The 57671-nt window shown below is 51.6% G+C and carries 53 protein-coding genes and 1 rRNA gene (1 of these 54 running past the window's edge); 29 read left to right on the top strand and 25 right to left on the bottom strand.

The genetic code is table 11. The annotated features are described in order from the left end of the window. From nanK to nanR, 5 genes are all read right to left on the bottom strand, one after another. Positions 1 to 202 carry the 5' end (the start) of an N-acetylmannosamine kinase gene (gene nanK, locus OGX91_RS05020; protein ID WP_286625731.1) on the bottom strand. It extends 668 nt beyond the left edge of the window, so the window shows 202 of its 870 coding nt (coding positions 1-202); the start codon lies at positions 200 to 202; its stop codon lies beyond the left edge, outside the window. Continuing rightward, positions 199 to 888, bottom strand: coding sequence for an N-acetylmannosamine-6-phosphate 2-epimerase (locus OGX91_RS05015; RefSeq protein WP_005121342.1), 690 nt, complete (start codon positions 886 to 888; stop codon positions 199 to 201). Before OGX91_RS05015 ends, nanK begins: the two co-directional genes overlap by 4 nt. 47 nt (positions 889 to 935) lie before the next feature. Then, complete coding sequence (locus OGX91_RS05010) at positions 936 to 2426, bottom strand: MFS transporter (RefSeq protein WP_199947182.1); 1491 nt, start codon at positions 2424 to 2426, stop codon at positions 936 to 938. 112 nt (positions 2427 to 2538) lie between these two features. Then, entirely contained in the window at positions 2539 to 3432 is an 894-nt protein-coding gene (gene nanA / locus OGX91_RS05005; protein ID WP_199947183.1) for an N-acetylneuraminate lyase, read from the bottom strand. A gap of 134 nt (positions 3433 to 3566) precedes the next feature. Continuing rightward, positions 3567 to 4358: a transcriptional regulator NanR gene (gene nanR, locus OGX91_RS05000; protein ID WP_040234156.1), complete on the bottom strand. Its 792-nt coding sequence runs from the start codon at positions 4356 to 4358 to the stop codon at positions 3567 to 3569. Between the two features lie 360 nt (positions 4359 to 4718). Here nanR and dcuC point away from each other — a divergent pair, with 360 nt between their 5' ends. Then, positions 4719 to 6086: an anaerobic C4-dicarboxylate transporter DcuC gene (gene dcuC / locus OGX91_RS04995; protein ID WP_005121346.1), complete on the top strand. Its 1368-nt coding sequence runs from the start codon at positions 4719 to 4721 to the stop codon at positions 6084 to 6086. 44 nt (positions 6087 to 6130) lie between these two features. Here the strand turns inward: dcuC and sspB are convergent, their stop codons facing one another. The 5 genes from sspB to zapE form a co-directional block, all read right to left on the bottom strand. After that, positions 6131 to 6628: a ClpXP protease specificity-enhancing factor gene (gene sspB / locus OGX91_RS04990; RefSeq protein WP_005121347.1), complete on the bottom strand. Its 498-nt coding sequence runs from the start codon at positions 6626 to 6628 to the stop codon at positions 6131 to 6133. Positions 6629 to 6633: 5 nt separating this feature from the next. Further along, positions 6634 to 7272: a stringent starvation protein SspA gene (gene sspA, locus OGX91_RS04985; protein WP_003025132.1), complete on the bottom strand. Its 639-nt coding sequence runs from the start codon at positions 7270 to 7272 to the stop codon at positions 6634 to 6636. A gap of 316 nt (positions 7273 to 7588) precedes the next feature. Beyond that, the gene (rpsI, locus tag OGX91_RS04980) at positions 7589 to 7981 is read right to left on the bottom strand and encodes a 30S ribosomal protein S9 (RefSeq protein ID WP_003025138.1); all 393 of its coding nucleotides are present in this window, start codon (positions 7979 to 7981) and stop codon (positions 7589 to 7591) included. A gap of 15 nt (positions 7982 to 7996) precedes the next feature. Then, a complete protein-coding gene (rplM, locus tag OGX91_RS04975) occupies positions 7997 to 8425 on the bottom strand; it encodes a 50S ribosomal protein L13 (RefSeq protein ID WP_003025141.1) in 429 nt (142 codons plus the stop codon). 218 nt (positions 8426 to 8643) lie between these two features. Beyond that, complete coding sequence (gene zapE / locus OGX91_RS04970) at positions 8644 to 9771, bottom strand: cell division protein ZapE (RefSeq protein WP_040234158.1); 1128 nt, start codon at positions 9769 to 9771, stop codon at positions 8644 to 8646. Between the two features lie 192 nt (positions 9772 to 9963). Between zapE and zapG the strand changes: the two genes are divergently transcribed. From zapG to degS, 3 genes are all read left to right on the top strand, one after another. After that, on the top strand, positions 9964 to 10362 hold the full coding sequence (zapG, locus tag OGX91_RS04965; RefSeq protein WP_005121352.1) for a Z-ring associated protein ZapG: 399 nt from the start codon (positions 9964 to 9966) through the stop codon (positions 10360 to 10362). Positions 10363 to 10530: 168 nt separating this feature from the next. Next, complete coding sequence (gene degQ, locus OGX91_RS04960) at positions 10531 to 11898, top strand: serine endoprotease DegQ (RefSeq protein WP_040234159.1); 1368 nt, start codon at positions 10531 to 10533, stop codon at positions 11896 to 11898. An 89-nt stretch (positions 11899 to 11987) separates the two neighbouring features. Next, positions 11988 to 13055, top strand: coding sequence for an outer membrane-stress sensor serine endopeptidase DegS (degS, locus tag OGX91_RS04955; protein WP_005121354.1), 1068 nt, complete (start codon positions 11988 to 11990; stop codon positions 13053 to 13055). A gap of 142 nt (positions 13056 to 13197) precedes the next feature. On the opposite strand, the gene mdh is transcribed toward degS, so the two are convergent. Next, positions 13198 to 14133: a malate dehydrogenase gene (gene mdh, locus OGX91_RS04950; RefSeq protein ID WP_040234161.1), complete on the bottom strand. Its 936-nt coding sequence runs from the start codon at positions 14131 to 14133 to the stop codon at positions 13198 to 13200. Between the two features lie 436 nt (positions 14134 to 14569). Between mdh and argR the strand changes: the two genes are divergently transcribed. Together argR and yhcN are read left to right on the top strand one after the other, a co-directional pair. After that, the gene (gene argR, locus OGX91_RS04945) at positions 14570 to 15040 is read left to right on the top strand and encodes a transcriptional regulator ArgR (RefSeq protein ID WP_003025162.1); all 471 of its coding nucleotides are present in this window, start codon (positions 14570 to 14572) and stop codon (positions 15038 to 15040) included. 378 nt (positions 15041 to 15418) lie between these two features. Beyond that, a complete protein-coding gene (gene yhcN, locus OGX91_RS04940) occupies positions 15419 to 15685 on the top strand; it encodes a peroxide/acid stress response protein YhcN (RefSeq protein ID WP_005121357.1) in 267 nt (88 codons plus the stop codon). A gap of 49 nt (positions 15686 to 15734) precedes the next feature. On the opposite strand, the gene OGX91_RS04935 is transcribed toward yhcN, so the two are convergent. Continuing rightward, on the bottom strand, positions 15735 to 16019 hold the full coding sequence (locus OGX91_RS04935) for a barstar family protein (protein WP_005121358.1): 285 nt from the start codon (positions 16017 to 16019) through the stop codon (positions 15735 to 15737). 419 nt (positions 16020 to 16438) lie between these two features. Between OGX91_RS04935 and xapA the strand changes: the two genes are divergently transcribed. Genes xapA through OGX91_RS04920 form a run of 3 tightly spaced genes read left to right on the top strand, consistent with a single transcriptional unit; the run spans position 16439 to position 19489 of the window. Further along, positions 16439 to 17272: a xanthosine phosphorylase gene (gene xapA / locus OGX91_RS04930; protein ID WP_286625610.1), complete on the top strand. Its 834-nt coding sequence runs from the start codon at positions 16439 to 16441 to the stop codon at positions 17270 to 17272. A gap of 50 nt (positions 17273 to 17322) precedes the next feature. Beyond that, entirely contained in the window at positions 17323 to 18528 is a 1206-nt protein-coding gene (gene tsgA / locus OGX91_RS04925; RefSeq protein WP_286625609.1) for an MFS transporter TsgA, read from the top strand. 58 nt (positions 18529 to 18586) lie between these two features. Then, the gene (locus OGX91_RS04920; protein WP_149691790.1) at positions 18587 to 19489 is read left to right on the top strand and encodes a LysR family transcriptional regulator; all 903 of its coding nucleotides are present in this window, start codon (positions 18587 to 18589) and stop codon (positions 19487 to 19489) included. Positions 19490 to 19529: 40 nt separating this feature from the next. Here OGX91_RS04920 and aaeB read toward each other — a convergent pair whose 3' ends face one another. The 3 genes from aaeB to aaeX are packed head-to-tail and all read right to left on the bottom strand — an operon-like array spanning position 19530 to position 22649. Then, complete coding sequence (gene aaeB / locus OGX91_RS04915; protein ID WP_005121363.1) at positions 19530 to 21500, bottom strand: p-hydroxybenzoic acid efflux pump subunit AaeB; 1971 nt, start codon at positions 21498 to 21500, stop codon at positions 19530 to 19532. A gap of 5 nt (positions 21501 to 21505) precedes the next feature. Further along, the gene (gene aaeA / locus OGX91_RS04910; protein ID WP_286625608.1) at positions 21506 to 22438 is read right to left on the bottom strand and encodes a p-hydroxybenzoic acid efflux pump subunit AaeA; all 933 of its coding nucleotides are present in this window, start codon (positions 22436 to 22438) and stop codon (positions 21506 to 21508) included. A 7-nt stretch (positions 22439 to 22445) separates the two neighbouring features. Next, positions 22446 to 22649: a p-hydroxybenzoic acid efflux pump operon protein AaeX gene (gene aaeX / locus OGX91_RS04905; RefSeq protein ID WP_003025177.1), complete on the bottom strand. Its 204-nt coding sequence runs from the start codon at positions 22647 to 22649 to the stop codon at positions 22446 to 22448. A 184-nt stretch (positions 22650 to 22833) separates the two neighbouring features. Between aaeX and aaeR the strand changes: the two genes are divergently transcribed. Next, entirely contained in the window at positions 22834 to 23763 is a 930-nt protein-coding gene (gene aaeR, locus OGX91_RS04900) for an HTH-type transcriptional activator AaeR (protein WP_005121365.1), read from the top strand. Between the two features lie 86 nt (positions 23764 to 23849). Here the strand turns inward: aaeR and tldD are convergent, their stop codons facing one another. From tldD to csrD, 8 genes are all read right to left on the bottom strand, one after another. Then, entirely contained in the window at positions 23850 to 25295 is a 1446-nt protein-coding gene (gene tldD, locus OGX91_RS04895; RefSeq protein ID WP_286625606.1) for a metalloprotease TldD, read from the bottom strand. 163 nt (positions 25296 to 25458) lie between these two features. Beyond that, on the bottom strand, positions 25459 to 29259 hold the full coding sequence (yhdP, locus tag OGX91_RS04890) for an AsmA2 domain-containing protein YhdP (RefSeq protein WP_286625604.1): 3801 nt from the start codon (positions 29257 to 29259) through the stop codon (positions 25459 to 25461). Between the two features lie 111 nt (positions 29260 to 29370). Next, complete coding sequence (rng, locus tag OGX91_RS04885; RefSeq protein WP_005121368.1) at positions 29371 to 30840, bottom strand: ribonuclease G; 1470 nt, start codon at positions 30838 to 30840, stop codon at positions 29371 to 29373. Then, complete coding sequence (locus OGX91_RS04880; RefSeq protein ID WP_286625602.1) at positions 30830 to 31423, bottom strand: Maf family protein; 594 nt, start codon at positions 31421 to 31423, stop codon at positions 30830 to 30832. The genes rng and OGX91_RS04880 overlap by 11 nt, the downstream gene beginning before the upstream one ends. An 8-nt stretch (positions 31424 to 31431) precedes the next feature. Further along, positions 31432 to 31920, bottom strand: a complete 489-nt coding sequence (gene mreD, locus OGX91_RS04875; protein ID WP_040234168.1) for a rod shape-determining protein MreD — start codon at positions 31918 to 31920, stop codon at positions 31432 to 31434. Beyond that, the gene (mreC, locus tag OGX91_RS04870) at positions 31921 to 32943 is read right to left on the bottom strand and encodes a rod shape-determining protein MreC (RefSeq protein ID WP_040234170.1); all 1023 of its coding nucleotides are present in this window, start codon (positions 32941 to 32943) and stop codon (positions 31921 to 31923) included. A gap of 63 nt (positions 32944 to 33006) precedes the next feature. Then, positions 33007 to 34050, bottom strand: a complete 1044-nt coding sequence (mreB, locus tag OGX91_RS04865; RefSeq protein WP_000913396.1) for a rod shape-determining protein MreB — start codon at positions 34048 to 34050, stop codon at positions 33007 to 33009. A 306-nt stretch (positions 34051 to 34356) separates the two neighbouring features. Then, positions 34357 to 36297, bottom strand: a complete 1941-nt coding sequence (gene csrD / locus OGX91_RS04860) for an RNase E specificity factor CsrD (RefSeq protein ID WP_005121373.1) — start codon at positions 36295 to 36297, stop codon at positions 34357 to 34359. 225 nt (positions 36298 to 36522) lie between these two features. On the opposite strand from csrD, the gene acuI reads away from it, so the two are divergent. The 12 genes from acuI (at position 36523) to OGX91_RS04800 (ending at position 46996) form a co-directional block, all read left to right on the top strand. Then, positions 36523 to 37497: an acrylyl-CoA reductase (NADPH) gene (acuI, locus tag OGX91_RS04855; RefSeq protein ID WP_005121374.1), complete on the top strand. Its 975-nt coding sequence runs from the start codon at positions 36523 to 36525 to the stop codon at positions 37495 to 37497. A 119-nt stretch (positions 37498 to 37616) separates the two neighbouring features. Continuing rightward, a complete protein-coding gene (gene msrP, locus OGX91_RS04850) occupies positions 37617 to 38621 on the top strand; it encodes a protein-methionine-sulfoxide reductase catalytic subunit MsrP (RefSeq protein WP_005121375.1) in 1005 nt (334 codons plus the stop codon). Further along, positions 38622 to 39221, top strand: a complete 600-nt coding sequence (gene msrQ / locus OGX91_RS04845) for a protein-methionine-sulfoxide reductase heme-binding subunit MsrQ (RefSeq protein ID WP_040234173.1) — start codon at positions 38622 to 38624, stop codon at positions 39219 to 39221. It abuts the gene before it with no gap. A gap of 392 nt (positions 39222 to 39613) precedes the next feature. After that, on the top strand, positions 39614 to 40084 hold the full coding sequence (gene accB / locus OGX91_RS04840) for an acetyl-CoA carboxylase biotin carboxyl carrier protein (protein ID WP_005121378.1): 471 nt from the start codon (positions 39614 to 39616) through the stop codon (positions 40082 to 40084). Positions 40085 to 40094: 10 nt separating this feature from the next. Next, a complete protein-coding gene (accC, locus tag OGX91_RS04835; RefSeq protein ID WP_003828838.1) occupies positions 40095 to 41444 on the top strand; it encodes an acetyl-CoA carboxylase biotin carboxylase subunit in 1350 nt (449 codons plus the stop codon). A gap of 107 nt (positions 41445 to 41551) precedes the next feature. Then, the gene (locus OGX91_RS04830) at positions 41552 to 41794 is read left to right on the top strand and encodes a YhdT family protein (RefSeq protein WP_005121379.1); all 243 of its coding nucleotides are present in this window, start codon (positions 41552 to 41554) and stop codon (positions 41792 to 41794) included. Further along, positions 41784 to 43235 carry a sodium/pantothenate symporter gene (panF, locus tag OGX91_RS04825; RefSeq protein WP_005121380.1) on the top strand — a complete coding sequence of 484 codons (1452 nt, stop codon included), beginning with the start codon at positions 41784 to 41786 and terminating at the stop codon, positions 43233 to 43235. The genes OGX91_RS04830 and panF overlap by 11 nt, the downstream gene beginning before the upstream one ends. Positions 43236 to 43246: 11 nt before the next feature. Then, entirely contained in the window at positions 43247 to 44128 is an 882-nt protein-coding gene (gene prmA / locus OGX91_RS04820; RefSeq protein WP_005121381.1) for a 50S ribosomal protein L11 methyltransferase, read from the top strand. Positions 44129 to 44488: 360 nt separating this feature from the next. Continuing rightward, positions 44489 to 45454 carry a tRNA dihydrouridine synthase DusB gene (gene dusB, locus OGX91_RS04815; protein WP_003025224.1) on the top strand — a complete coding sequence of 322 codons (966 nt, stop codon included), beginning with the start codon at positions 44489 to 44491 and terminating at the stop codon, positions 45452 to 45454. Positions 45455 to 45479: 25 nt separating this feature from the next. After that, on the top strand, positions 45480 to 45776 hold the full coding sequence (fis, locus tag OGX91_RS04810; RefSeq protein ID WP_000462905.1) for a DNA-binding transcriptional regulator Fis: 297 nt from the start codon (positions 45480 to 45482) through the stop codon (positions 45774 to 45776). Positions 45777 to 45864: 88 nt separating this feature from the next. Next, the gene (yhdJ, locus tag OGX91_RS04805) at positions 45865 to 46749 is read left to right on the top strand and encodes an adenine-specific DNA-methyltransferase (protein ID WP_286625600.1); all 885 of its coding nucleotides are present in this window, start codon (positions 45865 to 45867) and stop codon (positions 46747 to 46749) included. Between the two features lie 82 nt (positions 46750 to 46831). Beyond that, complete coding sequence (locus tag OGX91_RS04800) at positions 46832 to 46996, top strand: DUF2556 family protein (RefSeq protein WP_003025279.1); 165 nt, start codon at positions 46832 to 46834, stop codon at positions 46994 to 46996. A 45-nt stretch (positions 46997 to 47041) separates the two neighbouring features. On the opposite strand, the gene envR is transcribed toward OGX91_RS04800, so the two are convergent. Next, positions 47042 to 47698: an acrEF/envCD operon transcriptional regulator gene (envR, locus tag OGX91_RS04795; protein ID WP_040234175.1), complete on the bottom strand. Its 657-nt coding sequence runs from the start codon at positions 47696 to 47698 to the stop codon at positions 47042 to 47044. Positions 47699 to 48106: 408 nt separating this feature from the next. Between envR and OGX91_RS04790 the strand changes: the two genes are divergently transcribed. From OGX91_RS04790 to OGX91_RS04760, 7 genes are all read left to right on the top strand, one after another. Continuing rightward, a complete protein-coding gene (locus OGX91_RS04790) occupies positions 48107 to 49267 on the top strand; it encodes an efflux RND transporter periplasmic adaptor subunit (protein ID WP_286625597.1) in 1161 nt (386 codons plus the stop codon). 11 nt (positions 49268 to 49278) lie between these two features. Further along, positions 49279 to 52392, top strand: coding sequence for an efflux RND transporter permease subunit (locus tag OGX91_RS04785; protein ID WP_286625596.1), 3114 nt, complete (start codon positions 49279 to 49281; stop codon positions 52390 to 52392). Positions 52393 to 52663: 271 nt separating this feature from the next. Then, positions 52664 to 52885 (top strand): lipoprotein, encoded by a 222-nt coding sequence (locus OGX91_RS04780; RefSeq protein ID WP_003025292.1) that lies wholly within the window; start codon positions 52664 to 52666, stop codon positions 52883 to 52885. Positions 52886 to 53345: 460 nt separating this feature from the next. Beyond that, positions 53346 to 54371, top strand: a complete 1026-nt coding sequence (locus OGX91_RS04775; protein WP_005121390.1) for an amino acid ABC transporter substrate-binding protein — start codon at positions 53346 to 53348, stop codon at positions 54369 to 54371. Positions 54372 to 54440: 69 nt separating this feature from the next. Beyond that, on the top strand, positions 54441 to 55622 hold the full coding sequence (locus OGX91_RS04770) for an amino acid ABC transporter permease (RefSeq protein WP_005121391.1): 1182 nt from the start codon (positions 54441 to 54443) through the stop codon (positions 55620 to 55622). 9 nt (positions 55623 to 55631) lie between these two features. Further along, positions 55632 to 56735, top strand: coding sequence for an amino acid ABC transporter permease (locus tag OGX91_RS04765; RefSeq protein WP_155021905.1), 1104 nt, complete (start codon positions 55632 to 55634; stop codon positions 56733 to 56735). 7 nt (positions 56736 to 56742) lie between these two features. Beyond that, positions 56743 to 57501 carry an amino acid ABC transporter ATP-binding protein gene (locus OGX91_RS04760; protein ID WP_005121393.1) on the top strand — a complete coding sequence of 253 codons (759 nt, stop codon included), beginning with the start codon at positions 56743 to 56745 and terminating at the stop codon, positions 57499 to 57501. A gap of 88 nt (positions 57502 to 57589) precedes the next feature. Here OGX91_RS04760 and rrf read toward each other — a convergent pair. Further along, a 5S ribosomal RNA gene (gene rrf, locus OGX91_RS24170) occupies positions 57590 to 57671 on the bottom strand; the annotation flags it as partial.

Here is a 57671-nt window from a genome sequence, read left to right as displayed (position 1 = left end):
GGATGATGCCGGTCGAGGCAATCGCCACGCGCTGAGCCTGCGCCAGCAACGGCTCAATCAGCGCTTCCAGGGCAGCTCGCAGCGCTTGTGGTGTTTTGCTGGCGGGTGTCGGAAGTTCGTGACGGTCACGCATTTGCAGGCGACCATCCACCAGTGCAGCGGCCAGTTTAGTGCCGCCGATATCAATCGCCAGGGTGGTCATAGCGCGGCCTTCTTCATCGCCGTGGTGTACCACTGGCAAATGTGTTCCAGTCGGGTAATAGCAGAACCCACTGTCACCGCCCAGGCCCCGTGACGCATGGCTTCAGCTGCTTGTGCTGGCGTGTTATAGCGTCCTTCGGCTATCACCCGACACCCGGCATCACGTAACGCTTTCACCAGCGCCAGATCCGGCTCATCTGGTGTTTCTGGTGTCGTATAACCCGACAGCGTCGTACCAATAATTTCCGCGCCGAGTTGCCGGCAGGCCAGGCCGTCTTCCAGCGATGAACAGTCGGCCATGGCCAGACAGTGATGTTGATGAATTCGTGCCAACAGTGCGGCGACGGGAACAGGGCGCACGCGGTCTGTACCATCAATCGCTATAATGTCAGCGCCCGCCTGCGCCAACGCATCGACATCATCTAAAAATGCAGTGATGCGTACCGGGGAGTCAGCAAGATCGCGTTTCAGAATACCTATAATTGGCAGCGAAACGACCGCCCGGGTCGCCCGCAGGTTCTCCACGCCTTCAATACGCAGCGCCACCGCACCCGCCTGCTCGGCTGCCAGCGCCATGGCGGCGACAATTTCAGGTTTATCCAGCGGGCTGTCAGGAACGGGCTGGCAGGAGACAATCAGTCCGCCATCAGCGGCAATTTTTTTATCCAGTAGCTCAAGTAACGACATACATCTTCCCTTTCGAATCTTGCCCGGCTCAACGCCGGGCAAGCGGATTAACTTTTTGATTTCACCATGGTGCTTTTATCGCCGCCAAACGGCACTGCCCCACTAAACGGTTTACCATCAATGGCATCATGTGTACGTAGTGCTTCAGGCCGCAGCCAGCGCTGTACACGAGACGGCATATCAAGACCAATCAGCAGGATCACGACAAAGGTCAGGCCGAAAGAGAGCGATCCCAGCGCAGTACCCAGATCCAGACGTTGTGCAATCAGCGCTCCGATGATCGGCGCCAGTGCCCCACCAAGTGCCCCGACGTTGTAGGTAAACCCCAGGCCTGCGGCACGTTGGTCGGTATCGAAATAACCACCAATGAGTTTTGGTAAGATCCCGGAGATCCCCTGCCCAAGCATTTGCTGGAAAAACAGCAGTAAACCCAGGACCCAGACGTTGGCTCCGCCAATCGCAAACACAGGGATAATCAGCAACTGCGAGGCCAGCAGACTGCACACATAAGCCTTACGGGTACCCAGCCAGTCGCCAAGGAAACCACCGACGCAGCAGCCAACCGCCGCACCAAAGCCGCTAAAGAACAGGACCCTGGCAACCGTTGAAGGGTCATACATCAGTTCAGTTTTCAAATACGTTGGCAGCAGCGCCTGAATCGGCCACGAGTAGAGAAACGCGAACAGCACGACAACCATCAACATCACCCCCGTCGGCCAACGTTTACCGCTGCTTTGCACCATAAAGCTAATGAAGATGAAGGCACACATCAGCCCGAGGATCGCCACGATTGCCGCATTTTGCAGGTCGCCCGCAAAACAGAACCACAGCGCAGTCGCCGCTACGATGGTCATCAAGATATTGATTACCCGATGTTCGCCCCGATAGAGAATGTCCACCATCGTGCGTACCGGCGCTTTACCTTCGTGTTTTTCTTTCCAGTCCTCTGCCTCCGGAATATTTTTACGCAGCCAGAGGGCAAAGATAATCGGCAGAATGCCGATGAAGAACAGCGCACGCCATCCCCAGACCGGAACCACCAGGCTATAAACCTGGGCGGCAATCACTGCGCCAACGGAGAAACCGGAAATCAGGAAGCCACTGGCTTTGTTTCGCAGGTGCTTAGGCCAGCTTTCAATAACGTAGGTGGCGCTGGAGCCGTACTCGCCGGCCATTCCCATACCGATAACCAGGCGGGCGATAAACATGGTGGTGTAGCCCGGTGCGAAGCCGCAGGCCAGCGTCCCCACAGAGAATAGAATGATGCTGGTGACCATTGCCAGGCGACGTCCATAGCGGTCACCCATCGCACCCAGCATTAACCCGCCAAACCAGCGAGAGATGAAGGCGGCTGAAATCAGGCTGGCCGCCTGCACCGTCGTCAAACCGAATTCACCTTGTACTTCTGTCAGCACAAGGGCGATTAACACAAAATCAAAACCATCAAGCAGATACCCCAACCAGGCGGCAGAAAATGCCCGCCATTGTGCCCGGTTGAGATGGCGATACCACGGGATGCTCTGGGGTGAAGTACGCATTTTACTCTCCCGACGATCTTTTGTTGTTGTGCCGGATGGCGGCTTCGCCTTTTTCCGGCCTACGGTCGAAAAATCCAGGCCGGGCAAGCAAAGCGCCCCCGGCTACCCGCGGTTACGCTTTTTCCGCCAGCAGTTGGTTTGCCAGCGCTTTCAGTTCTGGCAAATATTGTTCATCTACGGGAGCGAACGGTTTACGGCACAACGGTACAGAAACCACATCCATATAGTGCAGTACCGTTTTCAGACCGCGGAATACGCCAACCTTGATGAGCAGATCGATAACCTTATTGCACTCGGTTTGCAGCTTTTGTGCAGCCCGGATATCGCCTTCTTTGAGCGCTTTCACAATTCCCTGATAACGCCATCCCATGATGTTGTAAGTACTGCCAATCCCACCATCCGCACCGGCCAGCAACCCAGAAGCGAAAATCTCGTCATAACCGTTGTAAAGCACCAGATCGGGGTGAGCGCGGCGGATCTGTTCCATCTGATAGAGATCGCCTGAGGTTTGCTTCAGCGCGCCAACACCCGGCAACGTCACCAGCGTGTTGATCTGATCCAGCGTCAGTTTTACGCCGCTCAGTGCCGGGATGTTATAGACCACCATCGGTAAACCCTCAGCGGAATCAATAATTGCGCGGTAGTGATCGCAATGTTCTTCAAAGCTGAACGGATAGTAAAACGGGGTAACCGCGGAAACTGCGTCAAAACCATAACGGTGTGCGGCGCTCGCCAGCTGCTGGCTTTCTTCAGTACTCACCGTGCCAACGTGGGCAATTAAGGTCATTTTACCTTTCGCTTCTTCAGCAACAATTTCCAGCACCTGCTCTCTTTCAGCACGATTCTGCACAAAAGCTTCCCCCGTTGAGCCACCAACATAGAGCCCATCAACGCCCTGCCCGATGTTGAAGCGCACCAGACGACGCAGGCTCTCGATATCCAGTCGCTGTTGGTTATCGAATGGGGTTAACAATGCCGGCATTACGCCTTTTAAATCTCTTGCCATAACGACCTCTGTCAATGATTAGTGTTGACTGACTGCATACCTTTATACCTGTTATACCAGATCAAATAAGCAGCAATACAATACGGAACGCTTATAGTGCGATCTGCTTCACTAAACGATCGTCGGGATCGCGATCACTTACGCAATTTTTTGTTTTTACTGAGGGCGTGCCAGGTGGCGGAAACGCTGTTGAGATGTTCTTGTAATGCGCGGTCGGCTTCATCAGGATCATGCTGACGAATAGCCTCAACAATATCAATGTGTTGTTGATAACTCACGTTATTGTGCTCGTACAGCTCTTGATCGGGGACGGTTGGACGTGCGGCAATCAGCCAGTCCAGCAGCGCGACGTGGATCGCCATAAAGATAGGATTACCGGGGATCTCTGCCAGCACACGGTGGAAGTCAACGTCTGAACGGATGAAGAGCGCATTGTCTTCCAGCGACTGACTGTTGATCTCCAGTGCTTTCGCCAGTCTGTCGATTTGCTCGTCAGTGGCATGCTCTGCGGCATAACGCACCAGGCTGGATTCAAAGAACAAGCGCAGCTGCTCAAAATGGGAAATACCACCAGGATGTGAGAGAAAATCTTTCGCCATGCCGGACAGTTCACTGATAATCGTATCGGCCGAAGGACGTGAAACGCGGGCGCGTTCACCGTTGTTAATTTGCACCAGACCTTTGCGTTTTAACGCGGCCAGGGCTTCTCGTACAGAAGGACGGCCAACATTGAAGAAAGCCATCAGTTCTCGTTCTGACGGCAACTGTTCCCCTTCGCCAAATTCCCGACGGCGAATCATCTGCTCCAGTTCTTCTTCAACCATTTCAGACAGTTTTTTACGCGCCAGCGGGCGGCTGCGTAAGCTACGGCCAATGGTGGATGGAGAGTCTTCAGCTTGCGAATCAAATGCGTTCATAGGGTCCATTCAGCTAAGTCGTGGTGACAAATAACAGCGGGTTCATCGTAACACAGGATCGAAAGCAGGGTGAAATGGTGGTCAGTGGGGGATAAGCTCATACAAATAATATATAAAATTTCTATATTTAAATATGAATGATTGAGTGGACAGTTTTTTATTACCATGGAGGAAAACTAACTTTATGAAATCCGCGAATATGATCTTTAAAATAAATCATAAGGCACTATTTTAAAACGAAAAATAACCAATGCTCGATTATAAAAACACGATATCCACTCCAAAATACATGCCAGAAAAAATATAACATCCGCATTTAAAACAGCGTTATTACCGGATTTATCTTCTTCTCTGGCATGGAGTGAAAAAATGTTCGGCATTATTATCTCTGTCATCGTTTTATTAACGATGGGTTACCTGATCCTCAAAAACTACAAACCACAGGTAGTACTGGCAGCAGCCGGGATCTTCCTGATGATCTGCGGCGTCTGGTTGGGGTACGGCGCACTGGTCGCCAGCGACAAAAGCAGCGGTTATCTGCTGGTCGATATTTATAATGAAATTCTACGTATGCTTTCAAACCGGTCGGCAGGCCTTGGGCTGTCCATCATGGCAGTAGGCGGTTATGCCCGCTATATGGACAGAATGGGAGCCAGCCGGGCAATGGTCAGCCTGTTGAGCCGCCCACTCAAGCACATCCGCTCACCCTATATTGTGCTTGCCGCGACGTATGTAATTGGTCAAATCATGGCACAGTTCATCACCAGTGCTTCCGGATTGGGCATGCTGCTGATGGTTACGCTCTTCCCAACGCTGGTCAGCCTGGGCGTGAGCCGTTTATCCGCGGTAGCGGTCATTGCCACCTCGATGTCGATTGAATGGGGCATTCTGGAAACTAACTCAATTTTCGCCGCACAGGTTGCGGGGATGAAAATAGCCACTTATTTCTTCCACTACCAACTTCCTGTCGCATCCTGCGTCATCATCGCCGTCGCCATCGCACACTTTTTCGTTCAACGCCGGTTTGATCAAAAAACACAACCAGACAGCACAGGCTTCAGTGAACAAAAGACGCTGGAAGATGTGCCGCCACTCTATTACGCCATTTTACCGGTGATGCCGCTGCTCCTGATGTTGGGTTCGCTGTTGCTGGCGCATATGGGATTAATGCAGGCAGAGTTGAATCTGGTGGTGGTGATGCTAATGAGCTTGACGCTGACCATGTTTGTGGAGTTTCTTCATAAACATAATCTGCGTGAGACTATGGATGATGTGCAGGCGTTTTTTGACGGCATGGGAACACAATTTGCCAACGTCGTCACACTGGTGGTGGCCGGTGAGATCTTTGCCAAGGGTTTAACCACTATCGGCACCGTTGATGCGGTGATTAAAGGTGCGGAACACTCCGGGCTTGGCGGTATCGGTGTGATGATCATTATGGCCGTGGTTATCGCCGCCTGTGCAATTGTAATGGGATCCGGGAATGCACCGTTTATGTCATTCGCCAGTCTGATCCCGGATATTGCTGCGGGGCTGCATATTCCTGCGGTTGTGATGATTATGCCGATGCACTTCGCCACCACGCTGGCACGTGCGGTTTCACCGATTACCGCTGTGATTGTCGTGACATCCGGTATTGCTGGCGTGTCGCCTTTTGAGGTAGTAAAACGGACAGCCATCCCAATGGCGATAGGATTTGTGGTCAATATGATTGCCACTATCGCGCTGTTTTATTGATATCTGACGCAGAATGCAAAACAGGCCCGCAAGGGCCTGTTTGATTATTTCACTACGCGTAGCGCCGGACGCCCACCGCGAGGAGGCGGCGGTGTGTCGTCAGGATCGTCATCGTGATTATCCGGTTTATCGCCATCAATCACCGACATCACCGTTTCGTTTTCGCCTTCAGGCACGACATCGTCATCATTGAGGCTGTCGACATCTTCGTCATAGGCCGCTTCAGGTTCAAACATCGTTCCTGCGCCGTTTTCACGGGCATAGATCGCGAGTACCGCCGCCAGTGGTACGGAAACGTTGCGCGGCACGCCGCCAAAGCGCGCGTTAAAGCGCACTTCGTCGTTTGCCAGTTCCAGATTGCCCACGGCACGCGGCGCAATATTCAAAACAATTTGCCCGTCACGTGCATATTCCATCGGAACCTGCACGCCCTGGAGCGTCACATCCACCACCAGGTGCGGCGTGAGCTGGTTGTCTAGCAACCACTCATAGAATGCGCGCAGCAGATACGGACGGCGTGGCGTTAACTGTGGCAAATCCATACAGGTTAACCCCGGCCCAGACGCATTTCACGTTCAGGCTCAGTCAGAGAAGCCAGGAAAGAGTCACGTTCGAAGACGCGAGTCATGTACCCTTTCAGTTCTTTCGAACCCGCACCGTTGAATTCAATACCCAGCTGCGGTAAACGCCACAGCAGCGGCGCCAGGTAGCAATCTACCAGGCTGAACTCATCGCTCAGGAAGTAAGGTTTCTGGCCAAATACTGGCGCAATTGCCAGCAGTTCTTCGCGCAGACGCTTACGCGCGACTTCGGCTTCAGAAGCAGAACCGTTCACGATGACGTTCATCAGCGTGTACCAGTCTTTTTCAATACGCTGCATGTACAGGCGGCTCTCACCACGCGCAACCGGGTAAACCGGCATCAGCGGAGGATGCGGGAAACGCTCATCCAGGTATTCCATAATGATGCGAGATTCCCACAGGGTCAGCTCACGATCCACCAGTGTCGGGACGCTCTGATTCGGGTTGAGGTCGATCAGATCCTGCGGTGGATTGTCCTTTTCCACGTGCTCAATCTCGAAACTAACACCTTTTTCAGCCAGCACGATGCGGACCTGATGGCTATAGATGTCAGTAGGACCAGAAAACAGCGTCATTACCGAACGTTTGTTGGCAGCGACAGCCATGAAAACCTCCAGGTATATTCAGAATTTTTACTGCTACCAGCCACTATGTGACCAGCCAGAAGTGATGTCACCCAGATTCGGGAAAGTCATTACTGTTCAAAATACAAACAAAAAATGAACAATACCGGATATTTGGGCAGAAAATTGGATGATAGTTTACCAGATTTTGTGACCTTTGTGGTGAGTCGATTCTGGAAATGGGGAAAAAGAGGTGGCAATCAGCGGATTACCGTGGTTCTACGCGGAGAAATAACCATAAAAAAACCCGCCGAGGCGGGTTTTTTCGCAAATTGTCGTCTGCCGGAGCAGTGTACAATTAACGTTTGGAGAACTGAGGACGACGGCGTGCTTTACGCAGACCGACTTTCTTACGTTCAACCTGACGAGCATCACGGGTAACGAAGCCAGCTTTACGCAGTTCGCCACGCAGGGATTCGTCGTACTCCATCAGAGCGCGGGTGATACCGTGACGGATCGCACCAGCCTGACCAGAGATACCACCACCTTTAACAGTGATGTACAGATCCAGTTTCTCAACCATGTCGACCAGTTCCAGCGGCTGACGAACTACCATGCGGGCAGTTTCACGACCGAAGTACTGTTCCAGAGAACGTTGGTTGATTACGATTTTACCACTGCCCGGTTTGATGAAAACGCGAGCTGCGGAACTTTTGCGGCGACCAGTGCCGTAGTATTGATTTTCAGCCATTGCCTATAATCCCGATTAGATGTCAAGAACTTGCGGTTGCTGTGCCGCGTGGTTGTGCTCGTTGCCAGCGTAAACTTTCAGTTTACGGAACATAGCACGACCCAGCGGGCCTTTTGGCAGCATGCCTTTAACCGCGATTTCAAGCACACGCTCAGGACGGCGAGCAATCATCTCTTCAAAGGTCGCTTGTTTGATACCACCGATGTGACCGGTGTGGTGATAGTACACTTTGTCAGTACGCTTGTTGCCGGTTACAGCAACTTTGTCAGCGTTCAGAACGATGATGTAATCACCGGTATCTACGTGCGGAGTGTATTCCGCTTTGTGCTTACCGCGCAGGCGCAGAGCCAGTTCGGAAGCCAGACGGCCCAGAGTTTTACCGGTCGCGTCAACAACATACCAGTCGCGTTTTACGGTTTCTGGTTTAGCTGTAAAAGTTTTCATTAAAAGCTTACCCAAATAAATAAGTTACACGTTGGTGAACACCCAAACGTTTTGTCAGTTGAGGTTCACACGACATTGTCCAGCAAACCTACCCCTTCGAATAGCCTATGCCGGCGCATAGAAAGTTTTGGGAAAAAAACTCTCTCGTAACGTGGGGTCGCAAGATTATAGAGAAGTCAGGGTCAAAGATCGACCCCTTTATGTGATTTGCGGCAGGTTTAACCGGCTAAATGTTCCCGCTTCAGATACTCCTCGCTTTGCATCTCCTGCAAACGCGACAAACAACGCTGGAATTCAAACTTCAGGCGCTCGCCCTGGTAGATTCCATATAAAGGCGCTGCGGCGCTGACCACCAGCTTAACGTGGCGTTCGTAGAACTCATCAACCAGCGCGATAAAGCGTCGTGCCTCACTCTCCATCAGCGTCGTCATGACCGGTACATCAAACAACAGCACAGTGTGGAACAGGCGCGACAGTGCAATGTAGTCATGCTGGCTACGCGCATCGACACAGAGCGTAGTGAACGATACCGCCAGCGTTTGGTTCTCAACGGCCAGCGTCTGCATCGGACGATGATTGATCTCCAGCGTCGGCGCATGTTCACCTTTGGTTCCCGCTAATGCCAGCCAGAGTTTATCCATCTGTTGGCGGGTTTCCTCATTCAGTGGCGACAGCCACAAATGCGCCTGCGTTAAGGTGCGCAGACGATAATCGACGCCAGCATCAACATTCATGATGTCGCAATGCTGTTTGATAGCATCAATGGCAGGAAGAAAACGCGCACGTTGCAAACCGTTACGATACAGTTCATCTGGCGGAATATTGGAGGTCGCGACCAGCGTAATGCCACGGGCAAACAGCGCCTTCATCAGGCCGCCGAGCAGCATGGCATCGGTGATGTCAGAAACAAAAAACTCGTCAAAGCACAGCACATCCGTTTCGGTTTTGAAGCGGTCAGCAATCACTTCCAACGGGTCGGTCTGGCCTTGCAGAGCCGTCAGCTCTTCATGCACGCGCAGCATGAAGCGGTGAAAGTGCAAACGCTGTTTACGTCCGCCAGGCAGACTATGGTAGAACAAATCCATCAGCCAGGTTTTCCCGCGCCCTACGCCCCCCCACATATACAGACCACGCACTGGCGTGTTTTCTTTCGGCTCACGTTTACCCAGCAATTTACCAAAGCGGGCCATCAGTCCACTCTCCTGCGCCGCTGGAGGTGCAATCGTCGTGAGCTCCTGGTAAATCGTTTCCAGTCGATTCACCGCTTCTTGTTGTACGTTGTCGGGTTGATGGCTGCCGTCGTTAAGGGCCTGCAGGTATCGCGATGTCGGGGAAAGGCTTTGCATGATGTTATTGTTATTCCTTGAGAATCGATGTGCCGTCGCTCACGGTTGACGAAAAAAAGGCCGTTCTACATTACGTGATATAAACACGGGATTCCACTTCTACGGGATTAGCGGTTATAGTGGCATAATCAGGCGCAGGCATGGAGCCTAAAGCCAACACCCTACGGAAACACAAGACAACGGGAGATGTTCATGACCTGGGAATATGCGCTAATTGGGTTAGTCGTCGGTATCATTATTGGTGCTGTAGCCATGCGTTTTGGTAATCGTAAATTACGCCAACAGCAGGCATTACAGTACGAACTGGAAAAGAACAAAGCTGAACTGGAAGAGTACCGCGAAGAGCTGGTGAGTCATTTCGCCCGCAGCGCTGAGCTACTGGATAACATGGCTGATGATTATCGTCAGATCTATCAGCATATGGCGAAAAGCTCCAGCAGCCTGCTGCCGGGCATGTCAGCGGAAAACAACCCATTCCGCAATCGTCTGGCTGAGTCTGAAGCAGGTAACGATCAGGCGCCGGTTCAGATGCCGCGTGACTATTCCGAAGGGGCTTCCGGCCTGCTGCGTAGTGGCGCAAAGCGCGACTAAACGCACATCGTTAAGAAATTTATTGGGCGCAGCAATTGCGCCCTCCGCTTCTCTTCCCGTCCCAGCTATTATTTAGTCGTTAGCCTCATTGTGACCAAACCGAAAATTCAATAACATCAAACTGTTTTGAATCATCTTCCGTTTACTCAAGGTACGAGAGCAGGATCCATGAAAAAACAAACCCAGCTGTTGAGTGCATTAGCGTTAAGTGTCGGGTTAACTCTCTCGGCGCCATTCCCGGCCGCAGCGTCGATTCCCGGTCAGGTTCCCGGGCAGGCTGCGCTCCCCAGCCTCGCCCCGATGCTGGAGAAAGTGTTACCTGCCGTGGTGAGCGTAAGGGTCGAAGGTACCGCCACTCAGGGGCAGAAAGTCCCGGAAGAGTTCAAAAAGTTTTTTGGTGATGATCTTCCCGATCAACCTTCCCAACCTTTTGAAGGGTTAGGTTCCGGGGTCATTATTGATGCCGCCAAAGGCTACGTCCTGACCAATAACCACGTCATTAACCAGGCGCAAAAAATCAGCGTCCAGCTTAATGATGGCCGTGAGTTCGACGCTAAGCTTATCGGCAGCGACGATCAGAGCGACATCGCTCTGCTGCAAATTCAGCATCCCAGCAACCTGACGCAAATTGCCATTGCCGACTCCGACAAACTCCGCGTGGGTGACTTTGCTGTCGCCGTCGGTAACCCGTTTGGCCTGGGACAAACTGCCACCTCTGGCATTGTATCGGCTTTGGGGCGCAGCGGGTTGAACCTCGAAGGTCTGGAAAACTTTATTCAGACTGACGCTTCCATCAACCGGGGTAACTCTGGCGGTGCATTGCTTAACCTCAACGGTGAGCTGATTGGTATTAACACCGCGATTCTGGCTCCCGGCGGCGGCAGCATTGGGATCGGCTTTGCTATCCCCAGTAACATGGCGCGCACGCTGGCGCAGCAGTTAATGCAGTTTGGCGAAATCAAACGCGGTCTGTTGGGTATTAAAGGGACTGAAATGACCGCTGACATCGCTAAAGCATTCAAACTGGATGTACAACGTGGCGCGTTTGTCAGCGAAGTTCTGCCTAACTCTGGTTCCGCAAAAGCGGGGGTGAAATCCGGTGATGTTATTACCAGTCTTAACGGCAAACCGCTCAGTAGTTTCGCCGAACTGCGTTCACGTATTGCGACAACCGAACCGGGGACCAAAGTCAAACTGGGCCTGCTGCGTAACGGTAAACCACTGGACGTTGAAGTGACGCTGGATACCAGTACATCATCTTCCGCCAGTGCGGAAATGATTGCTCCGGCGTTGCAAGGAGCCACGCTCAGCGACGGGCAGCTAAAAGATGGTGCCAAAGGCATTCGAATTGATAACGTTGAAAAAAGTAGCCCAGCTGCACAGGCCGGCCTGCATAAAGATGACGTTATCATCGCCGTTAACCGCGATCGGGTGAACTCGATTGCCGAAATGCGCAAAGTGCTGGAAACGAAACCGTCAATCATTGCTCTGCAGGTCGTTCGTGGAAACGAGAGTATTTACCTGCTTTTGCGTTAACCAGGACAACCGGACATCAGCCCCCCGTGTGATGTCCGGTAAACTCGTGATATGCTGCTGCCGTTCCCTTTTTTAATGACGCCGCCATCATGTTTGTGAAGCTTTTACGTTCGGTCGCGATTGGTTTAATCGTCGGCGCCATTCTGCTGGCCGCGATGCCCTCTTTGCGAAAAATTAATACGCTTACCGCACCACAGTTCGACAGCACAGATGAAACACCTGCCAGCTATAACCCGGCAGTTCGCCGTGCTGCGCCTGCCGTGGTCAACGTGTACAACCGCAGTATGAACAGCACGACGCATAACCAGCTTGAGATCCGCACGCTCGGTTCAGGCGTGATCATGGATCAGCGCGGCTATATCATCACCAACAAACATGTCATTAATGATGCCGACCAAATCATCGTCGCATTGCAGGATGGGCGTGTCTTTGAAGCGTTGCTTGTTGGCTCCGATACCTTAACCGACCTTGCGGTGCTGAAAATCAACGCAGCAGGCGGGCTGCCGACGATCCCGATTAATAACAAACGTGTACCGCATATTGGTGATGTCGTGCTTGCCATTGGTAACCCGTACAACCTCGGACAAACCATCACTCAGGGGATCATCAGCGCCACGGGTCGTATTGGCCTGAACCCAACGGGTCGGCAAAACTTCCTGCAAACAGATGCATCCATTAACCATGGTAACTCTGGCGGTGCGCTGGTTAATTCTCTGGGTGAGTTGATGGGGATTAACACACTGTCGTTTGATAAAAGCAATGATGGTGAAACGCCGGAAGGGATTGGCTTTGCCATTCCGTTTCAACTGGCGACGAAAATCATGGATAAGCTGATTCGTGACGGGCGCGTTATTCGTGGCTACATCGGCATCAGCGGGCGTGAAATTGCACCGCTGCATGCACAAGGTAGCGGCATGGATCAAATTCAGGGGATTGTCGTGAACGAAGTGGCACCGGATGGTCCGGCGGCCCAGGCCGGAATTCAGGTCAACGACCTCATCATTTCGGTCAATAATAAACCGGCAGTATCAGCGCTGGAGACCATGGATCAGGTCGCTGAGATTCGCCCCGGTTCGGTTATCTCCGTGGTCGTGATGCGCGATGATAAGCAATTGACGCTGCAGGTCACGATTCAGGAATATCCGGCGACCAACTAACGCGGATATAAAAAAACCGGAAATCATCCGGTTTTTTTAACATTTCGATGGGCTTGTAGGCCGGATAAGGTGTTTACACCGCATCCGGCATCTGTATGCCTGATGGCGACGCAAAACGTCTTATCAGGCCTACCGAAAAGCGTTATTTAACGAACTCTTCGCCCAGCGTGATATCTTTCTTCAGCGTGTCCAGCATGCCTTCCAGCGAGCTTTGTTCGAACGCGCTCAGTTTACCGATGGACTGACGTTCTTCTACGCCATTTTTGCCCAGCAGCAGCGGCTGAGAGAAGAAGCGGGCGTATTGGCCATCGCCTTCAACGTAAGCGCATTCCACCACACCTTTTTCGCCGCTCAGCGCGCGAACCAGTGACAGACCGAAACGTGCTGCAGCCTGACCCATAGACAGGGTTGCAGACCCGCCACCGGCTTTTGCTTCCACAACTTCAGTACCCGCGTTCTGAATACGTTTGGTCAGGTCAGCCGCTTCTTGTTCAGTGAAGCTTACGCCAGGAATTTGTGACAGCAGCGGCAGAATGGTCACACCAGAGTGTCCACCGATAACCGGGACTTCAACGTCGCCAGGCTGCTTGCCTTTCAGTTCCGCCACAAAGGTGTTGGAGCGGATGATGTCCAGCGTAGTTACGCCAAACAGTTTGTTCTTATCGTATACGCCTGCTTTTTTCAGCACTTCAGCAGCGATAGCAACGGTCGTGTTCACTGGGTTAGTGATGATACCGATACACGCTTTCGGACAGGTTGTAGCAACCTGCTGCACCAGATTCTTCACGATGCCAGCATTCACGTTAAACAGGTCAGAACGATCCATACCTGGTTTACGTGCAACACCCGCAGAAATCAGCACCACGTCAGCACCTTCCAGTGCAGGGGTCGCATCTTCACCGCTGAAGCCTTTGATTTTCACAGCAGTAGGGATATGGCTCAAATCAACGGCCACACCAGGCGTTACTGGAGCGATGTCGTACAGGGAGAGTTCTGAACCTGAAGGCAGTTGGGTTTTTAACAGTAATGCTAGCGCCTGACCGATACCACCAGCAGCGCCGAGGACTGCAACTTTCATCCTAAACTCCTTATTATATTGATAAGCAAAATGTCTATTGCTCCGCGGCGGCGACCTTAATTCACAAATCCAACGAATTCAATAACCACGCTTCAAGAATGCGTAGTCACGCAAATTTGGCTTTTATGCATTTAACTTACGTAAAATAAAACCTAAGTTACGTAATTCAAAACCACTCGCACAGTAGAGCAACTTTCCAACAGGTGCTGACAATATACCCTACAGCCCTCTCAAAACAACATCAATTTGATAACATTTAATTTACTTTTAATCTTATTTGCGAGCCGTGACACAGGCATGTTTCTTGATAACGAAATTTGATAAAATCCCGCTCTTTCATAACATTATTTCAGCCTTGAACGAGGCAGACCGTTTGCATAAAAATTCATCTGTATGCACAATAATGTTGTTTCTACCGCCATATTACGGGTGACTTATGCGAAGCTCGGCTAAACAAGAAGAATTAGTTAAGGCGTTTAAAGCGCTACTTAAAGAAGAAAAATTCAGCTCTCAGGGCGAAATCGTCCTCGCGTTGCAGGATCAGGGCTTTGATAATATCAACCAGTCCAAGGTTTCACGCATGCTGACCAAGTTTGGTGCCGTGCGTACCCGCAATGCGAAAATGGAAATGGTGTACTGTCTGCCTGCAGAGCTGGGAGTCCCGACAACGTCAAGCCCGTTGAAAAATCTGGTGCTGGATATCGACTACAACGATGCCGTTGTCGTTATTCATACCAGCCCAGGCGCTGCGCAGCTGATTGCCCGCCTGCTGGATTCACTGGGTAAAGCAGAAGGCATTCTTGGAACGATTGCTGGTGACGATACCATCTTCACCACACCGGCCAAAGGTTTTACGGTAAAAGACCTGTACGAAGCCATTCTGGAACTGTTTGAACAAGAACTGTAATCCCCTTCCCCGTCACGCCCAGTGGCGGGGGAAAAATCTCTCTTTTCTGCTCCCCTCCGCAACTTTCCACTACCGAACATTTAACAAATAGTGCGTTTCACCGCCAAAATACATTCACACAGTGAATGATACACATCAAAAACGCACAATTTGCAAAATATCGTATCTGAATGAATTAATTGATTTTATTTTCAAAAATAAGTTCTAACCTGTATTTTTAATTCCATATAGTTATAAAAAATACTTTTTTTAACACTTAATTACCACGGAAACAATTAGCGTGGTATTAATTTATCACGTGATTAGTGTATACTTGATTTTGTGATGAGGGTCACGAAACAAAGACCCTTAATAAAAGAATTCGACGAGGTAAATATCATGAAAATCAAAACCACTGTTGCAACTTTAAGCCTTCTCTCAGTTCTCTCTTTCGGTGCAAGCGCCGCTGTTAATCAGGTGAACTCGCAAGAAGCACAAAATCTGCAATCCATGGGTACCATCTCTGTATCTCAGATCGGTAGCTCACCAATGGATATGCGTCAGGCAATCGCCGCTAAAGCAGAAAAAGCGGGCGCCAGCAGCTATCGTGTCACTGAACTCCGTGAAGGTGCTCACTGGCATGCAACCGCAGAATTGTACAAATAAACCCTCGTCGTCTAGTCCGACGACTTGCCCCCGCCTGCCGGGGGCTTTTTTATGCCTGTTTTGAGTGGCGAACGTTAAAGCGTAACTGTCCTTCGAGCTCTTCTTCTGCTTCATCGAACAGTAAAATTAGCGCGCCATATCGCCTGCGTAACTTATCCGGTAAATGGACAAATTCGATTTCCAGAGGTAACGGCAAGATTTCCCCAACCACAACCTCCCACAAAGAATCTAAATCAACCACCTTTTCCCGGGCCAGACCGAATGTACGTGCAAACTCACGGTAGAAATCACTCTGATTTTCAATCTCGTCAAAATCAAACGTATAGATATTCATCTATAGCCACCATCCCGACGCCAGTTACTCAACAGACCACCGATATGCAGGGTCTTCCTCAACCTGTTTCCCCTGTATCCCGCCAGCAAAATTTTATGCTCCTGCGATCCAGGCATCGTTTATCACCCCAGCTAAATGCTCGTCTTAAGTATAGCCCTGCCTCAGTGTGCGTAATACGTCAGGAATGAACTGTTCATCGTTTAGACAAAGAGAGATACATCACATTTTTGTGCAAGCCTATGGCTGCGTTTCAGAAACAGTATGAAACACGTTGGCCATAACTTTCTGAAAAATAATAGATCAGATATTTATCTGATTTTTTCAATATAAAAATCATATCAATAACCGTATTTATCATATTTGATTTGAAATTGAAGCCGCCACAAAATGCCTGCGACTGAATAGTCTCTGGAGTCGATATGTCCATGTCTGTTGTCAACGATACCCCGTATGAAGCGGCTGAATTTCTGCGTGCTGCAAAACCCAATTTTCATCCACGTGTCGCTCTGATACTTGGGTCAGGTCTGGGGGCACTTGCCGATCGCATGGAAAATAAAACCACGCTTTCATATCAACAATTACCTGGGTTTCCGGTCAGCACCGTAATCGGCCATGCCGGGGAAGTGGTGATGGGAACGCTTTATGGTATCAACCTCATCTGCATGAAGGGGCGTGGGCATTTTTATGAAGGGCTGGGGATGGGCATCATGACCCATGCCGTACGTACCTTTAAACTGTTGGGCTGCGAATTTTTATTCTGTACCAACGCCGCGGGTTCGCTGAACGTAGATATTCCTGCAGGTAGTCTGGTCGCCCTCAACGATCACATCAACACCATGCCATCTACCCCACTTGTCGGGCCGAACGATGAACGCTTTGGTCCTCGCTTCTTTAGCCTCGCTAACGCATACGATCGCGAACTGCGCCAGCAGCTTCACGGAGCCGCAGAGCAGTTGGGTATCACGCTTCATGAAGGGGTTTTTGTCTCTTATCCTGGACCTAATTTTGAGACAGCTGCGGAGATTCGCATGATGCAGCGTATGGGCGGCGATGTCGTCGGTATGTCGGTGGTACCGGAAGTGATAGCTGCACGCCACTGTGGCCTGAAAGTACTGGCCGTTTCAGCCATCACGAATATGGCTGAAGGCCTCAGTGATGTTGAGCTTTCCCATGAACAAACGCTGAAATGCGCTGCCATGGTAACTGAAGATTTTATTCGTTTGATCGGCCAGTTCCTCAAGCAGTACGCCTGATCGTGGTTCCGTAGACGGACAGGTCGCCCTGCTCCGTCTGGAGAAAAGTTATGCCAGACAATCAGTTTCCTCATGCAAATCTCAATGCCGTTTCGTACCTGAGCTATTACTTTGTTGGCGCACTGGTGTCGACACTGGGGATTGTGCTTGGGCCACTTTGTGCCGCTTTTCATAAAGACCCCAGCTTTATCGGGCAGGTCTTTACTCTGATGAACATCGGAATGTTTGTGCCTATTATGCTTGGCGGCATTCTGATGAAAAAATGGGGGCTGAAAAAACCATTAGTTATTGCTGCAACGCTCACCGTGATTATCAGCGCAGTACTTTTTATCCAACCAACCTTAACGTTGTTTAGCATTGCAGTGGCCGGAATTGGTGCCTGCGGGGGCGTGTTTATGACCATCGGCAGTTATCTGGTGGTCCGTATTAATCCCGATGAAAAGAGCCGCTCTTCCAGTCTGATTTTTACCGATTTCTTTTTCAGCTTTGCCGGAGCAACCCTTTCTTTACTGTTAACCTGGATGTTTAAACTGGGTGCCAGTTGGATTGCGATGTATGGGATTATGGGCGGTCTGGGCACGCTGATATTGGCACTTACCCTGCGTTGTCGCTTCCCATCGACAGAGGCTGCGCAGCCGCAGCAACACGAGAAAACGGAAGAGTCAGAACCTTGGGGGATCTCTGTCTATTTGATCTGTTTTACTCTCTTTGCTTTCCTGCTGGCTGAACCCATTTTTACCATGTGGACACCGGGCTACCTGCAATCGCGTTTTACACTTCAGGCGCAGGATGCCGCGCTATTCACTACTGTGTATTGGGTGACGAAAGCCATTGGCCTGTTCCTGAATCGATTCACCGTGAAGTGGATGAAACTGCGCACTTTCCTGCTGATCTGCGCAAGTATTGGTCTGCTCTCCATTGCGCTGATTGCCAACAGCAACAATACCACGCTGATTCTGATAGCGTGCAGTGTGTTTGGTTTCTTTAACTCCGGTTTATTCTCCGGCCTGATGAGCTATGGTTCACTGCAGGTGAGTCGCAGTTCACCAACCTTGATCTCCGCCTTGTTGACGTGCGGCACAGTAGGCACGCTACTGTTTGCCAGCGTCTCCTCCATGGTAAACAACCACTTTGGCCTGCAGGGGGCGGTGAATACGTCAACTGTTGCCTATTGTGTGTTACTGCTGACGCTGGTTATCGCTGTCACCTGCAGCCAGGCCGAGCGTCTCGCCCGCCCGCCATCCGCTGCGGTTTGACAAGCTTTGGGGAGGACGGCATGATGCCGTTTCTCTCCCTCTCTTACGCGTAACCAGCATGATTGATCTCCAGGCCAATAGCCGAATTCGTCTTCGAACATTGCGTTATTTTCAGGTTCTCGCTGACGAGCTGCACTTTGGCCGGGCCGCGGCCCGGTTAAACATCTCTCAACCACCGTTGAGTATGCAGATTAAAGAACTGGAAGAGATCCTTGAAACGACGCTATTTGAGCGTACCAGTCGTAAAGTGGTTCTCACGCGAGCCGGGCAGGTATTGAAAACGGAAGTCGATCGTATCCTGAGTACCACCGATCAATCCCTCAATTATGTGCGACAGATTGGCCGTAGCGAACATCAGCATTTCAACATTGGGATAGTCGGTAGCGCACTGTGGGGGACGCTGCTTACACGTCTAAAGGATTTTAAGAAGCAACAGCCGTACGTAAACTGGAGCTTGCAGGAGCTTTCCCAACATCAGCAAATTGAAGCCTTGCATGCCCGGACGATTGATATTGCGATTAGCCGGAACGTACTGCCCCAATCCGAGACGAATATTCGTAGCCAATTGATTTCCCGCGAAGCGGTTGCTCTCGCCGTACCTGAACACGATCCTCTCTGCCAACACCAAAGCGTCTCACTGGCGATGCTCGCTGAACGCCCCATCATTTCGCTTTCATTCAATCAAAGCAATTTCGCCCGTCAGATACATGACCGCTGTGTTGAGGTAGGATTTTATCCTCTGATTACCCACCAGGTTAACGAACCGCAAACAGCGCTGGCGCTGGTTAGCGCAGGAATTGGTCTCTCTTTGCTGCCAGAAACCTGCGGATTGATCCACTGGCCTGGCGTTCGTTTCTTACCGTTGAATGACCCTATTCCAGCCGATCTTTATGCCTACTGGTACGACGAACCGCTTTCCACATTAATGAACGCGTTTATCATGGCATTACAGGGGCGGTAAAACTGAAACCGGAAGAGATATCCTCTTCCGGTTAGATGATTTATGAATTGCTGGTCAGCGCATGCTGGTACTTGTGCAACATTCCCGTGAGTCGTTTCACTGGCTCCGTCACCTGAGGCGGGGCTTCCCAGAGCGTTAATTTTTCCTGGTAGATATCAAGCTCCTCCAGCAACTGACTAAAGTAGCGTCGGCGTTTGTCATCATTGACTGCAGAAATAACATGATCGGCGGTACGGCGAAGCTGGCGATGAAACGCCGATAAATCGTCGTTTACCGGTACAGGCGCATCACGTAAACGCTGGTGAGCAATAATCATCGTCAGTGCCAGGCGGAACTTTGCCAGATCGCCGGGGAATTTGTTCATCAGTAAAAACAGCTGCTGATACAACGCCGGAAGGTGGTTTTCTTTACGGCGCACAACATTAGTGGTCATTGCAGAGACCGCTGCCGACACAAACTGGTTAAGCAACACGCGACCTGTTCTGTCACGCGAGTTATCCCGCACCAGCAGAATAACGATAAACGCCAATACGCAGCCGACAATCTGCCCCAGTGCACTGTCGAGGAACTGACTAAAGTGGAAGGTCATCGGGTTATCAAGCACGATGATGTTAATGGTGCTCGCCAGCGCCCCCATTGAGCCCAGACGCCGCTTCTGCACCTCAATACCCAGAAAGAATCCCAGCACCGCCAGACTCAGACACAGCAACAACATGCTTTGCTGGGTATTGGGGATAATCACCAGAAAATAGAGCGCCCCCAACGGTAATGCTGCCAGCGTGCCATAGATAAAGTCGATGGCCACCATGCGGGGGTTAGGCAAACGCATGGCCAGCGATGTGACGACCGCTATCATAACCATCGCGCCGCTACCTGATGTCCAGCCGGTCCACAACCAGAATAAGGTTCCCAGCACACAGGACAGCGTAGTACGCCAGAAGTTGACCAGCGCATGGTGACGTTCGGCGGATTCCACCTTCACCACCGGCTCGCCTTGCAGGATCTCTTCTTCGATAGCGCTAATTTTGGTATTGCTGACCACTCCGCGTTTCAACAGCAGGTAGCGCGTCGCCGCGCCGGCCCAGCTATAGATCGTCACTGGCGTATCACGCTCACCGGTCCAGACAATCACACGGCGCATCCGCTTCAATTGTTTATGTACGTCCTGCACCGTTTCAACCGGCGTATCAAACAACTCGCGGAAGGTATCGGTAATCAGTTCTGGTCGGGTGTTCTGAATAAGATAGGTTTCGCAGGATTGCGTGATGAGCGTAAGCGACAGCGTGTTCAACGCTTTGAGTCTACGATTGGCGCGCACCCAGCGTGAGGATTCCATGTTCAGGTTGCTGCGCATACCTTCAAGCGCTGCCGTACGACGAACTAAAGCGCCCCAGGCCTTGTCCACCTCTTCGCTATCACCATGCTTTATACACAGTTGCATAAGCTGATATTGCGCCACCAGAAGACTGTCTAACTCGACATCTATCTCCTGTTTCACTGAACGGGGCGAAAAGAGCAGGTCGGCGATGATAGCGCAGACAATCCCCATCACAATCTCGCTGCAGCGTTCGAGCGCAAATTGTGGCGTCAGTAGAGGCTCCGCCTGAATAGTAATGACGATAATCAACGCCGTGTAACCCGAAAGCCCCCAGGCATAGGAGTTTTCGATCTTTACCAGTGAAGAGATCCAGGTACAAAAACCGGCCCAGATACAACACACCAGGATCATCAATAGCGGCGCACGGATCATACTGATAATAATGATCAGCGCGGCAATACAACCAATAAATGTCCCGACAATACGCAGCATACCGCGGTAGCGGATAGCGCCTGAATAAGGTTCTCCGCCAGCGGCAAAGGCTGGACCTGCCGCCACAATGGCTGCGGTAAGTACCGCCCAACGAGGGGTCTCAAGCTGAAAGTGAAAGCCAACGAACAGCGCCAGTACAATCGCGCAGGCCAGCTTTACCGCAAAGCGGATATGCTGATTGGCAATGGAGAAAATGCCCATCACAATTAACCAAACTCGCGCAGACGGTGCGCCATTTTACGGAAGAACGACTCCTGGCTGGCATCGCGATCCTGCTTGCCGGTAATGACGACGGTCGCCGTCGTCCCGGCAGGCCACAAGGTTCCCTGCTGCTCATCAAGACGAATACGCACCGGCACGCGCTGCGCCAGACGCACCCATTCAAGATTGGAGTCAATGGTTGCCATACCTTTCGCATCCCGCGTGCTGCTGGCATTCGTTACGCCAGCCGCCACGCTATCGACGGTGCCTTTCAACACATTATTACTGCCAAGCGGGGTGATTTCAGCGCGATACCCAGGGCGGACGCCTTCCAGTTTGGTTTCTTCCATATACGCCAGCACATAGAAAGAATGCTGTTTGACCAACGCCACCGCCGTGGAGCCGCGCGTGATAAATTCGCCGCTATAGACGTTCAGGTTAGTCACCCAGCCGTCTGCCGGCGCGCGGATAACGGTATGTTCCAGATCTAATTTCGCCAGGTCGCGGGTCGCTTGTGCTTTCGCAAGCTGGTGTAATACGGTTTGCAGGACGTTGTTTGATTGGTCGATCTCCTCACGAGACATAGCCTGCACGCCCAGTCGGTTACGACGACCAGCCTCCTGGCGTTTTTCCTGCGCCAGTACCTGATAATAGGCCACGTCAGCTTCGGCCTGCTCGAGGGCTTTTTTATAGCGTGGCTGGTCGATGGTGAACAGGATCTGATCCTTTTTCACCAGTTGGTTATCATGGATGTTAACGTTGGTAATAAGGCCCGCAACATCCGGCGCAATGGCAACAACATCGGCGCTGAAACGCGCATCACGCGTCCACGGCGACTCGGTGTAGAACACCCATGCGCGGAAAATAGCGATGAAGGCCAGAATGACCAGTATCACGGTAATGGCCGTGCGGGAGAGTTTTCTTGTTAGTGTTTTCACTTCAACCTCAAACGAACAGGCGCGTTATTAAATAGAACAGACAGCAATACAGCGCGGTGTTAAACAGAGCCGGATGCCAGACAAAATCATAGATGCCCGTCGGAACAAGCACCCGGCGCACCAGCCAGAAAATCGCCAGTGACAAAAGTAATTCGAAAAAAATCGGTGGGAAGGACAGACCAAACACCACGATAACGGGAAACAGACTCATGTTGACCTTGGTAACGTAAGAGAGTGCAGATGATAGATTTTCTAGCGTATGTCACCGCAGAGAAGGGCAAGGATGAGCCAGGCGAGAGCGACATAGCCGTTATTTGAATAATAATATATTAACGTAACTGTTATGCTGTTATCTATATTATGTGATCTAAATCACTTTTAAGCCAGAGTGAACAATGGAACGATTAAAACGTATGTCGGTGTTCGCCAAAGTTGTCGAACTGGGCTCCTTCACCGCCGCCGCAAGACAGCTACAAATGAGCGTTTCATCGATAAGCCAGACGGTATCCAAACTGGAAGATGAGTTGCAGGTTAAGCTGCTAAACCGCAGCACGCGCAGCATTGGACTTACCGAGGCGGGTAAAATTTATTATCAGGGTTGCCGCCGGATGCTGCACGAAGCGCAGGATGTCCACGAGCAGCTATATGCCTTTAACAACACGCCCATCGGCACCCTGCGCATTGGCTGTTCTTCAACCATGGCACAAAATGTCCTCGCCGGATTGACCGCCACAATGCTGAAAGAGTACCCCGGCCTGACGGTCAATCTGGTCACCGGTATCCCGGCGCCTGATTTAATCGCCGATGGTCTGGACGTGGTTATCCGCGTCGGCGCATTGCAAGACTCCAGCCTGTTTTCACGTCGTCTGGGCGCCATGCCGATGGTGGTCTGCGCGGCAAAAAGTTATCTCGCCCAGTTTGGCGTTCCAGAGAAACCCGCCGATCTCAGCAACCACTCGTGGCTGGAATACAGCGTGCGTCCGGATAATGAATTCGAGCTTATCGCACCGGAAGGCATTTCGACTCGGCTGATCCCAGAGGGACGTTTTGTGACCAACGATCCGATGACGCTGGTGCGCTGGCTGGCGGCAGGCGCGGGCATTGCCTATGTACCGCTGATGTGGGTGATCAATGAGATCAATCGTGGCGAAGTGGAGATCCTGCTCCCCCGTTACCAGTCAGATCCACGTCCGGTGTATGCGTTGTACACCGAAAAGGATAAGCTACCGCTCAAAGTGCAGGTGGTGATTAACTATCTGACCGATTATTTTGTTGATGTGGCGCAGCTGTTTCAGGGAATGTACGGTCGGGGAAAAGAGAAATAAAAAGAGTCCAGGCCGGATAAGGCGTTGACGCCGCATCCGGCAAGATGCCCGATGGCACTGGTGCTTATCGGGCATACATCATGATGTTATGCGGTGCCACCCACGGTCAGGTTATCCACCTTCAGCGTCGGCTGGCCCACGCCAACCGGCAGGCTCTGGCCTTCTTTACCGCACACGCCAACCCCGTTATCCAGTTTCAGGTCGTTACCCACCATCGAAATCTGCTGCATCGCTTCGATACCGGAGCCAATCAGCGTTGCGCCTTTCACCGGTTTGGTCACTTTACCGTTTTCAATCAGATACGCTTCGGAGGTAGAGAACACGAATTTCCCGGAGGTGATATCCACCTGGCCGCCGCCGAAGTTAGGCGCATAAATACCGTATTCAACGGATTCGATGATTTCCTGCGGCGTAGATTTCCCCGACAGCATATAGGTGTTGGTCATACGTGGCATCGGCAGGTGCGCGTAAGATTCACGGCGACCGTTACCCGTTGGCGCCACCCCCATCAAACGTGCATTCAGTTTGTCCTGCATGTAGCCTTTCAGAATACCGTTTTCGATCAGCACGTTGTACTGACCCGGTGTGCCTTCATCATCAATAGCCACAGAACCACGACGATCCGCCATTGTGCCGTCATCAACGATGGTGCACAGCTCTGACGCCACCAGCTCACCCATGTGACCGCTGAACACCGACGTGCCACGGCGGTTAAAGTCACCTTCCAGACCATGACCGACCGCTTCATGCAGCAGAACGCCAGGCCATCCAGCACCGAGTACCACCGGCAGCGTACCCGCTGGCGCCGCTACCGCAGAGAGATTAACCAACGCCATACGTACGGCCTCTTTCGCCCATGCATCAGCACGGACTTCGCCATCGAGATCGGCAAGGAAATAGTCATAGCCAAAACGACCGCCGCCACCGCTGGCGCCGCGCTCGCGCTTACCGTCCTCTTCCACCTGTACGCTTACGGACAAACGCACCAGCGGACGGACGTCAGCGGCCAGCGTACCGTCGGTCGCCGCCACCAGAATCAGTTCATAAACACCGGTCAGACTGGCGGTCACTTCCTGAACGCGCTTGTCGGCAGCACGCGCCACGTTGTCTACGCGGCGCAGAATATCCAGCTTCTCTTCACGGCTCATGCTCTGCAGGGGATCAACTGAGGTATAAAGCACCTGATGCTCCACCGCCCTCAGCGTTTTTACCTTGCCGTCACCGTTGTCACGCACGATAGTACGGGCAGCATGAGCGCTTTGCTCCAGCGCCAGCAGGCTAATCTGGTCTGCATAGGCAAACCCTGTTTTTTCGCCGCTGATGGCGCGCACGCCAACACCCTGATCGATATTGTAAGAACCATCTTTAATGATGCGGTCTTCTAAAACCCAGGATTCGTGATAGCTCGACTGAAAATAGAGATCGCCGTAATCAAGACGGCGTTCGGCCAGTTGGCCCAGGATGGCAAACAGATCCTGATGTTTCAGGCCATTCGCCGCTAGCAATTGTTCACTTACCAGGTTCAGACTCATCGTTTTTGCTACTCATTAGTTACTGTTGTAGGCCTGATAAGACGCGCCAGCGTCGCCATCAGGCGCTTCAATGCCCGGATGGCGGCGTAAACGCCTTATCCGGCCTACGGACTGCGGTAGAAGTTCTATGTTGAGATTGGGGCAATTACTCGCCCCCGTCAAATCATTGCTGGCTTTCTTTGCGCGGCTGGCGCAGAACTTCGTTAATCTGTGGCTTATCGACCGGACCGGTGATGCGATAGCGCAGAATTGAAACTTTGCTCCACAGCGGCCCCAGAACTTTACTGGCGGCAAATACCGCCGCGCCAACAATCGGGTTGACGGCAAACGCCGCGGCCACCCCAACGGTGGCAGAAATTTCAGGAGCGACAACGGCTTCCATATCCAGTTCGCGACGCACCAGATTCACCGAACCTTTCATGGCGATATCAGCTTCGAGGCCATCCACCAGCGTATCATCAGTGTGCATCACACCGTCTTTGATCCATGCCGTACTGCGGATAGAGTCAAAGTAAAAACCTTCGCTGAACGTATCGCTAAAATCAAAGCGCAGTTTACGCAATAGCGCATCAAAGCTCAGCAGACGTAACAGTTGCCCCGCATGTCCGGTGCTAAGTTCAGTCAATTCACCTTTGCCTAAACGGGTGCGCAAAATGCCATTCAGTGAAGCTTCATCCGGATCCCAGGGCGGATTACGCCAGTGCAGATCGTACTCGACGTTAAAGGAAGAGTTACGAATCGGGGTAGATACGCCAAAGAAACCCGCGGCTGAATCAATCTTGTTGCCATTCAGCTTTCCTTTCAGTGATGTACGCTCCTTGCCCGGCGCGTTCACCCACACGCCATCGGTGGTCAGTCTGGCAAAGCCTGTATCCAACAAACCGTTACTCAGCGTTAGCGTGTCGCCTTTAATCGCGACATCGGCATCAATACGCCCATATTTTTGCCCCCACATCCAGCACTCTTCGCAGCGTATCTGCGCATCCGGCCAGCCACGGAAACTGACGTTATTGATAGCAGAGAACGGCGAGGCTGGCGTTGTATTTGGTGATGACGTTGCAGCGCTCGGGTTGTAATACAGGTACTTGATATTGGCAAGCCACGGCGCATTATTGCGCATAGCCAATGTGGCGTTAATCTCACGCCCCTGCGCCCGTACGCTGGTACCATTAAGCCCAGGTTCAGACACAATGCTCAGGTTATTCCACTGCTGGCCGCCCAATGATAAAGAAGGCGTGCGCACCGCAATACGCTGCGGGAAGTTCGCATTACTTCCGACATTATCCGCCGCGCCTTTCTGGAACAATGCCAGCCATTGCGCACCATCCATGGGCGGAAGATTAAGTTCGATGCCTTGCTGATCGGGTAACGCGGGCACGGTACGGCTTTCCGACGTCCAGATTGCGCGGTCAAGCGTCAGTTTCTGATTCAGCAACCAGCGGCTGTTAAAGTGATTCTTACTGCCCGCGTTGCCGGTCAGATCAAAACTGCGCAGATTGCCGCTGGCCTTAACGTTCACCGGTAACGCCTCGCCGGGTGCCTTATTCAGCGGTGAAGGTAAGTGACTGCTTACATTTTTCAGGTCGCCTTTCAGCTCAATGTTGTAGGTCGCTCCGGCATGATATGGCAGGTCAATGCCAACCTTACCGTTCCACGCCATACTGCCGCTTAAGGCCTCACTCACCTGTGCGGGGAGTATCCCCATGCGAGTTGGCTGCCAGTCGCCGTTCAGATTCACAGCAACCTGGTAAGCCTTTGCACCCTCGGTCGTGGAAAAGTCGACGTTCAGCGGCTGATTAAACCAGTTCGCCGTCATCGGCTCGCTCTTGAGATCGCCGTTGATAAAGCTGAATTTACCGTTCAAATTCTTCAGCGTGCTGTCGAGCGGCTTGATAAACAGACTGTTATTACGCAGGTTCACATCGCCTTTGGCCGTAACCAGCGAACCATCTAACGGGATATCAAGATGTAAGCGAGCACTCACATCACCGTCAATTTGCAACTGTTCCAGCGTGGCACCGAGCGACTCTTTCAGCGGTGTTTCGTCGAAATAAGGCCCAACCGCTTTGCCCGGCCCGTTGATGTCGGCATCAATCAGCAGTTTTTCTTTTGCGTAGTCAGGGATATTTGCCGTCAGGTTTGTGGCTTTTACCCCCCCCAGATTGACGCTATCCGTCTTCATCCACAGGCCATCGTTAATGAAGTTCAGTTCAATATTGAGGTCAGTCAGTGCGGGCCAGTCCGGCTGGAAGGCAAATTTTGCATTACGCAGCGGCACCAGCACCTGGAACTGACCTTCGTTATGCAAATACGGGAACAGATGTGGGTTACCGCCATAAACCAGTGTTGCGTTATCCGCCTCACCGCCCTGAATTGCCCCACTGAGGTAATCAACCAGCTCTTTTCCCATCAGGTTTTCCGGGAAATAGCGCCAGGCCTGGGAGCCATCGTGAGTGCTAATCCCCGCCAGAATCCCCAGCCACGGTTCATCACCTGTTGGTTGCAGATAACGAAAACCGCCACGCGCATGTACCGCTTTCGCTTTAACGTCAATATTGCGCCCGTCTAGCTGAAAGCCATTTTCATTCTTCAGCCAACAGAGCGTTGCCACGCCATCTTCTATCTCCAGCGGGGCACGAAAGACGGTTTCATACGGCATTTTTGCCTGCTTCATGGAGGCCGTTAATGCGCCATTTTCCACGCTGCCAGACAATGTACCGGAGAAATGTTCTGCCCCCGGCAGCAGCTTCCACTGTTTCCAGGCCAGATCGGTCCACGAGGACTGGAAACGGGTTTTTTCGGTCGCCTGTAACGGGATATCCAACGCCAGCACGTTTATCTTGCCGCTCGGTTGCGTGGCCCGCCAGATATCACCCAATGCCGGAGATAACTTAGCGGCCATCGGACGTAGCCCCTCTAACCCGGCTAACTCCAGGTTACTGGCGCGAATACGTAATTCGTCGCTGCGCTTGTTATTAGCGCCCCCTACTTCCTGCTCAGGGAACCAGGCCAGCGTTAATGCCCCGCTCGGCCAGGGTTTGTCATCCATCGTGATGCGCGTATCCGGGATTGCGAACAACCAACCGGAGTGCTCACGGCTGATATGCGCAGTCAGGTTATCGACGGACAGCGTGTGGATGTTGCTCTCCCCCTTCCAGCTTGCGCCGCCCTTTTTCAACCAGACATCGCCACCAGAGATTTCGCCTTTGCTGAGCGTCATCCAACCTTCCAGGCTAAAGCGCGCGGTTTGCAGCGCAACATTGTCCTGCATCCATTTCCCCAACCACGGCTTAACGTCGATGTCGTCAGCCTGCAGCCAGACTCGGCCATTATTCAGCAGGCCGTCATCATCACGCAGATCCATACGCACCTGCATAACACCGTGCTGGCCGGTCAGGCTGGAGAGGCTGACCTGGCCTTCAGCACGATGCCGGTTTTTACCGTTCAACCAGGTTAGCTGAGGGATCGCCAGTTCCGCGCGCTGGCCTGACAGGGTCAAAAAACTGACCTGGCTGTCGCGAAGATCAAAATGGTCAAACTGGCGCAGGAACAGATCGCTGATGTGGCTGGTTTCAATCCCGTCGCCGCTATCGCCGCGTTGGATCGGCGTATTGGTGCGCAACTGCAGTTGCCAGAAGGTGAGATCGCGAAACTGCCAGCGCATGTGCAGCAAACTTTGCCAGACATCCAGCGCCAGCGTGACACGCTTTACCGAGAATTCGCCACCGTCTTTCAGCTGTGCATGAATATCGAGTGCTTCGAGCGTAGGGCCAAAATTTTGCCAGTTAGCAGAAAGCTGGCTGGCGGAAACGGGAATACCGGTGGCAGATTCGATCTTACCCAGAATGGTCGGACGCCAGCTATCGAGATGCGGCAGAGCAAGGCGCAGCCCACTGACCAGCAGCGCTGTGACGACAACGAATGCGGCTCCAGTGAGCAGTAAAATCCCCGGCAATCGCCTCACGCGCCTCTCCTTGTCTGCCAAAAAATGTGACTCACACCCCTTGAGTGAATATTGCCGGATAGCGGCGCTTATGCCTTATCCGGCCTACATGCGCGGGTGCCACTACACGATTTACATCATTACCACGTCAAACTGCTCCTGGTTATAGAGCGGTTCGACTTGTACTTTGACCTGTTTGCCGACAAAGATTTCCACTTCCGCCAGCGCATGCGATTCTTCACTCTTCAGGGCTTCAGCCACCGCAGGAGAGGCATAAACCAGGAAACGATCGGATTCATATGCATGGTGAACGCGCACAATTTCACGCATGATTTCATAGCACACGGTTTCCACCGTTTTCACCGTGCCACGTCCGTGGCAGGTTGGGCACTCGTTACACAGCACATGCTCCACGCTTTCGCGCGTGCGTTTGCGCGTCATCTCTACCAGACCCAGCTGTGAAAAACCGTTGATACTGGTTTTTACGCGATCCTTGCTCAGCGCCTGCTCCAGAGAGTGCAGCACCCGGCGGCGGTGGTCTTCATTATTCATGTCGATAAAATCGATAATAATAATGCCGCCGAGGTTACGCAGACGCAACTGACGGGCAATGGCCTGCGTTGCTTCAATATTAGTATTAAAGATAGTGTCGTCGAGATTACGATGCCCAACAAACGCGCCGGTGTTGATGTCGACGGTGGTCATCGCTTCGGTTTGGTCGATGATCAGATAGCCGCCGGACTTCAGCTCAACTTTACGTTCGAGCGCGCGCTGGATTTCATTCTCAACGTCGAAGAGATCAAAAATAGGCTGGCGTCCGCTGTAATGTTCCAGTTTGCTGGTCATCTCAGGGATGTATTCCGCCGTAAATTCCAGCAACGCTTCATAGGTCAGGCGGGAATCGACGCGAATTCGGTCTAACTGAGCATCGGCAAAATCACGCAGAACGCGCTGCGCCAGCGCCAGTTCACCATACATCTGGTAGCGCGTTTGCGGGCGCTTCTTACGCTCCATGACCTTCGTCCAGACACGCTTCAGGTAAGCAGCATCAGAGGCAAGGTCTTCTTCACATACGCCTTCAGCCGCCGTGCGAATGATGAATCCGCCCTGCTCGTCGCAGTAATCCGCCACCACTTTCTTCAGTCGCTCGCGTTCAGTTTCGCTCTCGATTCGCTGAGAAACCCCCACGTGCGAGGCGCCAGGCATAAAAACAAGATAACGGGAAGGAAGCGTGATATCCGTCGTCAGGCGTGCGCCCTTCGTGCCCAGAGGATCTTTCACCACCTGTACCATCAGGTCTTGCCCCTGACGCACCAGTTCGGAGATATCGCGCACAGTGAACTGTTTTTGTTCTTCACCCGCTACGCATTCGGTATGCGGCATGATGTCTGATGCGTGGAGAAATGCGGCTTTATCCAGCCCAATATCTACAAAAGCCGCCTGCATACCCGGAAGTACACGACTTACACGACCTTTGTAGATATTGCCTACGATTCCGCGTCGCGCCTCACGTTCAATATGAATTTCCTGCAGAATACCGCCATCAATGTACGCCACCCGCGTTTCCGATGGCGTTACGTTTACCAACAATTCAGCCGTCATGTTTATCCCTTTTCTCACGCAGTGCGTTAAAATTGCTCAGCAACTCATACGTTTCTACCAGCGGTAAGCCGACTACGGCGTGATAGCTGCCATTGATCTTCCTGACAAAACAGCCACCCAACCCTTGAATACCGTATGCACCTGCTTTATCCATAGGCTCACCGCTGGCAACATAATCCGCGATGTCCTCATCTGTTAGTGCTCTGAATGTCACTTCCGTCACCACCAGACAGTCCAGGCTGTGCTGGCGATCGGCTAATGCGACAGCCGTCATGACCTGATGCGTTTTACCTGACAGTTTGTGCAGCATCGCTGCTGCATGGTCGGCATCATGTGGTTTTTCCAGCACTTCGCCATTAAGGATCACAATGGTATCCGCTCCCAGCACAGGTAAATCGCGCTCAGCCAGTGCTACGCCCGCTTGCGCTTTTTCACGCGCCAGACGAACAACATACTGCTGGGCGCTTTCCTGCGGGTGCCGCTGTTCTTCAATTCCAGGAACCACCCGTTCAAACGTAACACCAAGCTGAGCGAGCAACTCCTGACGACGTGGAGAACCTGAAGCAAGATACAGAGTATTCATATCAACCTTTATTGCACCGCAAACTGCTGGCGGACTTTACGCATCAGTAAGAATAGCCATGGCCAAAGCACACCATTTACTACACTACTCCAGAACACTTCAGGTCTGAAAGAGACGTTGATCACTAAAAACTCGGCCCAGAAAACAATAATATCCACGACCAGTGACAACAACATAACTACCAGCGCCTGCTGCCAGAGCGCGAGGTTACGGAAGAGCTGAAATTTCAGTGCGACCAGATAAGCAATGATACTCATCGACAATGCCCGCACACCAAGCGTAGAGCCGCTAATGAGATCCAGTATGGCACCCACGATAAATCCTGTGCCCACATTTACGCGATGCGGCAGCGCCAGGATCCAGTACAGCAGAATGAGCAGCACCCAGTTCGGCCGGAAAACGAGGATCTCGTCCGGCCAGGGCATGACTTGCAGCAGAAATGCAATTAGGAACGAGAGCCAAATGACCCAACGTCCCTGGTGACGGATGCTTGCCACTTACTGCCCTCCCGGCTTACGCGGAGCAGGTTGTGACGGCGTGGTTGTTGCAGGAACCGGCGTTACACCTGTCGCCGGAGCAGGAACTGGCGCAGGAGGCCCCATGGCATCCGGTGCCGGCAGGACTTGCGGCATCATTTGCATCAGACGTTCATTAGCTACACGGTGCACTTCTTCCGGCGTCATCGGGTTAGCGCCATTGCGATCGGCCCCCCACAGCAGCAGCAGATAACGTAAACGCTGTAAACCCGCCGTCGGACGCGCCTGAATCACGGTGTATGCGCGCTGGGTATCCAGCTTCACAGAGGAAACGACACCGACGGGATAGCCTTCAGGGAAACGCCCACCCAGACCGGAGGTCACCAGCACATCGCCAACGCGAATGTCAGTATTAGCCGGCAGGTGTTCAAGCTGAAGATCGTCCGTGCAACCGTTACCGGCAGCGATCACGCGAATATCGTTACGCAATACCTGGATTGGCAGCGCATGCGTCGCGTCACAAATCAGCAGTACGCGGCTGGTCAGTTTAGCCACCGCAACGACCTGGCCCACTACGCCTTTATCGCTGATGACCGGCTGACCTTCATAAACGCCGTTAACACTCCCTTTGTCGATCACAACCTGATCGCTGTAAGGATCGTTAACCGTTGAGATGACCTGCGTCACCATTTTTTGTTCGTCCTGGCGCAGCGGCGATCCCAGCAGCTCACGCAAACGCGCATTCTCCTGTTTATATTGCCCCAGCATCAGCAGTTCACTGTTTTTCAGCAGCAGTTCCTGACGCAACGCCCGGTTTTCAAGTTCGAGTTGGTCACGAGAAGCCAGCGTTTGCGACACGCCGTCGAGTAATTCACGGGGACCATTAGAGATAAAGTAGAAAGGACTGACGGCGGTATCCATATACGTTCGGATTTGACTAAACGTACCCAGGCGGCTGTCGGCAATAATAACGCCGAGCGCCACCAGCACCGCCAGAATAAGGCGAATCTGTAGCGACGGGCCACGGCTAAAAATTGGCTTCATAGTCTATGCGTATTCTCGCATCAGAGCGGAAGAGCAACCCATGGCTACCCTTCCTGCATCCGATTACTCTTCGCTGAACAAGTCGCCGCCGTGCATATCGATCATTTCCAGTGCTTTACCGCCACCGCGAGCCACACAGGTCAGCGGATCTTCGGCAACAACAACTGGAATACCGGTCTCTTCCATTAACAGACGATCAAGGTTACGCAGCAGCGCACCACCGCCGGTCAGGACCATACCGCGTTCTGAGATGTCAGACGCCAGCTCTGGCGGGCACTGTTCCAGTGCAACCATCACCGCGCTTACGATACCGGTCAGGGGTTCCTGCAGCGCTTCCAGGATCTCGTTAGAGTTCAGGGTAAAGCCACGTGGAACACCTTCTGCCAGGTTACGACCGCGAACTTCAATCTCGCGTACTTCGTCGCCAGGATAAGCAGAACCGATTTCGTGCTTAATACGTTCCGCGGTAGCTTCACCGATCAGCGAGCCGTAGTTACGGCGAACATAATTAATGATGGCTTCGTCGAAGCGGTCACCACCAATACGCACGGAGGAGGAGTAAACTACGCCGTTCAGAGAGATAACGGCGACTTCTGTGGTACCACCACCGATATCGACAACCATTGAGCCGGTTGCTTCAGAAACAGGCAGGCCCGCACCGATCGCTGCCGCCATCGGCTCTTCGATCAGGAACACTTCACGAGCACCTGCGCCCTGAGCGGATTCACGGATGGCACGGCGTTCAACCTGAGTTGCTCCAACCGGTACACACACCAGTACGCGCGGGCTTGGGCGCATGAAGCTGTTGCTGTGCACTTGTTTGATAAAGTGCTGGAGCATTTTTTCAGTCACGAAGAAGTCAGCGATAACGCCATCTTTCATTGGGCGAATTGCAGCGATATTGCCCGGCGTACGACCCAGCATCTGCTTCGCATCATGACCTACTGCAGCCACGCTTTTCGGCGAACCGGCACGATCCTGACGAATGGCCACAACGGAAGGCTCATTCAATACGATGCCTTGTCCTTTTACATAAATAAGGGTATTCGCGGTACCCAGGTCAATGGACAGGTCATTGGAAAACATGCCACGAAATTTTTTCAACATACTAAGGGATAATCCTGAAAGCTGGGGCGGAAAACAAAATCCGCTTACTTTACCAACCACACGCAGCAGCGACAAGGCGCAAAAATCATCTGCTACGGTGAAAATTAGTGCAGTTCGTTTCCTTTGTTACAAAACCGGCCTGAGTCCATCAGGGCTGAAAAACTCAGCAGCAGTCCTCGCTTTTGTTTGCAACCTGTCAAAGGTCATTCACCTGCATGTTTGCTGTTACAACCTGGCGAGCAGACAAGCACACCCCCAGAAGGCACAGCGCGCGTTATTCTACGTGAAAACAAATTAAACGGCAGGTTAAACCGAGTATCTTTGCGAATATTTTTTCACGTTTGTGTCAAGTGGCTGTGATGCGGCAAAAAAATCACCCTGCCCACCCGCGACTCCACGTTCGGTCAGGGTATGCCACTCGCTGCGCGAACGAACGCCCGTGGCATAAACCTGCGTTGGCGTTCCGGTACACGTCTCTACCAGGCTCTGAACCAGCAACTGATTTTCCGTTCGCTTATCAATGTTTCTCACCAGACTGGGATGAAGCTTCAACAATTCGACATTCAGCTCTTTGATCCAGCTGGTACTCACCAACGTTAAACCGGCCTGCGTAACGGCGATACGTACGCCAAGCGCATCCATCAATCGGATAACCGGTTGTAACCGGCTGATGTGTTGACAAACATCCGCCTCAGCAAGTTCAATAATTATGCGTTTACGTAGCGATTTTTCGCACTGCATCAGCGTATCTCGCAGCCAACGCTGAAAACGTGGGCGAATGAGCGATTCAACCGTCGTCTGCATCGCCAGATTTTCCTGCGGCCAGTAACCCAAAAGCAGGATGAGACGGCTTAACTGCAGACGGTCATACTCTTCCGCCAGACCAAATTGCAGCACCATCGGCATATATTCCGCCGAGATGACCTCTTCGCTGCCATCGAAAATACGGCACATAAGCTCGCGATGGTGCACCCGCCCTTCACGCGTTACGGCAGGTTTTTGATAAATTCGCGGTCCGCCCCGACTGAGCATCTGCTCAATCAGCGTTCGCCAGCGCACATTGCCCCGGCCTTTTTCCGGCAGAGAGTCGTCATACACCGACCAACTGTTCCCGCCTTGTAATACTGAATTCCGGGTGGCCGCCTCAGCGTGATCCATAACTTGTTCAGTAGATTGACCGCTGCGACAGACACAAATGCCAATATGAACCATATCGGCACGATCGATCATTTTATTAGCCGGAAGTGCATCCACCGCCTTTAAGAGTTGCCCGGCAATGCTTTCCGCTTCTTTTAACGTGCGGTGTGGCAGCAGGATGGCAAAATCACTTCGGTGGTAACGCGCTAACAGTGCGCCTGGATAGCGCATCATAAAGGTGGACAACAAATTGATAAGCGTTGAAATTTGTTCTTCCGCCTGGGTAATGCCCCAGCTCTCGCGTAGCAGCGTAAAGTCCGGCAGACGAACCATCATCACCACACCATGCGAGCCGACTTTTTCCTGATCCTCCAGCAGCGTCGCCAGTTGGTTATCAAAGAACAAGCGGTTGCTCAGCCCCGTTTTTGTATCCTGCGCGACATAGGAGCGAATTAGCGTATCCAACCTGCTGCGCTGCTCACGAGCATTTTGAATTTCGGTCAGTAGCATGTCGAGCGCACTACTGGTACGCGCTGGCCACTCATAGACCGTTCCCCGCACATTTGGCCCGCGTTCACCGTTGAGGATCCGCGTTGAACGAATCTCCAGTAATTCCTGTCCGGACAGTTGACGTTGAAGCCAGCGTACCGACAAAAACAGCATCAGGATAATAAAGCCTATCGATAGCGTAAGCGGTGCCGTGGTCATCAACGAATGGAAATAGTTGCCCATCGGATCCTGGTAAACCATACGCAGCGACATCCCCGGATGCTTGACCAATGGCACGGTGAGATCGCGATAAAGGTTATTCGTCCCCGCCGGGCGGTAGCTGCTGGTTCGGGAATGGCTATAAACAACGCGGTCACCCTGAAGCAATTCAATACGGACGATATCAACCGAAATCATTAATTCATCAATTTGCGGCGTTAAGGACACGACATCCCTGGTGACCAGATGGGTATCGATCGCCGTCGCGACGGCATGGACGCGAGTGGTGAACTTATATTGAATAGCGTTATAGAAACTCAGCGAGCAACCTATCAGCGTCACGAAAATCGTTAACCCGGTAAGCAGCGTGACAAAGGCTGAAAATTTCGTCGTTAATCGCATCCTTGTGTTAACTCCGACAGTGATGAATCAGGTGTGAAAGTGAAAAAGCGACACGAAAATGCAAAACTGAACGCGAAATCCGTCAATTTACACAAATAATGTGGGCATACTACCAAATCAGGTATATCTGGCAATTTATTGCGCAGAATCGGCATCATGTTTTAATTAGCGAGTATAGTCTTCACAGATAATTTTCCAATCCACTATATGAATTGAGGACAGGTTATGCAGGCTTTGATCTTAGAACAGCAGGACGGAAAAACCCTCGCATCCGTTCAACCCCTCGACGAAAATCAGCTACCTGAAGGCGATGTGACGGTGGATGTTCACTGGTCGAGCCTGAACTATAAAGATGCCCTCGCCATCACCGGCAAGGGTAAAATTATCCGCAATTTTCCGATGATTCCTGGTATCGATTTCGCCGGTACCGTACGCACAAGTGAAGATCCTCGTTTTCATGCAGGTCAGGAAGTCTTACTGACCGGATGGGGCGTGGGTGAGAATCATTGGGGTGGGCTGGCCGAACGCGCTCGTGTGAAAGGCGACTGGCTGGTTGCGCTGCCAAAAGGACTGGACGGTCGCAAAGCCATGGTCATTGGCACCGCCGGTTTTACCGCGATGCTGTGCGTCATGGCGCTTGAAGATGCCGGTATCCGCCCGGAAGACGGCGAAATCGTCGTCACCGGCGCCAGCGGTGGTGTAGGCAGTACTGCCGTTGCGCTACTGCACAAACTGGGTTACCAGGTTGCGGCAGTATCGGGCCGCGAAAGCACCCACGACTACCTGAAAAGCCTGGGAGCCAACCGCATTCTGGGTCGTGATGAGTTTGCTGAATCTCGTCCGCTGGAAAAACAACTGTGGGCGGGTGCCATTGATACCGTTGGCGACAAAGTGCTGGCAAAAGTACTGGCGCAGATGAACTATGGCGGTTGTGTTGCCGCCTGTGGTCTGGCTGGCGGTTTTGCGCTACCCACCACGGTGATGCCGTTTATTCTGCGCAACGTGCGTTTACAGGGCGTCGACTCCGTGATGACGCCTCCGGCTCGTCGTGCACAGGCCTGGCAACGTCTGGTTAACGACCTGCCAGAGTCGTTCTATACCCAGGCAGCGACAGAAATCACGCTTGCCGATGCACCGAAGTTTGCCGATGCCATCATCAATAACCAGGTGCAGGGCCGTACGCTGGTGAAGGTGCAATAAAACAATTCGCAGATACAAATTTACATTTAATTAACTAAATTTCTCTGCACATTGACGGACTCCCTGCCATAGTAACTACGCGCCAGTATGAGCCTTTGCGCGTATGTCGGGAGTCCGTTATGAAGAAAATACGTCCGTTCACTGAAGCCGATGTAACAGCCGAGTCGGCTTTTTTTATGCAGCGCCGCCAGGTGTTGAAAGCGCTGGGTATCAGCGCCGCCGCTTTGTCTTTGCCCTTTTCTGCCGAGGCCGATCTTCTGAGCTGGTTTAAAGGCAATGACCGTCCGCCCGCGCCTGCCGGTAAACCCCTTGATTTCACCAAGCCGACAGCCTGGCAAAATACGCTTCCTTTAACACCAGAAGATAAAGTTTCTGGCTATAACAACTTCTACGAGTTCGGCCTCGACAAAGCCGATCCTGCAGCCAATGCCGGCAGTCTGAAAACCGATCCCTGGACGCTGAAAATCAGCGGTGAAGTCGCTAAACCGTTGACGCTCGATCATGATGACTTAACCACCCGTTTCCCACTGGAAGAGCGTATATATCGAATGCGCTGTGTTGAAGCCTGGTCGATGGTCGTACCGTGGATTGGTTTTCCTTTACATAAACTGTTAGCGCTGGTTGAACCCACCAGCAATGCAAAATATGTCGCGTTCGAAACACGCTATGCTCCCGAAGAGATGCCGGGACAGAAAGATCGCTTTATTGGCGGTGGGTTAAAATATCCCTATGTTGAAGGGCTACGTCTGGATGAGGCCATGCATCCGCTCACGCTGCTTACCGTGGGCGTGTATGGCAAGGCACTTCCGCCACAAAATGGTGCCCCTATTCGCTTAACGGTGCCATGGAAATACGGGTTTAAAGGCATTAAGTCGATCGTCAGTATTAAACTGACGCGTGAACGCCCGCCAACCACCTGGAATATGGCTGCGTCCGATGAATACGGTTTTTATGCCAATGTGAATCCGCATGTCGATCATCCCCGCTGGTCACAAGCGACTGAACGCTTCATCGGCGCGGGCGGCATACTGGATGTACAGCGCCAGCCCACGTTGCTGTTTAACGGCTATGCAAAGGAAGTCGCTTCCCTGTACCGGGGTCTCGATCTGCGGGAGAATTTTTAAGTGCGCCTGACTGCAAAACAGATTACCTGGCTGAAAGTTTGCCTGCATCTTGCCGGACTTTTACCGTTTCTCTGGCTATTTTGGGCGGTAAATCATGGGGGACTGAGCGCCGATCCGGTCAAAGACATTCAGCACTTTACCGGTCGGACAGCTCTGAAATTCTTACTGGCTACCTTGCTGGTCGCGCCGTTGGCGCGCTACGCTAAACAGCCATTATTGATACGCACGCGTCGCCTGTTAGGGCTATGGTGTTTTGCCTGGGCGACATTACATTTAACCAGCTATGCGCTCCTGGAGCTGGGCATTAATAATCTGGCGTTGTTAGGACGGGAGTTAATCACGCGACCTTATTTGATGCTGGGTATTGTCAGTTGGGTCATCTTATTCGCCCTCACCTTAACCTCTACACAGGCAGCCCAGCGAAAACTGGGTAAATATTGGCAGTATCTGCACAACTTCGTCTATCTTGTGGCGATCCTGGCACCCATACATTATATGTGGTCGGTAAAAATTATCTCTCCACAACCGATTATTTATGCCGCACTTGCAGCGGTGCTGTTAGCCTACCGCTACAAGAAGTTTCGCCAGTGGTGGCGGTAGTTTCACGATATGTGCAGTACGTTGCAAAACACAGACGAACCCATGTTCTTTACATGCCAGCGGTTGATTATCTTCCCTGATAAGACCAGTATTTAGCTGCCAATTGCTACGAAATAGTTATAATGTGCGCCTTTGCTCTCCCCGGTAGCGTTTTTACAGCGCAGAAAGGGTGACAATCGCATATTGAAGGTATATTTTGTCTTTTACCCGAAAATGACAGAAGATAGCCGCACAATGACTAACAAGTCTGGCAATCTCATATAATGGCCGCAGCACGCAGTGCAACGCCTGAGATGCGTGGCATCTTGTCACTCACTGTTATAAAAATGCTATACAGACGGCGGTAAAACGCCTGTCACAATCTCACTAAACAAAGAGTACGGAACCCACTCATGGATATTCGTAAGATTAAAAAACTGATCGAGCTGGTTGAAGAATCAGGCATCTCCGAACTGGAAATTTCTGAAGGCGAAGAGTCTGTACGCATCAGCCGTGCAGCGCCAGCTGCAAGTTTTCCAATGATGCAACAGGCTTATGCTGCACCAGTGATGCAGCAGCCAGCTCTGTCTAACGCTGTTGCACAGACTGCTACTCCAAGTATGGAAGCGCCGGCAGCAGCGGAAATCAGTGGTCACATCGTACGCTCCCCAATGGTTGGTACGTTCTACCGCACCCCGAGCCCGGACGCGAAAGCGTTCATCGAAATCGGCCAGAAAGTCAATGCGGGCGATACCCTGTGCATCGTTGAAGCCATGAAAATGATGAACCAGATCGAAGCCGACAAATCCGGCGTAGTGAAAGCGATTCTGGTAGAAAGTGGTCAACCGGTAGAATTTGACGAGCCGCTGGTCGTCATCGAATAACGAGGCGAACATGTTGGATAAAATTGTCATCGCTAACCGCGGCGAGATTGCCTTGCGTATTCTTCGTGCCTGTAAAGAACTGGGCATCAAGACTGTCGCAGTGCACTCAAGCGCGGATCGCGATTTAAAACACGTATTGCTGGCGGATGAGACGGTCTGTATTGGCCCGGCTCCGTCCGTAAAAAGCTATCTGAACATCCCGGCAATCATTAGCGCCGCTGAAATCACCGGCGCGGTGGCAATTCACCCGGGTTATGGCTTCCTCTCTGAGAACGCCAACTTTGCTGAACAGGTAGAACGTTCCGGCTTTATCTTCATCGGCCCGAAAGCCGACACTATCCGCCTGATGGGCGACAAAGTGTCTGCGATCACCGCCATGAAGAAAGCTGGCGTACCGACCGTTCCAGGCTCTGACGGCCCGCTGGGCGACGACATGGACGCTAACCGCGCGCATGCTAAACGCATCGGTTATCCGGTTATCATCAAAGCCTCCGGCGGCGGCGGCGGTCGCGGTATGCGCGTCGTGCGCAGCGATGCCGAACTGGCACAATCCATCTCCATGACCAAAGCGGAAGCGAAAGCGGCTTTCAACAACGACATGGTCTACATGGAGAAGTACCTGGAAAACCCACGCCACATCGAAATTCAGGTGCTGGCAGACGGTCAGGGTAACGCGATTTATCTGGCTGAGCGTGACTGCTCCATGCAGCGTCGTCACCAGAAAGTCGTCGAAGAAGCACCAGCACCGGGCATTACCCCGGAACTGCGTCGCTACATCGGCGAGCGTTGCGCCAAAGCGTGCGTTGATATCGGCTATCGTGGGGCAGGTACTTTCGAGTTCCTGTTCGAAAACGGCGAGTTCTACTTCATTGAGATGAACACCCGTATTCAGGTTGAACACCCGGTAACTGAAATGATCACCGGCGTTGACCTGATCAAAGAGCAGCTGCGTATCGCTGCGGGACAACCGCTGTCCATCAAGCAGGACGAAGTTGTGGTTAAGGGCCATGCGGTGGAATGCCGTATCAACGCCGAAGACCCGAACACCTTCCTGCCAAGCCCGGGTAAAATCACGCGTTTCCACGCGCCGGGTGGATTTGGTGTGCGCTGGGAGTCTCATATTTACGCAGGCTACACTGTACCTCCGTACTATGACTCAATGATCGGTAAGCTGATTTGCTACGGCGAAAACCGCGACGTCGCTATCGCCCGCATGAAAAACGCATTGCAGGAACTGATCATCGATGGCATCAAAACCAACGTTGATCTGCAGATCCGCATCATGAATGACGAGCACTTCCAGCATGGTGGAACCAATATCCACTATCTGGAGAAAAAACTCGGACTTCAGGAAAAATAAGCGTGCGTTAATCGAAAAGGCCGGAAATTCCGGCCTTTTGTTTTTCTCCCCTCCCGTACGCGCCATAAGGTACAATCCCCGCTTTCTTTATCCACAAGGGACAAAAAATGGACGCTCGTTTTGTTCAGGCCCATAAAGAGGCGCGCTGGGCGCTGTGGCTGACCCTTTTATACCTTGCCGCATGGTTAGTGACTGCTTACTTACCAGATTCAACCCTCGGTTTTACCGGCTTACCGCACTGGTTCGAAATGGCCTGCCTGCTAACACCGTTGGTTTTCATCGTACTGTGCTGGGCGATGGTGAAGTTTATCTATCGCGACATTCCGTTGGAGGATGACGATGCAGCTTGAAGTTATTTTGCCGCTGGTCGCCTATCTGTTGGTGGTCTTCGGTCTCTCTGTTTACGCCATGAGAAAGCGCATGACCGGCACTTTCCTGAATGAATATTTCCTCGGCAGCCGCTCGATGGGCGGGGTCGTGTTAGCCATGACGCTAACAGCAACCTACATTAGCGCCAGCTCGTTTATTGGCGGCCCTGGCGCCGCTTATAAATACGGGTTGGGATGGGTATTACTGGCGATGATCCAGTTGCCTGCAGTTTGGCTCTCTTTGGGGATCCTCGGGAAGAAATTCGCCATTCTGGCGCGCCGTTACAACGCCGTAACCCTTAACGACATGCTGTTTGCCCGCTACCAGAGCCGTCTGCTGGTCTGGCTGGCAAGTCTTAGCCTGCTGGTCGCGTTTGTCGGAGCAATGACCGTACAGTTTATTGGCGGCGCACGTTTGCTGGAAACCGCCGCGGGCATTCCTTACGAAACCGGTCTGCTAATCTTTGGCGTCAGTATCGCCTTATATACGGCGTTCGGTGGATTTCGCGCCAGCGTACTGAATGACACGATGCAGGGCATGGTGATGCTGATTGGTACTATCGTTCTGCTGGTCGGCGTCGTTCATGCCGCCGGTGGCCTTAGCAATGCAGTGGTAACCCTGCAAACCATCGACCCTAAACTGGTCTCGCCGCAGGGCGCGGATGACATTCTGTCACCCACGTTTATGACCTCATTCTGGGTACTGGTGTGCTTTGGCGTCATTGGCCTGCCGCATACGGCGGTACGCTGTATCTCCTATAAAGACAGCAAAGCGGTGCACCGCGGAATTATCATCGGCACCATCGTAGTGGCGATCCTGATGTTTGGGATGCATCTGGCGGGTGCATTGGGACGTGCGGTGATCCCTGACCTGACGGTACCGGATCTGGTTATCCCAACTCTGATGGTCAAAGTGTTGCCACCGGTAGCTGCCGGTGTCTTCCTCGCAGCGCCCATGGCCGCGATCATGTCGACGATCAATGCCCAATTGCTGCAAAGCTCCGCTACGATCATTAAGGATCTGTACCTGAATCTTCGTCCGGAACAGTTGAAAAACGAAACCCGGCTGAAGCGCATGTCGGCCGTGATTACCCTGCTGCTCGGCGCGTTACTGCTGCTGGCTGCCTGGAAACCGCCAGAGATGATTATCTGGCTTAACCTGCTGGCATTTGGCGGGCTGGAAGCGGTCTTCCTGTGGCCGCTGGTGCTGGGCCTGTACTGGGAGCGCGCAAACGCGGCAGGCGCATTGAGCGCGATGATTGTCGGCGGCGTGTTGTATGCCGTACTCGCGACCTTTAACGTTCAGTACCTGGGCTTCCATCCGATCGTGCCCTCGTTGCTGATAAGCTTGCTGGCTTTCCTGATCGGCAACCGTTTCGGTTCCACCGTTCCGCAAGCCACCATATTGACTACTGATAAATAAAGAGTTTTGCCATGCCATGGATCCAACTAAAACTGAACACGACCGGTGCCAACGCTGAAGAGTTAAGCGATGCGTTGATGGAAGCGGGCTCCGTTTCCATCACTTTCCAGGATACGCATGATACGCCGGTGTTCGAGCCTCTGCCGGGCGAGACTCGCCTGTGGGGCGATACCGATGTTATCGGCTTGTTCGACGCAGAAACCGACATGAAAGAAGTCGTTGCCATTCTGGAGCAGCATCCGCTGCTGGGTGAAGGCTTCACGCATAAAATCGAGCAGCTTGAAGATAAAGACTGGGAACGCGAATGGATGGATAACTTCCATCCGATGCGCTTTGGCGAACGCCTGTGGATTTGCCCGAGCTGGCGCGATGTCCCGGATGAGAATGCCGTCAACGTGATGCTGGACCCGGGTCTGGCGTTTGGTACCGGCACTCACCCCACCACCTCTCTGTGCCTGCAATGGCTGGATGGTCTCGATCTTAACGGCAAAACGGTTATCGACTTTGGCTGCGGCTCCGGCATTCTGGCCATTGCGGCACTGAAACTGGGCGCAGCGAAAGCCATCGGCGTGGATATCGATCCACAAGCGATTCAGGCCAGCCGTGATAACGCCCAGCGTAATGGCGTTTCTGAGCGTCTGGAGCTTTATCTGCCGAAAGACCAGCCAGAAGCGATGAAAGCCGACGTAGTGGTCGCCAACATCCTCGCGGGCCCATTACGTGAACTGGCGCCGTTAATCAGCGTACTGCCCGTTGAGGGAGGTTTACTGGGGCTTTCAGGCATTCTTGCCAGCCAGGCTGACAGTGTCTGCGAAGCCTATGCCGATCTCTTTACGCTCGATCCGGTCATCGAAAAAGAAGAGTGGTGTCGTATTACCGGTCAGAAAAAATAATCTTCACTCGTTACTATCGCTAGCCCCAAAATCGCTTTCGCTTTCGCAAAATGATTTGCGGAAATGAGAGCGAGATCGCATTACAAAGTCACTATTTGTTCACAAAAACAGCTTTTTATCCTGATGTCCTGAGCCTGAGCGCAATAAAAAAAGAGAAGTTTTCGGAATTTATAAACAGATGATAAATCAGCGCGACTACGTATCATAATGATTATTAAAGCTTTTAATTTGAAACTGTGTACTTAGTCAGCAATTCATTGATCCACCTCAGTGGATTGGTCAAAGTTTGGCCTTTCATCTCATGCAAAAAATGCGTAATATACGCCGCCTTGCAGTCACAGTATGGTCATTTCTTAACTCATGCGCATCGGACAATACCAGCTCAGAAATCGCCTGATCGCAGCACCTATGGCTGGCATCACTGACAGACCATTCAGGACGCTGTGCTATGAGATGGGAGCAGGATTGACGGTATCCGAGATGATGTCTTCTAACCCGCAGGTTTGGGAAAGCGACAAATCTCGTTTACGTATGGTGCACGTTGATGAGCCAGGAATTCGCACGGTGCAAATTGCCGGTAGCGACCCTGTTGAGATGGCTGATGCCGCACGTATTAACGTGGAAAGCGGCGCCCAGATTATTGATATCAATATGGGGTGTCCGGCTAAAAAAGTGAATCGTAAGCTCGCAGGTTCAGCCCTCTTGCAGTACCCGGATTTAGTGAAATCGATACTAACCGAGGTCGTCAATGCAGTGGACGTTCCTGTCACACTCAAGATTCGCACCGGCTGGGCTCCGGAACACCGTAACTGCGTAGAGATTGCCCAACTGGCTGAAGACTGTGGCATTCAGGCTCTGACCATTCATGGACGCACCCGCGCCTGTTTGTTCAATGGAGATGCTGAGTACGACAGTATTCGGGCAGTTAAGCAGAAAGTTTCCATTCCGATTATCGCGAATGGCGACATTACTGACCCGCATAAAGCCAGAGCTGTACTCGACTATACGGGGGCGGATGCCCTGATGATAGGACGTGCAGCTCAGGGAAGACCCTGGATCTTTCGGGAAATCCAGCATTATCTGGACACTGGGGAGCTGCTGCCCCCGCTGCCTCTGGCAGAGGTGAAGCGCTTGCTTTGTGCGCATGTTCGGGAACTGCACGACTTTTATGGTCAGGCAAAAGGGTACCGAATTGCGCGTAAACACGTATCCTGGTATCTCCAGGAACACGCTCCGGATGACCAGTTTCGGCGCACATTCAACGCCATTGAAGATTCCAGCGAACAGCTGGCGGCGTTGGAGGCATACTTCGAAAATTTTGCGTAAACAGAAATAAAGAGCTGACAGAACTATGTTCGAACAACGCGTAAATTCTGACGTACTGACCGTTTCTACCGTTAACTCTCAGGATCAGGTAACTCAAAAACCCCTGCGTGACTCGGTTAAACAGGCACTGAAGAACTATTTTGCTCAATTGAATGGTCAGGATGTTAACGATCTCTATGAGCTGGTACTGGCTGAAGTAGAACAGCCCCTGTTGGACATGGTGATGCAATACACCCGCGGTAACCAGACCCGTGCTGCCCTGATGATGGGCATCAACCGTGGTACGCTGCGTAAAAAACTGAAAAAATACGGCATGAACTGATACTAATCAGTTAAGTGTTTGTTTTAAAAGGCGCTACTCGGCATGGGGAAGCGCCTTTTTTATTGACGTCATACGGGAGGCTTTGGCGATGAACGCGAGATGTGAACCTGTCTATTTTGGCGATGAATCTAAAAAGATAATCCTGGGTGATGCGCTGACCGAACTGAAAAAGCTGCCGTCTGAAAGCGCCGAGCTCGTTTTTGCCGACCCACCTTATAATATCGGTAAAAACTTTGACGGAATGGTGGAATCCTGGGATGAAGAGAGCTTTTTGGCATGGCTGTTTGAATGCATTGACGAGTGTCATCGGATTCTCAAACCACACGGCACCATGTACATCATGAACAGTACGGAGAACATGCCGTACATCGACCTCAAATGCCGCCAGCTTTTTACCATCAAAAGCCGTATTGTGTGGGCCTATGATAGCTCAGGGGTGCAGGCCAAAAAGTACTTTGGTTCGATGTATGAACCGATCCTGATGATGGTAAAAGATCAGAAAAACTATACGTTTAATCGCGATGATATTCTGGTGGAAGCCAAAACGGGCGCTCAACGCGCGCTGATAGACTACAGAAAGAACCCACCCCAGCCATACAATCAGAAAAAAGTGCCTGGCAATGTCTGGGAGTTTCCCCGCGTTCGCTATCTGATGGACGAATACGAAAACCACCCCACGCAGAAACCCAAAGCCCTGCTGGAGCGCATCATTCTGGCTTCCTCCAACCCAGATGACAAAGTGCTGGATCCGTTTGCCGGTAGCTTCACAACCGGTGCCACTGCCGTGGAATTAGGTCGCAAGTTTGTCGGGATTGAAATCAATGCCGAATACGTAAAAATGGGGCTCAGAAGATTGAGTATTGGTTCTCATTTTTCAGAGATTGAACTTGCAAAGGTGAAAAAGCGTAAGACCAAAAATCTGTCTAAAAAGAGTCGATTACCAGAAAAGAGCGGTGGAATTTCAGCAAAGTAAAAGCATTGTAAGTCTGCTTTTCAGCTTTTAGATTTCGTGTATATTCCCTGCACGCTTGGGCATGAATACACAGGATTTGGTAATGATTCGCAAGTATTGGTGGCTGGTTGTTTTTGCGGTTTTCGTTTTTCTTTTTGATGCGCTACTTATTCAGTGGATAGAGCTGATGACGACAGAGCACGACAAGTGTCGGAATATGAACTCGGTGAATCCCCTTAAGCTGGTCAACTGCGTCGATCTCGAATAGCGCCACCAACCCCGCTTCAGCAGCCGTCAGGCCTGGCGGCTAAAACTACCCTACCTGACTCTCACTCTGCGTTAATTGCCTTACGATACCATCTGGGCTTAACATTTTTAATACATTATCAACTAATACTGGCGCTTGTTTATAAAGATCATAACTCATTGGATTAATGAGCCAGTTTTTAACGATGCCACTAAAACTGCCATGAAGAATAATTATTATAATGTCTAAATCAAGACCGGTGGCGATAAGCCCGTCGTCCATACATTTCTGCAAGGCAATACGCATACCAAGATGGTTGATACCAATTTTTTCACGAATAGCCTGTTCCGATATCATATCATTATGGAATTCACATTTATGATATAAAATCTGCATTAATGCCTGCTGTCGAGGATTCTCAGCAATATATTGCAAACCCACAACTAATCTTTCTTGTAGCCGCTGTAATGGGTTATCTCCCCAACGGCCCACAAGCCGCTCTTGAATAAGATCGCGCAAGGGCGGCTGCTGTAACCAAAGCTCATTAAAAAGCTGCGTTTTATTTTCGAAATGCCAATAGAGCGCTCCCCGGGTAACGTTGGCCGCATCCGCGATGTCGTTGAGCGTCGTATTACTCACACCACGCGCGGCGAACTGTACAATCGCTGTTTCAATCAGGAGCTGACGCGTTTTGAGGGCATCAGCTTTCGTTTTTCTGACCATAGTTTCGAATGCCTGAGGCAGAGTAGATAATGATTAACTTTCTTATTTAATATTTACTATACGGAATAAATGTACCACCGGGCAATTATTTAAACGAGTTCTAAACTATTTCATTGCGTGGATTACACACAAATAATCAAAACGAATAAAAAACATCAATCCATTCACCAATTATATAATCATTTCAATATGTATTTATACGCATCATAACATTGCGATTAACAACATAATAAATCAGTACTTGATTACTCTTTTTTGTTTTTATGTGCCGTGCATCGTCCCCGTAAATAAGTATTGCTTACATCGCAAGCTAATAATTTGTAGGATAGCCAACTATTATTTTTGTGCACGTTATCTCCCTTGCCTCACCCGGTAAATAACGAGCTTTCGGTTTTTTAAGGAATCGTAATGACGAAAAATGCCAGGTTCTCACTCCTGCCCTCATTCATCATCATCTCCGCTGCATTACTCGCCGGTTGTAACGATCAGGGGGATACACAAGCTCATCCTGCCGAGCCACAGGTTACTGTCCATGTCGTTGAGTCGGCCCCTTTAGCCGTGACGACTGAATTACCGGGACGAACAACCTCATTCCGTATTGCTGAAGTCCGTCCTCAGGTCAGCGGGATTGTACTTAAACGGAATTTCACCGAAGGGAGTGATGTTGAAGCAGGTCAATCGCTTTATCAGATCGATCCCGCAACCTACCAGGCAGACTATGACAGCGCCAAAGGTGAGCTGGCGAAGAGTGAAGCGGCTGCTGCAATTACGCATTTAACGGTAAAACGTTATGTTCCGCTGGTTGGCACTAAGTACATCAGCCAGCAAGAGTACGATCAGGCCATTGCTGATGCCCGCCAGGCCGATGCATCCGTAATAGCAGCAAAAGCCGCGGTCGAAAGCGCACGTATTAACCTGGCCTACACCAAAGTGACATCGCCCATTAGCGGACGGATCGGTAAATCTAACGTCACCGAAGGCGCATTAGTCACTAATGGTCAGGCAACAGAGTTAGCCACCGTTCAGCAACTTGATCCTATTTATGTCGATGTCACGCAGTCCAGCAACGACTTTATGCGCCTCAAGCAATCAGTTGAGCAAGGGAGCCTGCATAAAGACGATGCCAGCAGTACCGTCGAACTGGTGATGGAAAATGGCCAGTCGTACCCGCTGAAAGGCTCTTTGCAATTTTCTGACGTGACGGTTGATGAAAGCACCGGTTCGATCACCCTCAGGGCCGTATTCCCTAACCCGCAGCACACGCTGCTACCGGGCATGTTTGTGCGCGCGCGCATTGATGAAGGCGTCCAGCCGAATGCCATTCTTGTTCCGCAACAGGGAGTAACGCGTACGCCTCGCGGCGATGCCACCGTGATGATCGTTAACGACAAGAGTCAGGTTGAGTCTCGCGCCGTCGTTGCCGCACAAGCCATTGGCGACAAGTGGCTCATCAGCAAAGGCCTGAAACCGGGAGACAAAGTTATCGTGAGCGGCTTACAGAAAGCACGCCCTGGCGTTCAGGTTAAAGCAACCGCCGATACCGAAACCCCAGCCACGAAAGCCCAATAAGGTAACCGGACATGGCTAACTTTTTTATCAGGCGTCCTATTTTTGCCTGGGTACTGGCCATCATTCTGATGATGGCGGGGGCTCTGGCAATCATGCAACTCCCTGTGGCACAGTACCCGACCATTGCTCCCCCTGCGGTTGCCATTACCGCCACCTATCCAGGTGCGGATGCGCAGACGGTACAGGACACTGTTACGCAGGTTATCGAACAGAATATGAACGGTATCGATAACCTGATGTATATGTCCTCCACCAGCGACTCCGCCGGGAGTGTGACCATCACGCTGACCTTCCAGTCTGGTACCGACCCCGATATCGCCCAGGTTCAGGTGCAAAACAAACTGCAGCTCGCCACGCCGTTACTGCCGCAGGAAGTCCAGCAGCAGGGGATCGGCGTTGAGAAATCCAGCAGCAGCTTTTTAATGGTCGCGGGGTTTGTTTCTGATAACCCGCAAACCACGCAGGATGACATTTCCGACTACGTCGCCTCAAACGTTAAAGACTCAATCAGCCGTCTTAATGGCGTGGGTGACGTGCAACTGTTTGGCGCGCAGTACGCTATGCGTATTTGGCTGGATGCGAACTTGTTGAACAAGTACCAGCTTACGCCGGTTGATGTGATCAATCAGTTGAAAGTCCAGAACGATCAAATTGCCGCGGGTCAGTTAGGGGGGACGCCTGCATTACCTAACCAGCAGCTTAACGCTTCTATCATTGCGCAAACGCGACTGAAAGATCCTGAAGAGTTCGGCAAAGTCACTTTACGTGTGAACAGCGATGGTTCGGTTGTTCACCTGAAGGATGTTGCGCGGATCGAGTTGGGTGGTGAGAACTACAACGTCGTGGCGCGTATTAACGGTAAGCCTGCATCTGGCCTCGGTATTAAGCTGGCAACCGGGGCAAACGCGCTGGATACCGCTAACGCCATCAAAGCCAAGCTGGTTGAGCTGCAACCGTTCTTCCCGCAGGGAATGAAGGTAGTCTATCCGTACGACACCACGCCGTTTGTGACCATCTCCATTCATGAAGTGGTGAAAACGCTGTTTGAGGCGATCGTACTGGTGTTCCTGGTCATGTATTTGTTCCTGCAGAACATCCGGGCAACACTCATTCCAACTATCGCGGTACCCGTCGTGTTGTTGGGTACATTTGCCGTACTTGCCGCGTTTGGCTACTCGATAAACACCCTGACGATGTTCGGGATGGTGCTCGCCATCGGTCTATTGGTCGATGATGCGATAGTGGTGGTGGAAAACGTCGAACGTGTGATGATGGAAGATAATCTGCCGCCTAAAGAGGCGACGGAAAAATCTATGTCACAAATTCAGGGAGCGCTGGTCGGTATCGCCATGGTGCTGTCTGCGGTCTTTATCCCGATGGCCTTCTTTGGTGGGTCGACAGGTGCTATCTACCGGCAGTTCTCCATCACCATTGTTTCCGCCATGGCGCTTTCTGTACTGGTCGCACTGATCCTGACTCCCGCACTTTGCGCAACGCTGCTGAAGCCGTTATCAGCCGAGCATCACGAGAAAAAAAGCGGTTTCTTTGGCTGGTTTAATGCCAAATTTGATCACAGCGTCAATCACTACACCAATAGCGTCAGCGGTATTGTGCGTAAAACCGGGCGTTACCTGGTTGTCTACCTGATCATCGTGATCGGCATGGCGGTGCTGTTTATGCGTCTGCCGACCTCCTTCCTGCCGGAAGAAGATCAGGGCGTATTTATGACCATGATCCAGCTCCCGGCGGGGGCAACACAAGAGCGCACCCAGAAAGTGCTGGATCAGGTCACCCAGTATTATCTGAACAATGAGAAAGCTAACGTCGCAAGCGTCTTCACGGTTAACGGCTTTAGCTTCAGCGGTCAGGGGCAAAACTCCGGTCTGGCGTTCGTCAGCCTCAAGCCCTGGAATGAGCGTAGCGGAGAGGAAAACAGCGCCGAAGCGGTCATTGCGCGCGCCACTCGCGCCTTCAGCCAGATCCGCGATGGACTGGTCTTCCCCTTCAACATGCCGGCTATTGTTGAGCTGGGTACCGCAACCGGCTTCGACTTCGAGCTGATCGATCAGGGTGGTCTGGGACATACGGCGTTAACGCAAGCACGTAACCAACTGCTGGGTATGGTGGCTAAACACCCAGATTTGTTAGTCCGCGTGCGTCCGAACGGCCTGGAAGATACTCCCCAGTTCAAACTGGACGTCGATCAGGAGAAAGCGCAAGCGCTGGGCATTTCGCTGTCGGACATTAACGAGACGATCTCTGCATCGTTGGGCGGCTATTACGTCAATGACTTTATTGACCGCGGCCGGGTGAAGAAAGTGTACGTTCAGGCGGATGCTAAATTCCGCATGCTGCCAACGGACATCAGTAATTTGTATATCCGCAGTGCCAATGGTGAGATGGTTCCGTTCTCTGCGTTCAGCGCATCGCATTGGATCTATGGTTCACCCCGCCTGGAGCGTTACAACGGTATGCCATCCATGGAAATACTGGGGGAAGCCGCGCCGGGTCGAAGTTCCGGTGAAGCGATGGCGCTGATGGAAAGCCTGGCGGAAAAACTGCCAAACGGCATTGGTCATGACTGGACGGGTATGTCCTATCAGGAACGACTGTCAGGTAACCAGGCGCCTGCGCTGTATGCCATCTCGCTAATCGTTGTCTTCCTTTGCCTTGCTGCATTATATGAAAGCTGGTCGATTCCCTTCTCGGTTATGCTGGTTGTACCGCTCGGTGTGGTTGGTGCGTTGTTAGCTGCATCGCTGCGTGGGATGAATAACGACGTCTACTTCCAGGTGGGTCTGCTAACCACTATTGGACTCTCGGCTAAAAACGCCATCCTGATCGTTGAGTTTGCCAAAGACCTGATGGATAAAGAGGGCAAAGGGTTGATCGAAGCCACTCTGGAGGCATCGCGCATGCGTCTTCGCCCTATTCTGATGACATCCCTGGCATTTATTCTGGGGGTTATGCCACTGGTTATCAGCCACGGTGCGGGTAGCGGGGCGCAAAACGCTGTCGGCACAGGCGTAATGGGGGGAATGCTGACCGCAACATTGTTGGCTATCTTCTTTGTCCCCGTCTTCTTTGTTGTCGTCAGACGGCGTTTTAGTCGGCACAATGATTAATTTGTAAAATAAAGGCGTCTTCGGACGCCTTTTTCACCGATGATGCCCCTCTTTATTTATTAATAAGATAGCCATTTATTTCTTTTTAATCCTTCCTGGATGCTCGCTCGCCGCCTTTCTTTTTATCCATTATTTTTACAATCCACATGAATTGAGATTATTCCTCATGTCAGTCTTTTTTTAAGCGGTGGTAAAATAATTGCCGGGTTCGCAGATGGCTTAGCGTTTGTCTTTGCTCAATTAGCGAAACGCTTATTTTTGAGGTAACACCATGAAAAGATTAATATCCGTTGCATTGCTAACCGCATTTCTGGCCGGCTGCGCACACGATTCTCCTTGCGTACCTGTATACGACGATCAGGGGCGCCTGGTTCATACCAATACCTGTATGAAAGGCACCACTCAGGATAACTGGGAAACTGCCGGTGCCATCGCCGGTGGCGCAGCAGCCGTTGCCGGGCTGACGCTTGGGATAGTCGCCCTGACCAAATAAATCTTCTTAAAAGCGCGGTGATTACCGCGCTTTTTGCAATAAAATTTAAATTTTCATATAAGACAAAAAGTTGGAATATAGCACTCAACGTATAATAAAATTATTATAGATTTCTCTCACATATCCACGATTTGAAATTAGCATTTTTTCTGATCTTCGTAACACCACATTTTCTTTCCATTACTCTCACGCTATCAATATTAACGTCCGAAATCGTTATCATGCGTCCTGTCTGATTTTTAAATTTTTTGCGCCAAAATGTGGCTTACGTTTCAATTTTGCACCACTTCAGGGCGCTGCATTTATTTTTTCCTGTCTACACTCTGCATATTGCGTCGAATAATCGTGCGCAAAAACCTGGCACTACCTTTGCTTAGAAGAGTATGGCCATAGCCACAGACAGGAAAAAGACGTTTTCAGAACGTTTCCATAACAATAATTCCTCCACACAGGATGCTCTATGAAAAAGATGATAATAGCCAGCCTGGCTACGGCCGGCGTGCTGCTTGCGGTTGCAAATCAGGCACATGCCGGCGCAACTCTCGATGCCGTAAAGAAAAAGGGGTTTGTGCAGTGTGGTATCAGTGATGGCCTGCCTGGTTTTTCTTACGCTGATGCAAGCGGTAAATTCTCTGGTATTGATGTCGATGTATGTCGTGGCGTTGCCGCTGCCGTATTTGGTGATGACAGCAAAGTAAAATATACCCCACTCACCGCCAAAGAACGCTTTACCGCACTACAATCTGGCGAAGTCGACATGCTCTCTCGTAATACCACATGGACCTCCTCTCGTGATGCAGGAATGGGAATGTCTTTCACTGGCGTAACGTATTACGACGGCATTGGTTTTCTTACCCACAATAAAGCGGGCCTGAAGAGCGCTAAAGAACTGGATGGCGCAACGGTTTGTATTCAGGCAGGAACAGATACTGAACTGAATGTGGCCGACTACTTTAAAGCCAATAACATGAAGTATACCCCTGTCACCTTTGATCGTTCTGATGAGTCCGCTAAAGCGCTGGAATCAGGGCGCTGCGATACGCTTGCTTCCGACCAGTCTCAGTTGTACGCCCTGCGGATCAAACTGAGCAACCCCGCAGAATGGATTGTACTGCCAGAAGTTATTTCTAAAGAACCACTGGGGCCAGTCGTGCGTCGTGGTGACGATGAGTGGTTCTCGATTGTTCGCTGGACGTTGTTCGCTATGCTGAACGCCGAAGAGATGGGTGTTAACTCAAAAAATGTTGACGAAAAAGCGGCAAATCCTGCAACACCGGATATGGCGCACCTGTTAGGTAAAGAGGGGGACTATGGCAAGGATCTGAAACTTGATAACAAATGGGCTTACAACATTATCAAGCAGGTAGGTAACTACTCGGAGATCTTTGAACGTAACGTTGGATCGGAAAGCCCGTTGAAGATCAAGCGTGGACAGAACAACCTCTGGAATAACGGCGGCATTCAATATGCGCCACCAGTGCGCTAATGCGTAGTGATGTAATGGGCGCCGCTTCCGCGGCGCTCAGTCCAGAGTCATAGTTACCGAGGTTTTCTTATGTCCCATCGCCGCTCAACCGTAAAAGGATCGTTATCCTTTTCTAACCCTGCGGTCCGCGCCTGGTTATTTCAAATACTCGCTGTGATTGCGGTCGTTAGCATTGCGGTCTATCTCATCCATAACACCATTAATAACCTGAGCAGTCGCGGTATTACCTCGGGATTTTCTTTTCTCGAACGCAGTGCCGGATTTGGTATCGTCCAGCATCTGATTGATTACGAGCAAGGCGATACATATGGCCGCGTCTTTATCGTCGGTCTGCTTAATACACTGTTAGTCTCCGCATTGTGCATTGTTTTCGCATCATTTCTCGGCTTTTTTCTCGGACTGGCACGGCTGTCGGATAACTGGTTACTACGAAAGCTCTCTACGATCTACATCGAAACGTTCCGCAATATCCCGCCATTGCTGCAGATCTTCTTTTGGTATTTTGCCGTATTACGGAATTTGCCCGGACCGCGGCAGGCTGTTAGTGCCCTGGATCTGGTCTTTCTGAGCAATCGTGGGCTCTACATTCCGGCACCACAGATGGGAGAAGGTCTGATTACCTTCTGTGCCGCAATCGTGCTTGCCGTCATCATCACCATTGGGTTATTCCGCTTCAACAAAATGCACCAGACCAAAACAGGCCAGTTACGCCGAACATGGCCAACAGCCCTGGTGCTAATCATGTTTCTACCGATGATTTCACATTGGATTTTCGGTGCGGCGCTGCACTGGGATATCCCTGAACTGCGCGGGTTTAACTTCCGGGGCGGTATGGTGCTTATTCCCGAACTGGCTGCCCTGACGCTGGCGCTTTCGGTGTATACCTCAGCGTTTATTGCAGAAATTATTCGGGCAGGAATTCAGGCTGTTCCTTATGGGCAACATGAAGCCGCACGTTCGCTGGGCCTGCCAAATCCGGTAACGTTGCGCCAGGTGATCATCCCGCAAGCGCTGCGCGTCATCATTCCCCCATTAACCAGCCAGTATCTGAACATCGTCAAAAACTCCTCACTTGCGGCCGCCATTGGCTACCCGGATATGGTGTCATTGTTTGCCGGTACTGTGCTCAATCAAACAGGACAGGCCATCGAAACTATTGCCATCACCATGTCGGTGTACCTGATCATCAGCCTGAGCATTTCTCTGCTGATGAATATTTATAACCGCCGTATTGCACTGATTGAGCGCTAAGGAGCCATGATGACAAAAGCACTGCTGCCTCACCCCGCGCGCCAGAGCAGCAACCCGGCTAGCCGCAGTCTACTCTGGGTGCGTAAAAACCTGTTCTCCAGCTGGTCAAATAGTCTGCTCACGCTGTTATGCGTATGGCTGATTTGGTCATTTCTTCCGCCACTGCTGAACTGGGCATTCCTGCAGGCCAACTGGGTCGGTTCGACCCGAGCAGACTGTACCAAAGCCGGAGCCTGCTGGGTGTTCATTCATGAACGCTTTGGGCAATTCATGTATGGACTTTATCCCCACGATCAGCGCTGGCGCGTCAATCTGGCCCTGATTATTGGTCTGCTTTCCATCATCCCGATGTTCTTGAAAATCATCCCTCACCGTGGCCGCTATATCGCCATCTGGGCAGTAGTGTATCCCCTTACAGTCTGGTGGCTAATGTACGGTGGTTTTTTCGGGCTTGAGCGCGTAGAAACCCGCCAGTGGGGTGGATTAACACTGACGCTTATCATCGCATCCGTGGGTATTGCAGGTGCGCTTCCGTGGGGCATTTTACTGGCGTTAGGCCGCCGTTCTCATATGCCGATCGTGCGTGTTTTATCGGTCATTTTCATTGAATTCTGGCGTGGAGTACCGCTTATAACTGTCCTGTTTATGTCCTCAGTCATGCTCCCGCTATTTATGTCGGAGGGTACAACTATCGACAAACTTATTCGGGCACTGGTTGGTGTCATTCTTTTCCAGTCAGCCTATGTTGCTGAAGTGGTACGCGGAGGATTACAGGCCTTACCAAAAGGTCAATATGAAGCGGCTGAATCACTGGCGCTCGGGTACTGGAAAACGCAGGGGTTGGTTATTCTTCCCCAAGCGCTGAAGCTGGTCATTCCAGGCCTGGTCAATACCATCATCGCGCTATTCAAGGATACCAGCCTGGTCATTATCATCGGCCTGTTTGATCTCTTTAGCAGCGTCCAGCAAGCAACTGTCGACCCGGCCTGGCTGGGAATGTCGACAGAAGGATATGTTTTCGCTGCACTGATTTACTGGGTTTTCTGTTTCAGCATGTCGCGCTATAGCCAGCATCTGGAAAAACGTTTTAACACCGGGCGTACACCGCACTGAGGAATTTATGAGCCAAATAGTAATGCCGTCCACTGACGCGATGATTACGCTGGAAAACGTCAACAAATGGTATGGGCAGTTTCATGTCCTGAAAAATATCAACCTGCAGGTAAAACAGGGAGAGCGTATCGTATTGTGCGGGCCTTCTGGTTCCGGAAAATCGACGACTATCCGCTGTATTAACCATCTGGAAGAACATCAGCAAGGGCGTATTGTCGTGGATGGAATCGAGCTCAACGAAGATATCCGCAATATCGAACGTGTCAGACAGGAAGTTGGCATGGTCTTTCAGCACTTTAATCTCTTCCCTCATTTAACGGTTCTACAAAACTGCACACTGGCTCCTATTTGGGTACAAAAGATGCCGAAGAAAGAAGCCGAAGTGCTGGCAATGCACTACCTTGAGCGGGTCCGCATTGCTGAACATGCACATAAGTATCCCGGGCAAATTTCCGGTGGTCAGCAACAGCGTGTCGCTATTGCGCGCTCGCTGTGCATGAAACCTAAAATCATGCTGTTTGATGAACCCACGTCAGCGTTAGATCCCGAAATGGTAAAGGAAGTGCTGGATACGATGATTGGCCTGGCGCAATCGGGAATGACCATGCTGTGTGTAACACATGAAATGGGGTTCGCCCGCACGGTGGCGGATCGGGTGATCTTTATGGATCTTGGAGAGATTGTCGAACAGGCACCTCCAGATGAATTTTTTTCCCACCCTAAATCCGAACGAACTCGTGCCTTTTTGTCGCAGGTTATACATTAAATACATCGGCTGGCTACAGTTCCGGATTTTGTTCCGCGTATAAACGCAAAAAGGCCATCCTGACGGATGGCCTTTTCACTTATTTGATGTCTGGCAGTTCCCTACTCTCGCATGGGGAGACCCCACACTACCATCGGCGCTACGGCGTTTCACTTCTGAGTTCGGCATGG

It is taken from the genome of Citrobacter sp. Cpa228 (genome assembly GCF_030333085.1).
Lineage (GTDB): Bacteria > Pseudomonadota > Gammaproteobacteria > Enterobacterales > Enterobacteriaceae > Citrobacter > Citrobacter pasteurii.
Note: the sequence above shows the minus strand (reverse complement) of the source record. Positions and strands in the feature narration are given on the sequence as shown.

Bases quoted from the DNA above. Each gene is read 5' to 3' on its own strand.
- OGX91_RS04920 (WP_149691790.1), top strand. From the start codon at position 18,587: ATGATTGATCTCCAGGCCAATAGCCGAATTCGTCTTCGAACATTGCGT.
- nanR (WP_040234156.1), bottom strand. From the start codon at position 4,358: ATGGACCCTATGAACGCATTTGATTCGCAAGCTGAAGACTCTCCATCC.
- yhcN (WP_005121357.1), top strand. From the start codon at position 15,419: ATGAAAATCAAAACCACTGTTGCAACTTTAAGCCTTCTCTCAGTTCTC.
- rplM (WP_003025141.1), bottom strand. From the start codon at position 8,425: ATGAAAACTTTTACAGCTAAACCAGAAACCGTAAAACGCGACTGGTAT.
- accC (WP_003828838.1), top strand. From the start codon at position 40,095: ATGTTGGATAAAATTGTCATCGCTAACCGCGGCGAGATTGCCTTGCGT.
- OGX91_RS05015 (WP_005121342.1), bottom strand. From the start codon at position 888: ATGTCGTTACTTGAGCTACTGGATAAAAAAATTGCCGCTGATGGCGGA.
- tldD (WP_286625606.1), bottom strand. From the start codon at position 25,295: ATGAGTCTGAACCTGGTAAGTGAACAATTGCTAGCGGCGAATGGCCTG.
- nanA (WP_199947183.1), bottom strand. From the start codon at position 3,432: ATGGCAAGAGATTTAAAAGGCGTAATGCCGGCATTGTTAACCCCATTC.
- sspB (WP_005121347.1), bottom strand. From the start codon at position 6,628: ATGGATTTGCCACAGTTAACGCCACGCCGTCCGTATCTGCTGCGCGCA.
- msrP (WP_005121375.1), top strand. From the start codon at position 37,617: ATGAAGAAAATACGTCCGTTCACTGAAGCCGATGTAACAGCCGAGTCG.
- OGX91_RS04785 (WP_286625596.1), top strand. From the start codon at position 49,279: ATGGCTAACTTTTTTATCAGGCGTCCTATTTTTGCCTGGGTACTGGCC.
- mdh (WP_040234161.1), bottom strand. From the start codon at position 14,133: ATGAAAGTTGCAGTCCTCGGCGCTGCTGGTGGTATCGGTCAGGCGCTA.
- tsgA (WP_286625609.1), top strand. From the start codon at position 17,323: ATGCCAGACAATCAGTTTCCTCATGCAAATCTCAATGCCGTTTCGTAC.
- sspA (WP_003025132.1), bottom strand. From the start codon at position 7,272: ATGGCTGTCGCTGCCAACAAACGTTCGGTAATGACGCTGTTTTCTGGT.
- OGX91_RS04765 (WP_155021905.1), top strand. From the start codon at position 55,632: ATGACAAAAGCACTGCTGCCTCACCCCGCGCGCCAGAGCAGCAACCCG.
- dusB (WP_003025224.1), top strand. From the start codon at position 44,489: ATGCGCATCGGACAATACCAGCTCAGAAATCGCCTGATCGCAGCACCT.
- xapA (WP_286625610.1), top strand. From the start codon at position 16,439: ATGTCCATGTCTGTTGTCAACGATACCCCGTATGAAGCGGCTGAATTT.
- mreC (WP_040234170.1), bottom strand. From the start codon at position 32,943: ATGAAGCCAATTTTTAGCCGTGGCCCGTCGCTACAGATTCGCCTTATT.
- OGX91_RS05010 (WP_199947182.1), bottom strand. From the start codon at position 2,426: ATGCGTACTTCACCCCAGAGCATCCCGTGGTATCGCCATCTCAACCGG.
- argR (WP_003025162.1), top strand. From the start codon at position 14,570: ATGCGAAGCTCGGCTAAACAAGAAGAATTAGTTAAGGCGTTTAAAGCG.
- rpsI (WP_003025138.1), bottom strand. From the start codon at position 7,981: ATGGCTGAAAATCAATACTACGGCACTGGTCGCCGCAAAAGTTCCGCA.
- fis (WP_000462905.1), top strand. From the start codon at position 45,480: ATGTTCGAACAACGCGTAAATTCTGACGTACTGACCGTTTCTACCGTT.
- aaeB (WP_005121363.1), bottom strand. From the start codon at position 21,500: ATGGGCATTTTCTCCATTGCCAATCAGCATATCCGCTTTGCGGTAAAG.
- OGX91_RS04830 (WP_005121379.1), top strand. From the start codon at position 41,552: ATGGACGCTCGTTTTGTTCAGGCCCATAAAGAGGCGCGCTGGGCGCTG.
- OGX91_RS04800 (WP_003025279.1), top strand. From the start codon at position 46,832: ATGATTCGCAAGTATTGGTGGCTGGTTGTTTTTGCGGTTTTCGTTTTT.
- OGX91_RS04935 (WP_005121358.1), bottom strand. From the start codon at position 16,019: ATGAATATCTATACGTTTGATTTTGACGAGATTGAAAATCAGAGTGAT.
- OGX91_RS04775 (WP_005121390.1), top strand. From the start codon at position 53,346: ATGAAAAAGATGATAATAGCCAGCCTGGCTACGGCCGGCGTGCTGCTT.
- OGX91_RS04770 (WP_005121391.1), top strand. From the start codon at position 54,441: ATGTCCCATCGCCGCTCAACCGTAAAAGGATCGTTATCCTTTTCTAAC.
- envR (WP_040234175.1), bottom strand. From the start codon at position 47,698: ATGGTCAGAAAAACGAAAGCTGATGCCCTCAAAACGCGTCAGCTCCTG.
- OGX91_RS04880 (WP_286625602.1), bottom strand. From the start codon at position 31,423: ATGAATACTCTGTATCTTGCTTCAGGTTCTCCACGTCGTCAGGAGTTG.
- accB (WP_005121378.1), top strand. From the start codon at position 39,614: ATGGATATTCGTAAGATTAAAAAACTGATCGAGCTGGTTGAAGAATCA.
- rng (WP_005121368.1), bottom strand. From the start codon at position 30,840: ATGACGGCTGAATTGTTGGTAAACGTAACGCCATCGGAAACGCGGGTG.
- zapE (WP_040234158.1), bottom strand. From the start codon at position 9,771: ATGCAAAGCCTTTCCCCGACATCGCGATACCTGCAGGCCCTTAACGAC.
- prmA (WP_005121381.1), top strand. From the start codon at position 43,247: ATGCCATGGATCCAACTAAAACTGAACACGACCGGTGCCAACGCTGAA.
- panF (WP_005121380.1), top strand. From the start codon at position 41,784: ATGCAGCTTGAAGTTATTTTGCCGCTGGTCGCCTATCTGTTGGTGGTC.
- mreB (WP_000913396.1), bottom strand. From the start codon at position 34,050: ATGTTGAAAAAATTTCGTGGCATGTTTTCCAATGACCTGTCCATTGAC.
- yhdJ (WP_286625600.1), top strand. From the start codon at position 45,865: ATGAACGCGAGATGTGAACCTGTCTATTTTGGCGATGAATCTAAAAAG.
- OGX91_RS04760 (WP_005121393.1), top strand. From the start codon at position 56,743: ATGAGCCAAATAGTAATGCCGTCCACTGACGCGATGATTACGCTGGAA.
- degQ (WP_040234159.1), top strand. From the start codon at position 10,531: ATGAAAAAACAAACCCAGCTGTTGAGTGCATTAGCGTTAAGTGTCGGG.
- aaeX (WP_003025177.1), bottom strand. From the start codon at position 22,649: ATGAGTCTGTTTCCCGTTATCGTGGTGTTTGGTCTGTCCTTCCCACCG.
- dcuC (WP_005121346.1), top strand. From the start codon at position 4,719: ATGTTCGGCATTATTATCTCTGTCATCGTTTTATTAACGATGGGTTAC.
- degS (WP_005121354.1), top strand. From the start codon at position 11,988: ATGTTTGTGAAGCTTTTACGTTCGGTCGCGATTGGTTTAATCGTCGGC.
- acuI (WP_005121374.1), top strand. From the start codon at position 36,523: ATGCAGGCTTTGATCTTAGAACAGCAGGACGGAAAAACCCTCGCATCC.
- zapG (WP_005121352.1), top strand. From the start codon at position 9,964: ATGACCTGGGAATATGCGCTAATTGGGTTAGTCGTCGGTATCATTATT.
- aaeR (WP_005121365.1), top strand. From the start codon at position 22,834: ATGGAACGATTAAAACGTATGTCGGTGTTCGCCAAAGTTGTCGAACTG.
- OGX91_RS04780 (WP_003025292.1), top strand. From the start codon at position 52,664: ATGAAAAGATTAATATCCGTTGCATTGCTAACCGCATTTCTGGCCGGC.
- OGX91_RS04790 (WP_286625597.1), top strand. From the start codon at position 48,107: ATGACGAAAAATGCCAGGTTCTCACTCCTGCCCTCATTCATCATCATC.
- csrD (WP_005121373.1), bottom strand. From the start codon at position 36,297: ATGCGATTAACGACGAAATTTTCAGCCTTTGTCACGCTGCTTACCGGG.